The 57,671-nt window shown below is 45.0% G+C and carries 48 protein-coding genes (2 of these 48 only partly in view); 25 read left to right on the top strand and 23 right to left on the bottom strand.

All coding sequences use genetic code 11. From position 1 onward, the window contains the following. The 8 genes from AC5SXE_RS02200 to AC5SXE_RS02165 all read right to left on the bottom strand — a co-directional run. Positions 1-452, bottom strand: partial view of an ASKHA domain-containing protein gene (locus tag AC5SXE_RS02200; protein WP_310848454.1) — the start only. Its footprint begins 1,372 nt before the window's first position; 452 of the gene's 1,824 nt are visible here — the first part of the coding sequence; it begins with the start codon at positions 450-452; its stop codon lies beyond the left edge, outside the window. Positions 453-637: 185 nt separating this feature from the next. Next, entirely contained in the window at positions 638-1,618 is a 981-nt protein-coding gene (locus AC5SXE_RS02195) for a uroporphyrinogen decarboxylase family protein (protein ID WP_310848455.1), read from the bottom strand. Between the two features lie 81 nt (positions 1,619-1,699). Beyond that, positions 1,700-3,076, bottom strand: a complete 1,377-nt coding sequence (locus tag AC5SXE_RS02190) for a monomethylamine:corrinoid methyltransferase (RefSeq protein WP_332636634.1) — start codon at positions 3,074-3,076, stop codon at positions 1,700-1,702. Between the two features lie 45 nt (positions 3,077-3,121). Continuing rightward, on the bottom strand, positions 3,122-3,772 hold the full coding sequence (locus AC5SXE_RS02185) for a cobalamin B12-binding domain-containing protein (protein ID WP_310848459.1): 651 nt from the start codon (positions 3,770-3,772) through the stop codon (positions 3,122-3,124). A 225-nt stretch (positions 3,773-3,997) separates the two neighbouring features. Beyond that, positions 3,998-5,008, bottom strand: a complete 1,011-nt coding sequence (locus tag AC5SXE_RS02180) for a pyridoxal-phosphate dependent enzyme (protein WP_493916469.1) — start codon at positions 5,006-5,008, stop codon at positions 3,998-4,000. A gap of 48 nt (positions 5,009-5,056) precedes the next feature. Next, positions 5,057-6,451, bottom strand: coding sequence for a Na+/H+ antiporter NhaC (gene nhaC, locus AC5SXE_RS02175; RefSeq protein ID WP_310849291.1), 1,395 nt, complete (start codon positions 6,449-6,451; stop codon positions 5,057-5,059). A gap of 297 nt (positions 6,452-6,748) precedes the next feature. Beyond that, positions 6,749-8,296, bottom strand: coding sequence for a histidine ammonia-lyase (gene hutH, locus AC5SXE_RS02170; protein WP_493916468.1), 1,548 nt, complete (start codon positions 8,294-8,296; stop codon positions 6,749-6,751). An 833-nt stretch (positions 8,297-9,129) separates the two neighbouring features. Continuing rightward, positions 9,130-10,014: a VIT1/CCC1 transporter family protein gene (locus AC5SXE_RS02165; RefSeq protein ID WP_493916467.1), complete on the bottom strand. Its 885-nt coding sequence runs from the start codon at positions 10,012-10,014 to the stop codon at positions 9,130-9,132. Positions 10,015-10,098: 84 nt separating this feature from the next. Here AC5SXE_RS02165 and AC5SXE_RS02160 point away from each other — a divergent pair, with 84 nt between their 5' ends. Next, complete coding sequence (locus AC5SXE_RS02160; protein ID WP_310848468.1) at positions 10,099-10,860, top strand: fumarylacetoacetate hydrolase family protein; 762 nt, start codon at positions 10,099-10,101, stop codon at positions 10,858-10,860. Between the two features lie 234 nt (positions 10,861-11,094). Here AC5SXE_RS02160 and AC5SXE_RS02155 read toward each other — a convergent pair whose 3' ends face one another. Both AC5SXE_RS02155 and dapF read right to left on the bottom strand, forming a co-directional pair. Next, the gene (locus AC5SXE_RS02155; RefSeq protein ID WP_493916466.1) at positions 11,095-12,339 is read right to left on the bottom strand and encodes a dicarboxylate/amino acid:cation symporter; all 1,245 of its coding nucleotides are present in this window, start codon (positions 12,337-12,339) and stop codon (positions 11,095-11,097) included. Between the two features lie 176 nt (positions 12,340-12,515). Continuing rightward, positions 12,516-13,379 carry a diaminopimelate epimerase gene (gene dapF / locus AC5SXE_RS02150; protein ID WP_310848472.1) on the bottom strand — a complete coding sequence of 288 codons (864 nt, stop codon included), beginning with the start codon at positions 13,377-13,379 and terminating at the stop codon, positions 12,516-12,518. Positions 13,380-13,797: 418 nt separating this feature from the next. Between dapF and AC5SXE_RS02145 the strand changes: the two genes are divergently transcribed. Next, a complete protein-coding gene (locus AC5SXE_RS02145; protein WP_310848474.1) occupies positions 13,798-15,588 on the top strand; it encodes a methyl-accepting chemotaxis protein in 1,791 nt (596 codons plus the stop codon). On the opposite strand, the gene AC5SXE_RS02140 is transcribed toward AC5SXE_RS02145, so the two are convergent. The 3 genes from AC5SXE_RS02140 to AC5SXE_RS02130 form a co-directional block, all read right to left on the bottom strand. Then, positions 15,585-16,928: an HD domain-containing phosphohydrolase gene (locus AC5SXE_RS02140; RefSeq protein ID WP_310848476.1), complete on the bottom strand. Its 1,344-nt coding sequence runs from the start codon at positions 16,926-16,928 to the stop codon at positions 15,585-15,587. The two genes, AC5SXE_RS02145 and AC5SXE_RS02140, sit on opposite strands and share 4 nt — an antisense overlap. Positions 16,929-17,217: 289 nt before the next feature. Further along, positions 17,218-20,820, bottom strand: a complete 3,603-nt coding sequence (locus AC5SXE_RS02135) for a UvrD-helicase domain-containing protein (protein ID WP_493916465.1) — start codon at positions 20,818-20,820, stop codon at positions 17,218-17,220. Next, positions 20,813-23,689: a PD-(D/E)XK nuclease family protein gene (locus AC5SXE_RS02130; RefSeq protein ID WP_493916636.1), complete on the bottom strand. Its 2,877-nt coding sequence runs from the start codon at positions 23,687-23,689 to the stop codon at positions 20,813-20,815. The genes AC5SXE_RS02135 and AC5SXE_RS02130 overlap by 8 nt, the downstream gene beginning before the upstream one ends. Before the next feature lie 245 nt (positions 23,690-23,934). Here AC5SXE_RS02130 and AC5SXE_RS02125 point away from each other — a divergent pair, with 245 nt between their 5' ends. From AC5SXE_RS02125 to AC5SXE_RS02100, 6 genes are all read left to right on the top strand, one after another. Continuing rightward, positions 23,935-24,819 (top strand): YitT family protein, encoded by an 885-nt coding sequence (locus AC5SXE_RS02125; RefSeq protein ID WP_310849296.1) that lies wholly within the window; start codon positions 23,935-23,937, stop codon positions 24,817-24,819. 52 nt (positions 24,820-24,871) lie between these two features. Next, positions 24,872-26,506, top strand: coding sequence for a Na/Pi symporter (locus AC5SXE_RS02120; RefSeq protein ID WP_493916464.1), 1,635 nt, complete (start codon positions 24,872-24,874; stop codon positions 26,504-26,506). After that, positions 26,496-27,209 (top strand): phosphate signaling complex protein PhoU, encoded by a 714-nt coding sequence (phoU, locus tag AC5SXE_RS02115; protein ID WP_310848483.1) that lies wholly within the window; start codon positions 26,496-26,498, stop codon positions 27,207-27,209. Before AC5SXE_RS02120 ends, phoU begins: the two co-directional genes overlap by 11 nt. A 160-nt stretch (positions 27,210-27,369) precedes the next feature. Beyond that, positions 27,370-28,287, top strand: coding sequence for a dihydrodipicolinate synthase family protein (locus tag AC5SXE_RS02110; RefSeq protein WP_493916463.1), 918 nt, complete (start codon positions 27,370-27,372; stop codon positions 28,285-28,287). 35 nt (positions 28,288-28,322) lie between these two features. After that, the gene (locus tag AC5SXE_RS02105) at positions 28,323-28,691 is read left to right on the top strand and encodes a P-II family nitrogen regulator (RefSeq protein ID WP_310848485.1); all 369 of its coding nucleotides are present in this window, start codon (positions 28,323-28,325) and stop codon (positions 28,689-28,691) included. Positions 28,692-28,726: 35 nt separating this feature from the next. Continuing rightward, complete coding sequence (locus tag AC5SXE_RS02100) at positions 28,727-29,911, top strand: cation:proton antiporter (RefSeq protein ID WP_493916462.1); 1,185 nt, start codon at positions 28,727-28,729, stop codon at positions 29,909-29,911. A 69-nt stretch (positions 29,912-29,980) separates the two neighbouring features. Here the strand turns inward: AC5SXE_RS02100 and AC5SXE_RS02095 are convergent, their stop codons facing one another. Together AC5SXE_RS02095 and AC5SXE_RS02090 are read right to left on the bottom strand one after the other, a co-directional pair. Then, positions 29,981-30,874 (bottom strand): DMT family transporter, encoded by an 894-nt coding sequence (locus AC5SXE_RS02095; protein ID WP_332636486.1) that lies wholly within the window; start codon positions 30,872-30,874, stop codon positions 29,981-29,983. A gap of 172 nt (positions 30,875-31,046) precedes the next feature. Next, positions 31,047-31,601: a rubrerythrin family protein gene (locus tag AC5SXE_RS02090; RefSeq protein ID WP_323721602.1), complete on the bottom strand. Its 555-nt coding sequence runs from the start codon at positions 31,599-31,601 to the stop codon at positions 31,047-31,049. Between the two features lie 224 nt (positions 31,602-31,825). Here AC5SXE_RS02090 and AC5SXE_RS02085 point away from each other — a divergent pair, with 224 nt between their 5' ends. Next, positions 31,826-33,010 (top strand): MFS transporter, encoded by a 1,185-nt coding sequence (locus AC5SXE_RS02085; RefSeq protein ID WP_493916461.1) that lies wholly within the window; start codon positions 31,826-31,828, stop codon positions 33,008-33,010. 14 nt (positions 33,011-33,024) lie between these two features. On the opposite strand, the gene AC5SXE_RS02080 is transcribed toward AC5SXE_RS02085, so the two are convergent. Genes AC5SXE_RS02080 through AC5SXE_RS02050 form a run of 7 tightly spaced genes read right to left on the bottom strand, consistent with a single transcriptional unit; the run spans position 33,025 to position 39,711 of the window. Beyond that, positions 33,025-33,528 (bottom strand): oligopeptide/dipeptide ABC transporter ATP-binding protein, encoded by a 504-nt coding sequence (locus AC5SXE_RS02080; RefSeq protein ID WP_493916460.1) that lies wholly within the window; start codon positions 33,526-33,528, stop codon positions 33,025-33,027. Further along, a complete protein-coding gene (locus AC5SXE_RS02075) occupies positions 33,477-33,944 on the bottom strand; it encodes an ATP-binding cassette domain-containing protein (protein ID WP_493916459.1) in 468 nt (155 codons plus the stop codon). Before AC5SXE_RS02075 ends, AC5SXE_RS02080 begins: the two co-directional genes overlap by 52 nt. Further along, positions 33,941-34,711, bottom strand: a complete 771-nt coding sequence (locus tag AC5SXE_RS02070; protein WP_310848497.1) for an ABC transporter ATP-binding protein — start codon at positions 34,709-34,711, stop codon at positions 33,941-33,943. Before AC5SXE_RS02070 ends, AC5SXE_RS02075 begins: the two co-directional genes overlap by 4 nt. Continuing rightward, entirely contained in the window at positions 34,708-35,889 is a 1,182-nt protein-coding gene (locus tag AC5SXE_RS02065; protein WP_310848499.1) for an ABC transporter permease, read from the bottom strand. Before AC5SXE_RS02065 ends, AC5SXE_RS02070 begins: the two co-directional genes overlap by 4 nt. Continuing rightward, positions 35,886-36,863, bottom strand: a complete 978-nt coding sequence (locus AC5SXE_RS02060) for an ABC transporter permease (protein WP_323721666.1) — start codon at positions 36,861-36,863, stop codon at positions 35,886-35,888. Before AC5SXE_RS02060 ends, AC5SXE_RS02065 begins: the two co-directional genes overlap by 4 nt. Positions 36,864-36,889: 26 nt before the next feature. After that, positions 36,890-38,545 carry an ABC transporter substrate-binding protein gene (locus AC5SXE_RS02055; RefSeq protein WP_493916458.1) on the bottom strand — a complete coding sequence of 552 codons (1,656 nt, stop codon included), beginning with the start codon at positions 38,543-38,545 and terminating at the stop codon, positions 36,890-36,892. A gap of 23 nt (positions 38,546-38,568) precedes the next feature. Beyond that, positions 38,569-39,711 carry an NADH:flavin oxidoreductase gene (locus AC5SXE_RS02050; protein ID WP_493916635.1) on the bottom strand — a complete coding sequence of 381 codons (1,143 nt, stop codon included), beginning with the start codon at positions 39,709-39,711 and terminating at the stop codon, positions 38,569-38,571. A gap of 145 nt (positions 39,712-39,856) precedes the next feature. On the opposite strand from AC5SXE_RS02050, the gene AC5SXE_RS02045 reads away from it, so the two are divergent. The 10 genes from AC5SXE_RS02045 (at position 39,857) to AC5SXE_RS02000 (ending at position 50,673) form a co-directional block, all read left to right on the top strand. Beyond that, positions 39,857-44,407 carry an acyl-CoA dehydratase activase-related protein gene (locus tag AC5SXE_RS02045; protein ID WP_493916457.1) on the top strand — a complete coding sequence of 1,517 codons (4,551 nt, stop codon included), beginning with the start codon at positions 39,857-39,859 and terminating at the stop codon, positions 44,405-44,407. A gap of 148 nt (positions 44,408-44,555) precedes the next feature. After that, positions 44,556-45,065 carry a transcription repressor NadR gene (locus tag AC5SXE_RS02040; RefSeq protein WP_310848506.1) on the top strand — a complete coding sequence of 170 codons (510 nt, stop codon included), beginning with the start codon at positions 44,556-44,558 and terminating at the stop codon, positions 45,063-45,065. A gap of 23 nt (positions 45,066-45,088) precedes the next feature. Then, complete coding sequence (locus AC5SXE_RS02035) at positions 45,089-45,277, top strand: hypothetical protein (protein WP_493916456.1); 189 nt, start codon at positions 45,089-45,091, stop codon at positions 45,275-45,277. Then, positions 45,274-46,722, top strand: a complete 1,449-nt coding sequence (locus AC5SXE_RS02030) for a sodium:solute symporter family protein (RefSeq protein ID WP_493916455.1) — start codon at positions 45,274-45,276, stop codon at positions 46,720-46,722. Before AC5SXE_RS02035 ends, AC5SXE_RS02030 begins: the two co-directional genes overlap by 4 nt. A 152-nt stretch (positions 46,723-46,874) precedes the next feature. Beyond that, positions 46,875-47,144: an acylphosphatase gene (locus AC5SXE_RS02025; protein WP_310849303.1), complete on the top strand. Its 270-nt coding sequence runs from the start codon at positions 46,875-46,877 to the stop codon at positions 47,142-47,144. A gap of 8 nt (positions 47,145-47,152) precedes the next feature. Then, positions 47,153-48,163, top strand: coding sequence for an NAD(P)H-dependent glycerol-3-phosphate dehydrogenase (locus tag AC5SXE_RS02020; RefSeq protein ID WP_493916454.1), 1,011 nt, complete (start codon positions 47,153-47,155; stop codon positions 48,161-48,163). A gap of 56 nt (positions 48,164-48,219) precedes the next feature. Further along, positions 48,220-48,393 carry a ferredoxin family protein gene (locus tag AC5SXE_RS02015; RefSeq protein WP_310848512.1) on the top strand — a complete coding sequence of 58 codons (174 nt, stop codon included), beginning with the start codon at positions 48,220-48,222 and terminating at the stop codon, positions 48,391-48,393. A 31-nt stretch (positions 48,394-48,424) separates the two neighbouring features. After that, the gene (locus tag AC5SXE_RS02010) at positions 48,425-49,738 is read left to right on the top strand and encodes a CCA tRNA nucleotidyltransferase (RefSeq protein WP_493916453.1); all 1,314 of its coding nucleotides are present in this window, start codon (positions 48,425-48,427) and stop codon (positions 49,736-49,738) included. Positions 49,739-49,790: 52 nt separating this feature from the next. Then, on the top strand, positions 49,791-50,144 hold the full coding sequence (locus AC5SXE_RS02005) for a carboxymuconolactone decarboxylase family protein (RefSeq protein WP_303883362.1): 354 nt from the start codon (positions 49,791-49,793) through the stop codon (positions 50,142-50,144). Between the two features lie 307 nt (positions 50,145-50,451). Continuing rightward, the gene (locus tag AC5SXE_RS02000) at positions 50,452-50,673 is read left to right on the top strand and encodes a trimethylamine--corrinoid methyltransferase (RefSeq protein WP_310848518.1); all 222 of its coding nucleotides are present in this window, start codon (positions 50,452-50,454) and stop codon (positions 50,671-50,673) included. A gap of 52 nt (positions 50,674-50,725) precedes the next feature. Here AC5SXE_RS02000 and polX read toward each other — a convergent pair whose 3' ends face one another. Next, positions 50,726-52,468, bottom strand: a complete 1,743-nt coding sequence (gene polX, locus AC5SXE_RS01995) for a DNA polymerase/3'-5' exonuclease PolX (protein WP_493916452.1) — start codon at positions 52,466-52,468, stop codon at positions 50,726-50,728. A gap of 143 nt (positions 52,469-52,611) precedes the next feature. On the opposite strand from polX, the gene AC5SXE_RS01990 reads away from it, so the two are divergent. From AC5SXE_RS01990 to AC5SXE_RS01965, 6 genes are all read left to right on the top strand, one after another. Further along, positions 52,612-53,508, top strand: a complete 897-nt coding sequence (locus AC5SXE_RS01990; protein WP_493916451.1) for a DMT family transporter — start codon at positions 52,612-52,614, stop codon at positions 53,506-53,508. A gap of 185 nt (positions 53,509-53,693) precedes the next feature. After that, complete coding sequence (gene nuoE, locus AC5SXE_RS01985; protein WP_310848524.1) at positions 53,694-54,185, top strand: NADH-quinone oxidoreductase subunit NuoE; 492 nt, start codon at positions 53,694-53,696, stop codon at positions 54,183-54,185. After that, the gene (locus AC5SXE_RS01980) at positions 54,160-56,022 is read left to right on the top strand and encodes an NADH-ubiquinone oxidoreductase-F iron-sulfur binding region domain-containing protein (RefSeq protein ID WP_493916450.1); all 1,863 of its coding nucleotides are present in this window, start codon (positions 54,160-54,162) and stop codon (positions 56,020-56,022) included. The genes nuoE and AC5SXE_RS01980 overlap by 26 nt, the downstream gene beginning before the upstream one ends. Next, on the top strand, positions 56,022-56,765 hold the full coding sequence (locus AC5SXE_RS01975) for a 2Fe-2S iron-sulfur cluster-binding protein (RefSeq protein WP_332636468.1): 744 nt from the start codon (positions 56,022-56,024) through the stop codon (positions 56,763-56,765). Before AC5SXE_RS01980 ends, AC5SXE_RS01975 begins: the two co-directional genes overlap by 1 nt. A gap of 97 nt (positions 56,766-56,862) precedes the next feature. Next, complete coding sequence (locus AC5SXE_RS01970; RefSeq protein WP_493916449.1) at positions 56,863-57,339, top strand: 4Fe-4S dicluster domain-containing protein; 477 nt, start codon at positions 56,863-56,865, stop codon at positions 57,337-57,339. Continuing rightward, positions 57,339-57,671, top strand: the 5' portion of a protein-coding gene (locus AC5SXE_RS01965) for an aldehyde ferredoxin oxidoreductase family protein (RefSeq protein ID WP_493916634.1). Its footprint extends 1,473 nt past the window's final position; the window shows 333 of its 1,806 coding nt (coding positions 1-333); the start codon lies at positions 57,339-57,341; the stop codon falls past the right edge of the window. Before AC5SXE_RS01970 ends, AC5SXE_RS01965 begins: the two co-directional genes overlap by 1 nt.

Here is a 57,671-nt window from a genome sequence, read left to right as displayed (position 1 = left end):
ATGGTATTTTTTAGGCCGAGATCTTCTAAGACGATCTCCCCGAGGGACGTGATGTCATCATCCACCTCTGGCATGGTTAGCCTCGTCGCCCTCTTTCTTACGAGGGGATCCCGTCCCTTGACGATAAAAAGCTCTGCCTCGCCGTCTAAAATCTGCATTTCTCCTTTTTCGGCACAGGGAAGCAAAACCACAAGGCCGTCCTCGAGGGGACACTGGCAAGCAAGGCGATATCCCGCCATCAGTTCTTCGGGCGTGAGCATCTTTCGCTCGATCTCGTTTGGCATGGATCTTGCCTTCCTCACGATGACTCGACATTTACCACATCTTCCCACGCCACCGCAGGACTGATCGAGTGGAAGCCCAAGGCGAGCTGCCAATTCTCCCAAAGTTGCATCCTCTGGAGGGGCAAGGACAACTTCTTTCATGGGCAAAAAAGTTATCTTCTTGCTCAATGTCATACATTCCTTCTCAGTTTATCAATCATCGTCAATCACCTTCATATTCCAATTTGATTGCCAGCTGGTGCGCAAACCACGAGCTCGATGGATCTTTTACAGCCAGCCCATCATATTTTACTTCGGGCTGGCTGTAAAATCATGTCTGGCTTTCCTTGGAAGCAAAGTTTGCTTCAGGTTATTTAAAGGTTCGCCCTTCCCGCTTTCACGAAGGCTTCGATGTTTTCGAAGGGAGTTTCCGGCGGGAGATCGCAGCCGGTGCTCAGTATGAAGTTTTTATGTCCCTTCATCTTCCTCCGCAAATCCAGCGTGTTCTCGTAGACTTTTTCAGGGCTTCCCTGCAGCATGACTCGCACAGGATCGACGTTTCCTATGAGGACTACATCAGGTATCATATCGATGACTTCGTGCAGTTTGACGGGAGTGTCCAAGCTTAAGCCCTCTGCTCCGGTGGCGGCCATCGCCTTCAAGATGTACGTTGTGTTGCCACAGATGTGCAAGACGGTCATACACTCCGGGAGGCTGTCATATATTTCTTTTATGTAGGCGCCGGAAAATTCATCAAATTGCTTGGGTGAAAGCATGGAAGCAGTTGGCTCCAAGATCGTCAATATATCCGCGCCGGCTCGCACGAGAGCCATTGCATATACTTTTATGACTTCGGCCATGAAGGCTAAAATTTCCTTGAGCGGATCAGGGTCTTTAATGGTGGCCTTAAGCGTATTTTCGACCTTCATCATCTCCCCTGCGAGAGTGTAGGGTCCAATGACGTATGCGCCCACCGGAATGGATAAGTTCTCCTTCATTCGCCTGACCGTTTCGATGAAAATCGGCATGCGCCCATCCTTTTCGGGATCGGGAACGCTAAGGTCCTTCAGCTGCTCGGCGCTTTTGAGGGGGTGAACCTTGACCGATGGCGATGCATCCTCGGGAAAGTGAATCTCAGCTCCCAAGGTTTCCGCCTCTACTGTCAAATCCATGAGATGGATCAAGGCATCCACCTCGAAGTGGTTAGCAAGCTCCTCTATTGCCCTATACTGAATCTCGGCATCCGTCAGACCTTGGCGAATGGTGTTTCCCCCAAATTTTAGGCCTGGAAAGCCAAGGAGGGGAATCACGGGTGTTCTGCCAAGAGCGTTAATATACTCTACTATCTTGTTCATCAATAACAATCCTCCATTTTTTTTGTGCTTGACGAAGGCGGAAGGCCCCGTGGGAGATGGCGACCTTCCGCCGGCTGTGCCCTAGTAGGGGTATTCCACCCCAAGCTCGGCCAGCTCTTCCTTCATGCGCTTAAATTGATCCAGATATTCCTGGCGAGGCACTATCTTGTCCATGTCGTAGACTTCCTGTATGGTCTTGCCGTAATTGTCGATGGGGATGTTTTCCTCATACTTTTCCAGGAGCTTGATGCAGATCTCGTTGGCTTTCTCTCGCGATATACGATTCCTGAAGGATGCCCTCGCCGTTTCGTGATAGAAGCGGCTTTCCAGCGGAGTCGCCCTATCGGTGAATTTATTTCGACATGTGGCACAACCCCATGGATGTCCGCCAGATGGCTCTATGGCCAAGGCATGTGCTGCAGATTCGTAGTATACCTGATCCGTTCCAGGCCCTGCATTGGCGAAGAGGTTGTTGAAGAAGGAAAGCCTGGAATTGCGAGCGATGGCCTGAGAGAGGACGCTCTGCAACCACAGCAGCTCGCGGGTCGTCGTGGACTGCCATCTCAAGTGGAAGGGGAAGTGCAGCGTCCAGATGCTTCCGTAGAGGCAGGCGCCCTCAATTGCGTAGGCCGTCTGCAGGATCAACGTTCCTTCGATCCCGCCGGCATATCCTCCGTAGACGGCCCCTGCGAGGTTCCCGAAGACGTTGCCGTAACTGCGATAGTGAAAGGACTTATTTAGCATCTGGCTGTTGGTCGTCATCTCCGTCAAGATTGAGACCATTCGTCCATCGAGATGTTGGGGGCGCACTCCCCACGAGGGGTTGGCGGCGGCGATCTGCGCCTGATCCGTCTCGGCAGTTCCGACCGAGACGGTATATACGTCGGGACGGCCGACCAATCGCTGGGCATCGCGCAGGTTCATGGCGTGTTCCATCGCTGCGGCCACCTCCGTGGGGGCGTTCGAGGTCACCTTGCGCCCCATGAAGTCCTCCAGCAGGGGGGCACAAAGCCCGTCCAGGAGGGGCTCCTTCAAATAGGCCATGCAGGCCTTTTTGTGGATGTCGGTGCTGAAGTTGGCATCGGGGCTGAAGAGGTGGAAGGGGCGATGAACGCCGTCTTCGACCGAGCGGATGCCCAACCTCCTCTGGTCGTGACCTGCCCCGACCGTGTACTCCGGCTCGAGGCTCTCGAGCACCTCGTTTACCTCTTCTTCGGAGAACTCCATTACTCTGTGGGCGTTTTGGTGGTAGACGCCCACCCTGATGAAGAACTCCTTGGCGGCGTTCCAAACCGTATCGGCGAATTTGTCATCAGTGTTGACGACAGTCTCGCGATCCCACTTTATTTCGTATTTTTTGATTACATCCTTCATTATGGGAATGAAGCGCTTGATGATGTATTCGTTTTGGTCCCTATAAAAGGGCCCGTCCAAGGCCTTCCCGAAGACCTCCCACATGCGAAAATTTGACATGATTTTCTTCCTCCTTCGTGTTATGGGACTTTATGCAGTCCGTGCGGCGAGCTGTTTTGCAACTTCAACGGCCTCAAAGGCGTCGAAGGCCCAGCCGTCCGCTCCGATTTCCTCGGCCCACTCCCGCGACGTGGGAGCTCCGCCGATCATTATCTTAAATTTGTCGCGCACGCCGGCCTCCATGGCAATTTTGATGAACTCCTGCTGAGCTGGCATGGTCGTGGTCATGAGGGCCGACAGCCCCACGATGTCCGCCTTGTGCTTCTTGGCTTCATCTATGAAGGCAACGTGGTCAACGTCGGCGCCGAGATCTACGACTTCGAATCCGTTGGCCTGCAGCAGGAGCCCAACGACCGTCTTGCCAATTTCGTGGTAGTCGCCGGAAACGGTGCCAATCACTACGGTGGGCTTCTTGGCGGCGCCGGTTGCGGCGTACTCTTGATCTATTTTTGGCTTAAGTATTTCCATGGCGGAGATAAAGGCATCGGCCGCTACGACCAGCTCGGGCAAGAAGACCTCAAATCTCTCGAATTTTTCCCCCAAATCCTGCATTGCCTCCGTTAGGTTATCTACCACATCCTTCACTGAAATATCGGACTCAAGCAGCTCCTTTGCGATGTTGATAGCCTGCTCCGAATCTCCCGTCACTACAGCTTCCCTCAACTGTATAATTTTGTTCATTACGACTACCTCCTTGTTATGAATCTGGATATATGCATTTGGGTTTTGTTAGTGGCTATTAATATCCTGATATTATTTTGTAGGTATTTTAGTATGTGTTCCATGTTTCTGTATCTATCCCCAAAAATTCTACCTACTCCTTTGCAGCTCCTTCCCCCTTCCACATAGACTGTCTCTTCTATTGCTTAATTTCGTATGTCCATGACGTGACGAAATATTTCAAGTTTAGCCTTGCTTAACCTGGGCGAATAATGCTGGCAATCCCCCAGTGTGCCAATAACAGGCTCCTTCTCTTGAGGCGAAGGCTTTTTTGCTGAGCAAATCCATCATTCCCACTAACGGTTTGCTAGTGTATACCTTTTCAAGGAAGATTCCTTCTGTTTGCGGAAAAAGATGTACCATTTTCTCGGATTCTTTTGTTGAACATCCCCAACCTTCGCCCATGTAGTCATCATATATAACAGCCACATCATCGATAGAACAATCGAAAGATAACCCCAGCAACCTTTCTAGTTCAAGCATGAAATTTTGAAAAATAGATCTCAAAGTTTGCTTGTCAAACTCTACACTAATCACATGGACTTTGAAGGGAATTCCCAGAACACCAATGCCGTAAATCAATCCTGCTGCCGTACCGCCATATCCCGCAGATATAACAATGCTCTCCATATTTGCTTTACTTTTTAATACTTGCTCGTAAATTTCAAGAGCAGCTTTTACATATCCCAGAGCTCCCAAGGGTGTAGAGGCGCCATTATATACAACGTATGGCCTTTCTCCCTTTGCTTTTAAATTGCTAGCAAGATTCTCCATATATTTAGCTTGTGCGTCTAAATCTACCTTGCCTATATAGCGTGAATCCGCGCCCAAGAGATAGTTCAATGTGGAATTGCCCGTTATTTCAGTGGGTTTTTCATCGTTAAATATTTGTATGCAACGTAATCCAAGTTTATTCGCTGCTGCCGCTGTGATGCAGCATAGGTTTGATTGTATTGGGCCAGGAACGATTATAGTGTCGCAATTTTTGCTCACTGCATCTCCCAGTAGAAACTCAAGATTTCTGGTCTTATTTCCACCGAAGGCAAGGCCTGTAAGATCATCGCGTTTTATCCACAGAGGGCTGTGACCCACCCTTTTTTCAAGGTTATGCAGTTGTTGTATTGGCGTGGGGAAAATACCTATATCTACCCTTGGAAATTTTCGCAATGCATTATATAAAAGCAACGCTCTGTTCATCTAGCTTCCTCCAAATCAGATCCCCTCAGGTAACTGTCGTTTTGTCTTTTACTCATGAGCATGACTTTCTATGTCATTTTTGTAAAACACAAAAAGACCCATAGCGGTTAGAATTACTGAGACAAGGGGATTTATGAAATTAAAAAATGCCCAAGGAGCATACCTTAGCGTTGGCACCCCAAGAATTGGTGCTGCAAACGTAGCACATGTTGTCCATGGGACTAAGGCTGAGCCCAAAGTTGCTCCTTCTTCCAGAACCCTTGAAAGCATCTCAGGGGCAAGCCCGGCTTTATCATAAGCGTCCTTAAATAACCTTCCGTTTAAAATTATTGAGAGATATTGCTCACCCATGGCAATCACTGATACCCAGCACGATATTATCGTTGCCGCAACAAGAGTAACTGGTCGTTTTATGGCTCTTGTCATTCTTTCTACAATAACGTTCATATAGCCCATTTCATCTAGGATTCCGCCTAGGGCAAGTGCACAGAAAGCAAGGGAAAAAGTCCACATCATTCCTTGAATACCGCCTCGGTTTAGTAGTTCATCAACAACGGTAACGCCAGTCTCTATTTCAAAACCATAGTTCAGAACTGTTATAGCATCATGCAAGGTCGCTCCTTGCATTAATATTGCGACTATCGAGCCAGAAATGGCTCCAATGGCTAATCCTGGAATTGCAGAAACTCTCATGATGCTTAAAGTGAGGGTAATAATTGCGGGCAATAAGATAATGAGATTTATATTAAAGTTTTTTGCTAAAGTAGCTTGAATTTCTTCAATTGTAGCTACATCCAGCATTCCGCCCCCATATCGCAGCCCAATTAAAGCGTAGAGAATAAAGCACAATATGTATGATGGCACCGTTGCGGGCATCATTGCCTTTATGTGAGTAAAGATATCTGTGCCAGTCATAGCAGGAGCAAGATTAGTCGTATCAGAAAGCGGGGACATTTTATCCCCAAAGTATGCTCCGGATATGATACTTCCTGCTGTAATCTGTGGGGGGATTCCGAGGCCTTGCCCTATTCCCATCAATGCTAATCCGACAGTGCCTACTGTAGTCCATGAGCTCCCAGTTGCTACGGACGCAATGGAGCATATTATCAGTACAGCCGGTAAAAATATTTTTGGGCTAATAATTCCTAATCCATAATAAATTAAAGCGGGTACTGTTCCTGCCTGAATCCACGCACCTACAACCATACCTATTAATATAAAGATAAACATGGCTGACATTGCACGACAAACGCTGTTGCACATAGCAGCTTCCAAATCTTTCCACTCATATCCCAGCTTTAAAGATGCAATAGCGGCAATGAATGTCCCTAGTATTAATAATACATGGGCGTCTACCTTCATTACGACAAGCCCAAAAATTATAACAGCTACTATAACTAAAAATACAACCAACGCTTGTGTGAATGTGGGTCCCTTTTTCATGGTGTTCACTTGTGGCCACCTCCTGATTAATTCGATAACAAACTAATGCAGGTACTGCTCACACCTGGATCTACGCACCTCCAATCATTCAATCTCTGATTTTTATTGACTATCAGCGCTATTATCCCCCTAAGACTGAACATGTTCGTTAAATTGCTGTTTTTCTTGTCGCCCCTTCAATTTGCATTTAAACACCTGTAGGGCTTACGTCAGGATACTTGTGTCAGCTTTAAAACTATAAATGCTATCTCACGGGAGTGAGGAGCAGAGCCCAAAGTTTCCTCTTTGGGCAGACTATCAAGGCTTTGATATTTGACCTAAATCCAGTTCACCTATCTCCTCTTCCACTGCCTTTATGATTTCACCGCTTTCTACGAGACTCATTACTTCCTCTATCAGGGGAGCCATGAAGACATCTTCTTCTAAAAAGGGGACCTTTTTTCTGATGAGCCTGTAGGCTCCATAAACGCCTTTGCCGGGTTTGAGGGGCGAACTGAAGTCCAGGGCCTGAGCTGCCGCCAGCAGCTCTATGGCGATGACCTTCTGTGCATTTGACAGTATGGTGCGTCCCTTCCTTGCAGCGTAAGCTCCCATGGAGACGTGATCTTCCTGATTTGCCGAGGTAGGAATGGAATCCACCGAGGAAGGGTGTGCAAGGACCTTGTTTTCGGAGACAAGGGCGGCACAGACATATTGAGGTATCATGAAGCCGCTGTTGACTCCGCTATTTTCCATCAAAAAGGCCGGAAGGCCGGATAATTTGTGGTCGATGAGCCTTGCCACTCGCCTTTCCGATATGCAGGCAAGCTCTGCAACTGCAATGCCCAAAAAGTCCATGGCCAAGGCTATGGGTTGAGCGTGGAAGTTGCCCCCACTCAAGGCCTCGCCGTCGGCGGGAAAGATCAGAGGGTTGTCGGTGACGGAGTTAATCTCTATGTCAATTTTCTGGCGGACGAAGTCCAAGGCATCGCGGCTTGCCCCATGTACCTGGGGGATGCACCTAAGGGAGTAGGCATCCTGCACTCGCGAGCCCCTGAAAGCCTCTATGATCTCGCTTCCTTCGATGAGGCGCCTAATGTTCGATGCGCTCGACCTTTGGCCGAAATGGGGCCTCAAGTCGTGCGTCCTCGAGTCAAAGGCATAGGGGACGCCGTGAAGGGCCTCTAAGGACATGGCACCTGCTATGTCGGCCACCTTGGATAAGTTTAAGGCATCGCAAAGGACCAGCGAAGCGATGGCCGTTGTGGCGGCCGTGCCATTGTTTAGGGCAAGCCCTTCCTTGGGCTTTAATTTGACGGGTTTAAGACAGGCTTGTTCCAAGGCTTCGGCGGCAGGCATCCTTTGACCCCTATAAAAGACATCACTTAAGCCCAAAAGGGCAAGGGCAAGGTGGGAGAGGGGACACAGGTCTCCACTGGCGCCCACTGAACCTTGAGAGGGTATGACGGGATGGATTCCGTTGTTTAGCAGATCCACCAATAGGGACAAGGTCTCCAGGGTGATGCCGGAAAAGCCCCTGATCAAGGTATTGATGCGAAGTAACATGATGGCCCTCACCACGTCTTCGGCGAAGGGTTCGCCCACGCCGGAAGCGTGGCTTTTCAACAAGTTTTCCTGGAGGATTTCACTTTGCTCGGGAGGTATGGTGACGGAAGCCAGGTCTCCAAACCCCGTGGTGATCCCGTAGACTATCTTGCCTTCCTTCACCCACTCTTCTACAGCGGAAGCTCCTCGTTTGACGAAGGCCTTTGCGGCCGGATCCAGGTCCACCTTGTAACCGCAACGGGCGACCTTGATGACATCATCCAACGTTAAAGAATGACCGTTAAGGTGAACTGTTCCCATGTTTGCCCCTCCCTTTAAAGTTATGCCTAGTACCTCTTAAAACTTCATAACCCAGTTGTTAAATGCCCTTCTTATTGTTAATAATACAATCGCAATTTAGTTTTCTAAACAAACTTAGATTAATACTGACAAGGCGATGAGATTCCATTTTTCAAAGTTCATTACTCCAAAATATCGCAGCCATGGGGCGGATCCTAAAAACTTTAAGAGAAAGATGATAAGTCAACGAAGCACAGTCAATAAAGCTTTTGAGGATAATTGAATAGGTTCTGTACTTTTAGGTATGCACTCACTTTAACACCACTTTCACCGAATGTAAAACACGATTTTGTTTAAAATATTACGATGGCTTATTTTTATAGTGCATACACGAAGAATATCCGAGGATTTACCAATAAATCCTCGGATATTCTTCGTGTATCTCAGTATTTCTTCGAATTTCACATTTCGCGAAATGTGCATGTTCAATTTTGCGAGATCTGATCATGGCATACTTTCACGATATGGTTGGAGGTGGTGGCGAAATTTGTGAGGATTGCAAGATAAAGGGAATAGAGTGGATATACATCGGGAAGTCATATCGGTCAAAAGTTACGAGAAAAAGAAAATATTAAGGAGCTGCGAAGAATACGGCCTTTTTCGCGATGACTGTCATGATAATTGCTAAAGACCTGGGGTTTGAGATTTATCCAATGGATGGTTTTTGGATAATGTTGATACTTTATACATCCCATACAGAAGGTGAATTAAAAGATACTCAAGGAGGGGTGCCGCCCCCTCCTTGTTTTTACTGTTCTTCGGCCTCATATGTATTGTGAGACGAGAAATTGTGTTTAAAGCGAAGTTCCTAACAACCTGTTGGCGAAGGATCCTATTACAAATGATACGGCAGCCACTCCAAAGCTAAGCGCTGCCATTTCTGTAAACATGAGCTTGAAACTTGTGGACTTTACAACGGAGACGAAAAAGGTAAAAAAAGCTATGACGAGTAAGGCGTTTGTCATACTCCATATCAACGCGGTATAGGGAGAAGAAGTAGCGAAGAAGGGAAATATGAGTAGCATGACTGTTATGACGTAGGCAGTTCCTGTGTACATGGAGGCCTTCAGAGGATGCTTCTCCGTTTTTTCAGATTTTTGCGACAGATATTCCGAGGCAGCCATTGAAAGGGAGGCGGCTATGCCCGTGATCAAGCCGGCGAGGCCAACGACCTTGCTGTTTGCCAGGGCAAACGTCAACCCCGCCAAGGTACCAGTCAGCTCGACTAAAGCGTCATTTAAACCCAAGACTATGGAGCTTGTGTATTTTAGCCTTTCTTCGTCTATTAGATCTAACAAGGCCTGTTCATGTTCTTCCTCTTCCTGAAGTATTTTTTGGGCCTCAGGGAGCAAGGTTAACCAATGCTCGTACTTTTTTTGTGCCCTCTCTTCGTTGATCTCCATTAACTTTAATGTAAAAGTTGTGCCAAACAATAGATTTGTTAATGTATAAAACAATATGGATAAACGATTTGGCCTTACCTTGGTCTTGGTGTATTTTTCCCACACTAAGGCATGACGCGCCTCGTCTTGAGATATACGCCCCAGTATGTCCGCATTTTTACCTCTGTGTTTTTTGGCAAGCTTTTTGTAAACGATGTATTCGGTCGTCTCAGTTTTTTGTGCTTTTAATACTGCCTTCATCAGTCTTTCGTCTAACTTAGAATTAAGATCATTCAAGATGATCCCTCCCTTTTGTCGGCGTTATCGTATAATGCTAATCAAGTCTTCAACCCATTTTACATTATAGAAGGAGGGTTTGATGTGAAGGTAGCACGATTTGCCGACGAAAAAGGCGTTATACGTTGGGGTGTTGTAGAAGGAGACATTATCAAAGAAACGAAAGGCCTTCAAGGTGATTTTACGGGCGTTGATTTTCCATTTGCTAATATTCAACTTCTTGCTCCCGCAGAACCTACAAAGATAATATGCGTGGGGAAAAATTACGTGGATCACATAGAAGAAATGGACGGCGACGCGAGCCGATTGCCAACAGAGCCAGGACTTTTTTTGAAAGCCCCTAATGCCTTAGCTAATCCAGAGGAAGTGATACCTTATCCTCATTTCACAAAAGAGTTTCATTACGAAGGAGAACTTGCCGCAGTAATCTCAAAGCCCATGAAGATGGTCCCCGAAGATGCTGCCCTTGAATACGTCTTGGGATACACTTGTGCTTTCGATCTTACGGCCAGAGATGCCCAACGCCAAGATTTACAATGGGTAAGAGCGAAATCGGCGGATAAGTTTTGTCCTCTCGGGCCTTGGATTGAAACTGACTTAGATCCAACCGATCTGGGCATAAAAACTGAAGTAAACGGTAAGGTTGTGCAAAATAGCAGAACCTCATTGATGATATTTTCGCTAAAGAAAATACTAAGTTTTACCTCCTGCTTTATGACACTTTTGCCGGGAGATGTCATATTAACGGGAACGCCAAGCGGAGTGGGAGAGTTGCACGTAGGAGACGTTGTGTCAGTTACGGTGGAGGGCATAGGTACCCTACAAATTACTATTGGATGTCAGTAATTTAAATAAAAATAGCATGACAACATTTTGCTGATGACCTTTCATTATAGTCATATTATAAATAATGTAATTCACAAAAATTTAATGTTTTTAAGGTTTTTGTCGCTAAAAATCAAGACCATCCTTCACTGTTTTTTAGCAAACTCCAGCGGGTTTTAATACTAAAAAGGGGTTTTTAAAGAAAAACCCCTTTTTAGTATTCCGTCTTAAATTGGACTCAATGATTCGAGTATATTAAAGCTCGCTTTGTGCCTTCTTGAACCAATCTCTCCCCTCAAGCAGTCTCGCCACTAACATGGCTGAAGCAGTGTCTCCCGTGGCGTTGACCATTGTGGCCGCCGGATCCACGAGAAACCCTATAGTGGCTATGATGGGGAAAGCCTCTGGTGGGAATCCGTATAAACTGACGATCAGCATTTCCCCCACCAGTCCCCCGCCTGGTATGCCTGAAAGCACCACACCGCTTAACGTTGCTATTGCCACGGCCGTAGTGAAGGTGTTCAACCCGGAGAAGTTAAGTCCGTAAAAGCCAAAGAGAAAGGATATTTTCAGGATGCCGCTCAAGCAGGACCCCTCCATATGAATTGTGGTCCCTAAAGGTAAAACCATGTTTCTTATGTCTTCAGGGACACCTATATTTTTCGCGGCCTCTAAATTCACGGGCAACGTGGCGTTACTGCTTCCCGTTGCCAGGGCGGTAATGGCTGGTGTTATTATGTTTTTCCAAAAAGTTCCCACTCCTTGGCCGCTAGTTGAAATGTAGGCGTATAAGGTAAAAGCAATAAAAAAATATCCAAAGGTTACTATGTGATACACTATCATGGCTCTTGCGTAGGAACCAAGAAGTTGAGGGCCAAAATCGCCGACGAGGGTTGCAAAGTATGCTCCAAGGCCAATTGGAGCGTAATACATCACGATCTTCACCAAATATAACATGGCGTCAGAGAGGATGGATACCATGTCTATCACGGGACGTGCTTTTTCTCCCAAGGCGTTCAGACTTATGCCAAGCAAAATGGAAAATATAATAAGGGGCAAGATGTGACGTCTGGATAAAAGATCCCTGAAATCTTCTACAGTAAAGGCTTTTACTATCTGTTCGGCCGTGTTTAATGGCTCAAACTCTTGCGGGGCAATGCTTTCGATCACTATGCCCTCGGCTGGAGGAAAGTAAACCGCTGCTACAAGCATGATCAAAGCTGCTATAACTCCTGTTATAAGAAATATTGCGATTGTAGTTCCAAGGACCCTTCCCAGTCGCTTTAAAGATGACATGCTGGCTACAGCGTTTAAAATCGTGCAAAACACCAAGGGCACTACTATCATGAACATCAGATTGATGAAGGCGTCCCCGAAGGGTTTGAAAACCAGGGCATCCTTGCCCATCAAGGCCCCTAAAGTCGAACCGATAATGATGGAAATTAGCAAAACGATCGGAAACCCGTAGGTTTTTAGCGCACTTGACCGACTTTTGGTCATTTTTGCCACCTCCAGTGGTATTTGTTAACAATTGACGATGCTTGACTGTTTAGCCTTTGATAATAAAATATCAATCTGTACCAAATTATGTACAATATTACATTTTTACATATATGCAGGCTCAAGCGATGTGGTAAATGCAACAAGTAGCTGGCAGGAATTTCCCCTTCATGCCCTTAGATATTTCGCCAGTGATCTTTGAGAGCGTCCTCGTCCGGAATTAAAGCTTCTTTAGTGAAATTGCCAACAGCTACGATGAAGGCCTTGCCAGTAAGCGTCGCTTCTAAAACTTCATTGGACATAAAACGTAGGGTTACTTTATTTATGCCTCCCGGGTTTTTAACGTCGATCGTCGTTGGAGTATTATATCGTAAGTGAGATGCCAAGCAGCATGCGATGGAACCAGTGCCACAGGACAACGTAAAATCTTCTACGCCGCGCTCGTATGTTATCGCTATTAAATGGTCGTTTTTTACCTCCACGAAATTTACATTGGTACCCTCATCGAAGATTGTCCCTTTTTTTCGTAAATTACGCGCTAAAGTTAGCAAATCATCGCGCGTAATTTCATTAAGACCCTGAACAAATACAACACAATGAGGCACACCAACGTAAAAAGCAAGGTATGGTAACCTCACCTCAACGGTTTCCACGTTTCCCTCTTTGATGTTTCTGATATCGATTTTTCCCATTTCTATGCTGACATAAGGGGAATTTACGTGTGCGCTTATTAATCCAGACTTGGTCTCAAAGACCATGTCTTTTTTCGCGTGGCCCTTTTCATATGCGTATCTTGCTATACACCTGGCTCCGTTGCCACACATCTCACCTTCCGATCCATCGGCGTTAAAAAGTCTCATTGAAAAATCACCGTTACACGAGCTTCCCAAAACTAAAACGCCATCTGCGCCCAGCGATGTTTTTCGACGACATATTTTCCTAGCCAAATTGGCAAGTTCCCCGTCACTGTAATTGTTGTCTTTGTCTTCTATTATGATGAAATCATTTCCGTTACCGTGGGTTTTCGTAAAGGATATCATTTATGAGCTACCTCCTTTAATGATATCATTAAAGCAATTTTACACCGTTTGCAAGGATTGTTCATAAGCGATGAGGCCTCTGTCTTTAATAGTTTATCGCTGTCAAAAAATCGAGGAGGATTCAAATTAAGCGATATGCTATATTAAACGTGCATATTTGTTCAAATTAGAATACGAGCTCTTTGGATGATGTGTTTTCAGCACAAGTGCAAAAATGTTCTAATGTAAAATTAAACTAAAATTTCCTATAGTACTTATAATACTATTGAAGCGAACGAAATGGTTGACAACGTCAAGCCCCATGAGGTGAACCAATTATACATTTTTCCCGCCTGATATGATTTTTCATGGGCATTGACCAAGGTATCGTCGATATAGGATTTAAAATTTATCTTATTCTTCTGCGGAGGTGTCGTAAGTGGTTGCTGACGGTTTTTTAAGATTTTCCAAAATAAGAACTCGGTTATTATTGTTGGTAATTATTTTGATCATCGCTAACATATGTACTTCTTGGTATCTCCTGGGGTTCGTAAAGGGCCAAAAGGAAAACGTCGAGCTTTTAAGGCAGAGCGGCAAAAGCATTAGGTATGCGGCAGAGGCCAATGTCAACATAGTTAACGCTATGAGCAGTGTATATAAGGTAATTAACGAACCCAAGGCAACTTGGCATTTGGAGTCGAGAAATATCGAAAGTTTGCTTCAAAACGCCAAGTTGGCCTTTGAAGAATATGGCTGTGTACTTCTTACCGAAGAGGCAATGAACAGATATGACAGTACAGCTGAAATATTCAATCGTTGGTTGACTGCTATGAACGCTATAAATGAAATGATAGCAAAGGAAGCTTCAGAATCGGAAGTGCTGAACGAGGTCAACAAAATCTATATTGACACTAATATGTTGACAGGAAGCATTAATGAAACTTTTGCCTTCGCTGCCCTTGATATGGATTTGACGGCCGATTCCATCTCTCAAGCAATAGATTCTGCTACCAAAAGATCTATAGCTATTGTAGTTGTAGCAGCAGTTGTAGCATTATTATTTGGTTTCATGTTAACGCGCTCTATTAATTTGCCCCTAAAAAATATGGTCAGCTTTGTCAACAGCATAGCCGACGATCTCGACTTATCGAAGGAGATCGAAAGCACCGGTGAAGACGAAATAGGAGATGTTTTGAAAGCAATAGGAAAATTGCTTTCGCGGTTTAAGGAAGCTTTGGTTGTGGTAATAAATACCAGCCGCAATCTCGCTTTATCTTCCGATGATTTTTCTGCATCCGCTGAGGAAGCAAGCCATATCATGGAAGGAGGAAGAAAAGAAGTTGATCAAGTCTCTTCGGATGTTTTGTTTTTGGCATCCGCCGTTGAGGAAATAAGCGCAAGCTCGCAAGAAGTTGCAGCAGGAGCGCAATCGGCAGCCAAACGTAGTACCGATGTAGCAGAACAAGTTGAAATTGCCAGACAATTTGCTCAAGAAGGCATAGATGCCGTGAAAAAAGCGGTGGTTTCTTCCGTTGAAGTGTCAGATAGTGCAAAAAAATCGGTCGCTGTAGTTAACGATTTAGGTGCTAGGGCTAGACACATCCAAACTTTCGTTGGGACAATAGGTCAAATCGCGGATCAAACCAATTTACTCGCTCTTAATGCTGCGATTGAAGCAGCGCGAGCAGGCGAGCACGGTAGGGGATTTGCCGTAGTAGCGGAGGAGGTCAGAAAGTTAGCCGAACAGTCTAACAACGCAGCGGAGCAGATAACCAATTTGGCGGAAACCATAGTAAGAGACCTTGAAAGCGTAGTGGCAGCCACCGAAGAGAATGCGAAAATAACTGAGCGTGCCAAAGAAGAAGCGAGTAATGCTGAAAGTGCAATAGAAAAGATAATGCACTCCCTCGAAACAATAGCTAGCGCTGCTCAGGACATGGCTGCAGTTGCGGAGGAACAAGCTGCTTCGGCTGAGGAAATTGCAAGTACTGTTCAAAACTTGAGTGAGAAATCGTCCAACTTAAATGAATCTGTTGAAAATTTATTAGATAATATTGCAAAAGTATCGGACGTTATTTCAGGTGTTGCGAAGGGATCTCAAGATTTGGCATCGCTGGCTGCGATTTTAGAGAATCAAGTGAAAGTATTTAAACTAACCGATGAACTGACTGAGGAAGAAAAAATATCCTCGAGGAACGAGATCATGCTTTCAGAAGGCAATTACACTTAATTATCGAAGGTAAAACCGTCAACTTTAAACAAGTTCACGCAAGCATCGACGACGTCGGGGTCAAAATGCTTGCCCCTGAGCATTAGAATCTCGCTCAAGGCAGTCTCAAGGGGCAAGGCTTTTCTGTAGGGACGATCAGATACCATTGCTTCGACTGTGTCGGCAACGGCAAGTACAAGTGCTAAAGGGTGGATCTTGTCATTTTTCAGCCCCTGTGGATATCCGCTTCCGTCCAGTCTTTCGTGATGTTCGTAAACTATCTCGGCTATGGGCCATGGGAATTCTACCCCTTTTAAAATCTCAAAACCCACCTGAGGGTGAGCTTTGACGAGCATGTATTCCTCAGGTGTGAGCGACGTCGGTTTGGTTAATATCTCTGCAGGTATCTTTATTTTTCCTATATCGTGCACGGGAGATGCCATGCAAACAGCCTTGACATCATCTTCGTTTAACCCAAGGTGCGTTGCGATGGCCTCAGTTAATTTGGCAACCCTGCGTTGATGGCCCGCCGTATAAGGATCTCTTTTTTCGAGGGTGGATCCTAAGGCCGCTATGGTTTGAATACACACCCTTTCTAAGTAATTTACGTATTCATTTAACTTCTCTTCAGCTTTTTTCTTTTCAGAGATATCGCGATAAATTGTATAAACACCACAAGATTCACCTTTAAAAATTACAGGAACTGCAGTGATGGCTACTTCGAACAAGGTACCGTCTTTTTTCTTTCTAACCGATTCAATGTCAACAAGATTTCCGAAGGTTGCTCGAACGCTTACACTGAAAGCCTCCCCATAAAAGGGCGTATCGGCCGCCACGAGTTCATCAATGTGTTTGCCCAGGACCTCTTTCTTGCTATAGCCGAAAGTCTTACAGAAGGATTCATTCGCTTGAGTAACATAATTATTGCTGTTGGTTAACACAATAGCTTCAGGGTTGTTATAAAATAAACATTCTAGGCGCGATCGTTCCTTTTCCAGAGCTGCCTGTGCCTTGAACTCATCCGTAATATCACTCCAGCTTGTGACTATGCCATTTATATCTGGATCATTTAATTGGTTGTAATGTGCCGCTTTAACGAAGACTTTATTTTTTCTTTTGCTGTCTATTACCCAATATTTGGCTGTTGCCACACCCTCAGGTTGTGATGTGCAGGTTGCGATGCATTTTTTTATCTTTGGGATATCGTTTTCGTCGATGTAATCATATATAGATTTATTTATCAGGTCTTTTGGCAAAGTACTTATAAACCACTCAATACTCGGTGAAGCAAACATTACCTCTCCCAATTCTGTTAACACAATGATGGCCTCGTGAGAAAACTTTTTCACCAAGTTAATCACTGATGTAGACACCCAACCTTTCTAATCGATTTAAGTACAGTTCTGCTTTATCAGATCATAGCTTAAATAAAAATTTAAAGGGTTCTTATGATGTTTAATAATTTCAGTACCCTACTAAGCTTTATCTACAACACAAATAATAGAAAATTCCAATATACAATTGTAGCATTTTCATAATATAGTTGGTGGCATTGTAATATATCGAGTTATTTAAGAATGCCTCCTATTTTAAAAAGAAGACATTTTCTATGTAAATATTTAATCATCGCAAAGATAATGTATTAGATAATCAGGCTTCTTTAGTGCATAGATTTTTCCATGGACAGGCCAGGCAGTTATCCATATTTTTTTTATAAGGGCCATGTGCCGAGATGAAAGCCGCGTCCTCAATTTGTTTCTCCACATCATCGAAGGAAATATCGTCAGTTTTTATCCCGATAGCCCTACCTTCCCTTAGAAGGTATAGCCCCATTTCCAGCGGCTTGTGAGGGAATTGACGCCTCACCACATATCCATAGAATTTTACCTGATGGCTATAAAGTCCCATGAGTGACTTGCTGTCGATACTGGCCTCTTCCGTTATTTTATAATCCCAAAGATGAATCCCCTCTTTGTCATGATAAATCAGATCTATTTGTCCGGCCAGTCGAGTTCCGATGTCCAAGTTGACGGAAAAGGGTATCTCTCTGTGGACTTGGCCTTTGAGGCTTTTTGAGCTTAGTACGTTTTGAAGTGAGAGCCCTAGCGGACTTTCTCTAAAAGCCTCAAGCCATCTCATCAAGATGGTCCAATGGGTTTTGTCCTTGAGCACCGGGCGGAGACCGGTTGGCAATAAGCGCAACAAGGCTTCGAGGTCATCGTCTTTTTGTGGGAAAAACCCGGCGAGGCTTTCTTTTCTTAAATCCCAGCGCGCTAATATCCAATGTACCAAGCTTCCAACGTCAGGTCCACCGTAATCCTCCGATCTTGGCAGCTCCCATTTTAATGGTAATCCTTGCTTGTATCCTAGTCTGTATGCGTGGGGACACCACGAAATTATTGCGTATTCGGTGGCGCTTAACCTGTCAACTGGCGAGGTTGGGATCATCGATGACAATTTCTTCAAAGAAACTGCTTGGGATAAAATTTTCTTGGTCCTTTGCTCGTCCGAAAGCTTGGGCTTGGGTTTACCAAGGAGAGCTTCTGGGATGACAATTTTTTCGGCTTCAGGCCAGCCCAGCAAAGCTTTTAACCAAAGGCCTGTTCTTTTCGAGGGAGCCCCATCTGAGTCTAAGGCACAGCTTCCGCATAGTATTAACCTGTTTTTTGCACGAGTACAAGCGACATAGAATAGCCGTAAGCTTTCTTCGTCTTGCGCTGTGCCTTCAAGGTAATCATGCACTGCCTTCGATGGCGGGCTTTCCTTTTGGCAAAGGGGGTCAGGGTAAGAACTTGCCACGGTACCTACAAAAATCGAGGGAACCAGGGATGAGCCGCTTCGTGGATGTCTGTGATGTTCAAGGCCGAAGACGGCCACTACAGGAAATTCCAATCCCTTGGCGGCGTGAACCGTCATGACCCTCACTACATCTTCATCTTCGCCCAAAGGAGTGGCTTCCTCGTAGGGAACATTAAACCTCGTTGTGTTTTTTAGATAATGAGCTGCTCCAGCAACGTCTTTGCCCAAGGCCTCTTCGTATCCCCTTAGAATCTGTATTAGATGCCTCATGTTTGAAAAAACTCTTGATCTTTTGTGGGGCGGCGCAGAAAGCAGCCACAACGGGTCTTCAAGTAAGTAGTTCAAAGCGTTACTAGGACCGCACAAAAAAGCCCTGTGTCGCAGATCTTCTATTTTACGAGCAACGGTTGGAAGGTTGGCCTTTACGTATTTCCACGCTCGGCCACGGCCATTATCGCCTTCAATGGATAAAATGGCCTTTAGGGCGGCTTCTTGAGATAACCTGAGGAAAGGCGAGGATAACAGGCCGATCAGGGCAAAGTCATCCTCTGGATCGCTTAAAGCCGATAATAAGGCGGTAGCGTCGAGCGTCTCTGATCTCGAGAAAAAACTTTTTTGTTCCACAAAAACTGCTGGAATATTGTGTTTTTCGAAGGCCTCCTCGAGCGGGTCGTAATAATTTCGTGACGGGACTAAAACCACCATGTCCTTCCACTGAGTTCCGCCTTCGTGCAGCATGTCAAAAAGGCCTGCAAGGTTTGAGGCTAAGAGATTTTTCCTGTGCGTCGCACCGACCTTTTTCCCTTCTCCGTCTTCGATTGTCGTCTCGAGTAGTAACATTAAATCGCCTATCTTGCTATCGTTTGCTGATTGAATATCTTCCTTCTTTAAAACATCAGGATACGCCAATGGTTCATAAGGATGTCTTAAGGAGGAACTTATGCCTTCACGCCAAAGATGACCGAAAAGGCTGTTTATCTCGTCTAAAAGCTCATTGGTCATCCTGAAGGATTCGCTTAAATATACATATCGCCCAGCTCCTTCTTGTGCCCTTTTTATGTAGTCTGCAAATATTTCAAGATTGGCGTGGCGAAATCTGTATATGGATTGTTTCAAATCGCCCACGATGAATAGCTTTGCCGGTTGGTCATTCTTTGCAGTCTTGATATTTTCAATCAGCATGCTTTGAACGCCGTTTGTATCTTGAAACTCGTCCACCAAGATGTATTTGTATCGGTTAGCTATCTCAGGGTGTTGATTCACCATGTCTTTTGCCTTAATTAGCAGGTCATCGAATGAGAGGATGCCTAATCTTTTTTTGTGCTCCTCCCAAATAGCCCAAATGATGCTCGCAAATTTAAGCAGTATCTCACGAAGCGGCCTATCTTGAGTTGTGTCTTTTATCCATCTTGCCAGAGCCACGTCTTGCGATAAACTTTCACGGTGAATTTTGAGCCCTTCGTGGCCTAAACGATGGAGTAATAAGGCCTCCAATTCTTCCTTGAATGTTCCTCTGCCTGGAATATTTGAAAGCACTTCGTCGTTTAAGTCCACCAAAAAGCGAGCCCATTCAGGAGGGGAGCCAGGATAAGTTTTTTCCCAACGGTTTTGAAAATCTCGCACTCTTTGGGATAGATTATCTTTATTTCCTGCATCTACATTTACTTCCTCGATCCAAAAATTATAAAGGTCGCTATATAAACCTTTACGATCAGCATTTGGGTTAAAAACGAGTTCTATTGCCTTTTCGTCGATTTTTTCAAGAGCGGTCGATATTCTAAAAAGTTCATCGGGATTTAGGCTTCTGCTTCCGAAGAGGTTGCAGGCTTCTCTTCCAAGATCGATCAAAACCCTAGGGCCATAAAAGTCAAGAACGTCTCTAAATGCTTCATCTGAAATTAAGTCCATGGTTTTTTGGTGCCACGGTAAGGGCGCATTTTGAGAGAACCAATTTTCGTCGAGCAAATCCAGGGCGTTGACGGCAGATTCATAGAATATATCCTCCTGTTGCGGAGTAACGATATTAAAATTTGGATTTATCACCAGGAATTGACCGTAGGATTTTAGCAGGTTCATGGCAAAGCTGTGTATGGTTGAAATTTGCGCTTCATCGAAGCGATTGCAAGCCAGAGTCAGTCTCTCTGCAACAGCCTTCTTTTCTTTAGGCGCAATGTCCGACGTTTCCAAGGCCTTAAGCCAATCATTTAAAGTCGATAGAATTTTATCTTCCATCTCTTGAGCTGCCTTTTCGGTGTAGGTGATGGTAAGTATTTCGTCATGCCTTGCACTTCCTGTTGCGACGAGCCAAGCAAATCTCCACGAGAGCGTGCGCGTCTTGCCGCTTCCAGCGCCGGCGCTTACTACGACTAAGTCGTCTTCCGATATCACCGCCTCGCGTTGCTTGGATGTAGCTACACTCAAGAAGAGCTCGGCTAAAGCAGTTTTATTAATCATTATCTTGTCTTTCCTCTCCTCCGATTTCGCTTTTTCTGCAAAGGGTCTTGTATTGACATTCCTGGCATGTCTTAGGATCGTAATGTGGCTCAAAGGATCCCGACATTAAATCCTCTGCCCATTTTGTGAGCGCTTCTTCTGCTCTCTTTGCGATATCCTCCAGCTTTTCGCGCTTTATCTTGAAATTTTCCGGGAAATCCTCAGGTACCAAAGCTTTTATGAAGTCCTTATATTCTTTGGAGACGTGACCGATGCACATGCTGTTTCCGTGACAAAGGTAAAGGGCGCCTATTATTTCTATGTCATTTTTCATAAAAGCTGAAGCATAAGCGGCAAGCTGAAGGGAGCTTTCGTAGTTATGCGAACCACCAGTCTTGTAGTCCCAGAGGATTTGCCCCTTTTCGTTCAGGCAATCGATGCGGTCGGCTCTTCCAACAAAAGACACAGCGTCGACGAGCACTGTAGGTAACTCCACTTCCCAATACTGAGAGATGGAGAAATTGCCAAGATTTGATTTTATGCCTTCTTGTATTAAAGCCAGCCTTTTGGCTTGTGCGTATAGCCGCTTATTATGTCGGAATAACTTTTTATTATTCAGAAGCGAGGGGTAGACCGATTTTACCGTTTGCTCCCAAAGTTTCTCTATGCAAGTTGCAAGACTAGAGTCTTTGCATGTCAAACGCTTGTTCCATGCTTTTTGCCATAGCTGATGAAACAATATGCCACAACGCTGTGGGTCAAAACCTGCATCCCGCGGTTGGTATAGATTGAGGATGCTTTTGTATGCATAAAGGGCGGGGCATTGAGTCCATGTGTCTATGTCGCTTAAATATCCCTTAAATTTGGGTTTTACTTTAACCACGGGTTTTCTTCTCCGCCTGGAAAGTTTATCCTGTGGCACTTCAGATTCTCTCAGATATGTTTCTCCCTTAGGCAGCAATTTGCTTAAGGGCCTTTCGGTTTTTCCTGTCACCTTGCATAAGCCATCTTTTAATGCGCCTTCCAAAAACGAGGAAAGTTTCCGGGGCTTGCCCTGTGTATCGATAACAGAGCAAGTTATCCATGTAGCATCCGTTCCAGAGCATAGGTGCCTTCGAAACAGAGCTTCAAGTTGCTGTCTTCTTTCGTGCCTCAGGGGAAGGTGTACGCCTGCAAGGCCTGTGTTTTCATGTATCATCATCCTTGCTTCATCGTTTAAGAGGGGCGGTTCAATTATCTTTCCCGGCCACTTTTCAGTAGTAGCGTTTACAATTGTGTACAGACTGTGAGTCGCAAGCACAGGAGAGTTGTCTATATATAGGGTGATGGAATTTAATTGCTTTTTGGGGGGAAGTAGCCTCGTTTCTTCCGCGAAGCGATACAAGAATTCCCAGGCTTCAGATTCCGAAAGCAAATCTCTTTGGGCCGAACCAAGGCTAGGAAGCGATTCCTTTAAAAATAAGGCCTTTCTTTCGATGGCTTCCAGAAATTTGGCTGTTTCAAACAAAGTCTCGTCATATTTGGGATCTGTTATGAGGTCTTGTACCTTTTCTTGGACTTTTATGATATCGCTTAGCAGTTCGAAAAGTTTCTCAAACAACTTTTCCGCATTAATACCCTCTTTAATATCATTGAAAAAGGAATCGCATGCCTCAATGATATTAAGTAAATCTTTCATGTCATTTCGTCTCAAAAAATCCCGCCATTCTTTAATTCCTGAAGGCATTTCTTCATTTAGCAGCTCTAAGAGCTCATCGGATAAATTAAATCCAAGGAATGGGCTGAAAAAGAATCGAAACACGAAAAGAAATGGCCAATTTTCATCCTTTAACTTTTTCAAGCGCATCAGCAAATCCCAACAGAGGGTTTCACTCAAAAGCGTACCTGAATTAAAAGCCCAAGGGATGCGGTAGGCATCCAACACCTCCTCGGTAATCTTTCGGTAGGAGGCCGGTATTTCTATGGCTATACCGCTGAAGGAAAAACAACCTTTTTCTACCGCAAACCATATATTGCGAGCGAGCGTTTCAAGCTCTTGCCTAGAATCACCACAAGCAATTAAATGTAAATTTGCCGACTTATCCTGCTTTGATATTTTGCATATCGTTGCACTTTCCGCGAATTGTTGTTCAACGTCATAAAAACTTTGGCCCATCGCAGGATCAGGTTTGTATATATCTATGGCTACCCCAATTTCATCTAAAACTCGTAGCAATTCGTGCTGAGACCTCATGAAACTCATAAATCCCACCAAGACGAAGGCGTAATTTTTTAGATGACGCCTGAGTTGTTCGAATTCAAGCAGCAAATTTTTAGACAACAAAGGGATTTGGGCACTGTCAGCGAGGTCGTTTTCATCGAGGTAGCTTAAATATTTCCCGTAGATGTTGCAGAGAAACCCAGTTGGCTTTATCAACTTTGGGCATTTGTCGTCACAGGTGCAAATGCCCTCGTGATTTTTACAGCTTAGTGCCATAGCAAGATCTTCCTGAAGGACATCTTCGCCGATGAGTTCATGAAGTTGTTTTCCTATTGTTTCTATGAATCCTGGTTGCCTTATCGCGGGAATAGCGTCTATTAACTCCTTTGAAGTTCTCAAGGCATTTTGAACGAGGTGTCTTACGACTAGCCAGTGATCGGGAGGGTCTAATTGTCGTTTTATAGGAGGACGAATGCCCAATCTTCGGAGGATGTCTGCGAGTCCTCCGTACAAATCGCCCCACCGCCATATGGCGGGAAAGTCGTGTGCAAGGCCTTCTATAGATAATGTTTCAAGCAAGAGATTTTTATCTTCCTTAGAGGGCACTATGAAGATGAGGTCTTTGTGCTCATGGTGAATTTCTTTTAGAGGTTCTTCCAGCTCAGTTGCGAATCTGTACGTGTGAATCATAATACTCAAAAAAGGATCACCTCAATAAATTTTATGCTATGTGGTATATTTAAAATCACGGAACATCCCTGGTAAATATCAATTTTTACCTTGCCTTGTGATATTATAATACCTCGTTATTTCTGATCTTGTGCAGAAATTGCAATTCGCAAGTATCGTAAAAACTGAGTTTTACGTTGCATGATTGTTAAATGGAAAAGTTGCAAATTAGCTTTAGGGCACGGGGAGGATGGTTTTAAGTGAGCATGAATAAACTTCGAAAAATGTTGTTGCGCTTACATATCGTTTTAAAACAAGAGAAAGACAGCTTCCTGATAATAAGCTTTGGCACTGCCATATCCGTCATCGCTACAGTTACTCTCATTATGCCTTACAAATTTCCCGATGCCGGACTGACAGGTTTAGCTGTGCTTTCGTCTTATGTATTTCATATTTCTCCGTCGTGGTTGTTTGCAATTGGAAACGCGGCTTTGCTAATTTGGGGATGGAAGGAACTTTCTCCACGATTTGTAGCGCTTACCATTTACGGCGTTGGATTATTTTCTCTGCTTTTAAAGGTTTTAGAATTTATGCCTACCCCTTCACTGGATGATCTATTCTTGATTGCCGTTTTTGCCGGCGTTATAAAGGGCATCGGTGGTGGACTGGTGTTTAGATCCGGAGCATCGCTTGGTGGGACAGATATCGTAGTTGTAGCCTTGAGGAATAGATATGGGATTGAGGTGGGCAAGTATAGCTTTTATATGAATCTGGTCGTGCTTTTGATCTCGGCTCCAGTGATCGGCATCGAACGTACAATTTACGGATTAGTGGCAATATACATAAGCGGCATAGTTGTTGACGGGGTCTTGCGGTCATTTGATAGAAGAAGGCAAGTTTTCGTAATATCTCAAAAATACGAACAAGTTAAGGATTTTATCATAAAGGAGTTAGGGCGAGGAGTGACTTTGCTTCAAGGGGAAGGTGGATTTACAGGGAAAAGCCAGAAGGTTGTCATGTGTCTTTTAACCCCCAGGCAAACGATGGACTTGAAGCGTTTTTTGGCATCGACGGATAAAAAAGCATTTATGGTGGTAGCCGAGGCATCTGAGGTAGTTGGCAAAGGCTTTAAATCTTGGAAGGAGTTTTAGTTACTGGGATTATGGCGATTAATGCAATTTGATTCACTTTTTGAGGCTGGTGATGGATTTGGCACCACTTTATGGCTTATTACTCCTAATAGGGGGAGTAGGTCTGTTTTTATATGGTTTAAACGAATGCCCTGACAACATTAGAAAATACCTTGGGAAAAGCGGCAAGGCTTTTCTGTCTCACGTTGGGGCCAAAAGAGGCTCATCTTTTCTTTTTGGCACGCTACTTTCGGTTATGATGCAAAGCAGCGCCGCGGCATCGTCTTTTGCCGTAGGATTGGTCGAAGTTGGATTGCTTGCCTCGGAGCGCGCCCTTTTAGTTATAATGGGCGCAAGCGTGGGTACTGGCTTGATTGTGTATTTTTTGAGCCTCGACTTAATCCTTTTTAGCCCGCTAATATTCGCGGTTATAGTCTTTTTGGGGCGTTTTACGAAAAGGCGCTTAAAAGAGTATTTTAAGATAGCTGAAGGCATCGCAATCGTGTTTTTTGGAATGTCTTTGATCAAACTGGGATCTTACCCGCTAGTTTATTCAAGTCATATACAAAATCTTCTTTCTTTCCTGACTCAATCGGCCATTCTTTTGGCGATAACGGTGTGTTTACTTACTTCGGTTGTTCAAAGCAGCACGGCCACTTTAGCTGTCGCAATAGGAATGGCAAGTTCGGGTCTTTTGTCCTTTAGCGCCATATTGCCGCTGGTTTTAGGGGCTTATGTGGGATCCTCTAGCTCCGCCCTTTTGGCGGCTTTGGGGAAAAAGCGAAAATCTCAAGGACTTGCATGGAGCGCATTTTTGTACAGAGCCTTTGGAATTGTCCCGATGATTCCTTTGGGCTTGCTCTATCTGAAAGTCGGAGAAAACTTACCCATGTCAATGGGTGCCCATATAGCGTTATTGCAAATGCTGCTCGTCTTGGTAAATGTGATTGTGTCGCTGCCTTTTACTTCGGTTCTTTTGAAAATGGGAGAAGGGCTAGCCAGTTTGAGTGAGAAAGAAGCTATAGAACCTCTATATTTGGATTGGGACTTTGTAGATGTCACAGCGTTAGCTGTCTCGCTTCTTTCGAAGGAGATAGTACGAACATCCAATTTTTTGGAGGAATTTTTATACGGTTTATTTTATGGTAACATTGACGAAGACCATCTTTATTTACTAAAAGCGAGCTTGCCCGATCTAGTGAACTCCTGCATCTTTTACCGTTCGGCCATTACATGGGTTTCAAATGAAGATCAATCGCTTACAAGGGAGTTTGTCATCACCTCCTATTCGCTAAACGCTCTTAAAAATATGGTTACCCTCGCAACTGAAAGGCTTTTTCCTTTGATGACAGGCAATATAGATATGAGGAACCCTCTTCTTCCTTTCAAGTGGGAGGATGTAAAGAAGTGTTTTTTCGACGTTTTCGCGAGCAGCTTAGGCGCATATGCCCTTGATGACCCATATTTTGCAAACAAAGCCTTTCGATCATATAGTAAGCTTTCAGTGAAATTGGGAGAGGCAAAGAACGAATTAATGTTGTCTCATTGTACGATCGAAGATGGCACAGATTTGATCGATTTATTGACATTGCTCGATGCTTTTTTAAGGGAATCGCTGGAATTTGCACGCGCTGCCAGGCGTTACGAAACCGAATACGATGAAAGATCATTTGTTGATTTACAAGGGGAGAAGGAATTTGATCTTTAGAAAACGAAACACTAAGGAAAAAAAGGTCGGAGGACTTTTTGAGCGCGATAAGAGCTGGCTTTTTAAACAGCTGTACGCGATGGCTGATTTAGTTGAGCGAGCAATAGACGATGCGTTAGGAGCCATAATGAAAAAAAGTGACGATCTTGCCCTTGAGGTCATCAGAAAGGATGACGAAGTAGACATTATCGAGGTCGAAGTCGAGCAGGAATGTCTCCGCTTATTGGCAATGCGCCAGCCCGTGCGCGAGGACTTGCGCTTCGTTTTCACTATAATAAAAATAATAACCGAATTGGAGCGCATAGGAGACCAAGCCGTAAACATAGCAGAAAGGGCTCTGGAGCTAAATAGAGAAGGCTTAATTAAACCCTTGATGGATATACCTAAGATGGCGGATATTGTGATAGAGATGGTAAGAGAAGCCATTCAAGCTTTTGAGGCTAGAGACGTAGACAAATTAATAGAAGTCTATATGAGCGACGATGAGGTGGATGCTTTAAACAGGGTGAATTTTGCGGAGACTATCCAAATAATGGCTTCAACGAAAATGGATGACCCCTACTCGGTGAAAAAGGCAACGGATTTGTTGTCTGTTTCAAGGTACTTAGAACGAGCGGGAGACCACGCAACCAACATAGCCGAGCGTGCCTTTTTTAGCGTGACGGGAGAAAGAATCAAAGAAAAGCTTTTGCGTACAAGTTAAGGAAGGGAATGGGCCTGTTTTGAGTTTCGCCATTGATTTAAAAGACAAACTACATCGTTTGGAAATCGGTGCTACCATATGTGGCATATGCATAGCCGCTTGTCCTTGGACTAAGCGTTATTTAGGATCGAAAAATATCAAAAGTGGAAGGTGATATTCATTGAAAAAGCCCCATGGCATATTTGCTCCTATAGCTACGATTTTTGATGAGTCTGGTGACTTAGATTTAAAGCGGTTTAGCGAAAACGTAAAGAAGTTCAGTGAGACCAAGCTTTCAGGGTTAGTAGTTCTTGGAAGCAATGGCGAGTTTGCTTTATTGAGTTATCATGAAAAGGTGGCCTTGGTGAAAGCTGCCAAAGAGGCCATTGCAAAGGATAAAATTCTCATAGCGGGCACGGGGTGTGAGTCTTTGCGCGAGACAGTAGAGCTTACCAATGAGTGTGCAAGGCTTGGAGCTGATGCTGTCTTGGTGGTTACGCCAAGTTATTATAAAAGCGACATGACGGACGAGGCATTAGAGCGATATTTCACGTTCGTTGCAGATGAATCTGCTGTTCCCGTGATGCTTTATAACATGCCGAGAAACACCGGAGTCAACATGAGTGCAAATTTGGTGGCCAAGTTATCAAGGCATCCCAACATAGTAGGCATAAAAGATAGCTCAGGGAATATCACCCAAATAGCCAACATAATAGCAAAGTGTCCAAAGGACTTTGCTGTCTTTGCCGGTTCCGGCAGTTTTCTTTTGCCCACGTTAATGCTTGGAGGCGTAGGAGGGACTTTGGCCGTAGCTAACGTTGTTCCGAACTATTGCGTAGCCATTTACGATCTTTGCAAAAACGGCGAATTAGACAGGGCAAAAAAATTGCAGCTCGGGCTTCTCGAACTTAACGCTGCTGTTACAACGCGTTATGGCATTGGTGGAATGAAAGCAGCGATGGAAATGGTCGGATTTCATGGAGGATCGCCAAGGTTGCCGATATTGCCTGCGACGAATGAGGCCAAAAGAGAAATATCCGATTTAGTCAATGCAGCACTAAATCTTTTTCATGAAGTTTGTGGCAAGAATTGCCTTTAAAAATAAATATAAAAAATAACAAGGGAAGAATGCCCATGAAATTGCTAGTAATAGTCACGAATGAAAGAGATAAGGTAGAAGAGGTGTTTAAGGAGTTCCTTGAAATTGGCGTAGGAGGGGCTACTGTTATAGATACTCAAGGAATGGCCCGCATTTTGTATGATAAAAACGTGGATAAAGTTCCTATTTTCGGTTCGCTTAAAATGCTTATTGACGATAAATATCCGTTTAATAAGACTATTTTTGTTGTGCTTGACGATGATCTTGTAAAGCCAGCAATACAAGCTGTGAAAAGAGTTTTAGGCGATTTAACTAAGCCCAATGTAGGGATTCTTTTTGTTTTGCCGGTGGAGTATGTCGAGGGCGGTTCTTTAAGTTATTGTCGATCTGATGTTGGTCTTTAAATAGCAATAAAATAAATGAAGGAGTAGATAAAATAGTGCATCCCTTATATTATCTTTCTTTAATTCTTCTTGCTGGACTTTTTCTCGCAAGGATTGTAAGCGTGTTTAAACTGCCCAACGTGACGGGATATATTTTAGCAGGAATGCTCATCGGGCCCTCATTTTTAGGCATTATTCCAAGAGAAGCTGTTTCTTCATTTAACATTATTTCAGAGGCGGCTCTTGGGTTTATCGCCTACAGCATAGGCGGAGAGCTGAGCATTAAACATTTGCGAAGAATGGGCTCTTCAATACTTGTAATCACACTTACAGAATCACTGGGTGCCGTTTTGGTCGTTATAGCCGCAATGGTTTTTATCTTCAAGCAGCCGCTACCCTTTAGTTTCATGATTGGCTCTATTGCAGCTGCAACGGCTCCCGCCGCAACAATTATGGTAATAAGACAATATAATGCCAAAGGTCCTCTTGTAGATACGCTTTTCCCCGTGGTTGCGCTGGATGATGCCGTGGCCATTATGGTTTTTGGCATAGCTATTGGTATTTCCCAGTCCTTGCCCATGGCGAGCGCAGGAGTCATAGCCATGATTATGTTAACTGGAAGGCTCATGCTCGAAATCTTCATAGCCCTTGGCTTAGGGCTTTGTGTGGGCTTGTTTCTCTCGGTGATCTCAAGATATCTGAGAGGTCATGATACACTTCTGTCTTTTGTCATTGCTTGTATCTTTTTAACAGTTGGAGTGGCGTCCTACTTTAACGTATCGTCCCTTCTTGCATGTCTGGCTCTTGGTGCTGCGGTTACGAATCTGGTGTATCGCAGTGATCGAGTTTTATCCGTTATTGATCGCTTCACACCGCCAATATTTGTAAGTTTTTTTGCTATTTCAGGTGCGGATTTGCAGATTTCGGTTCTACGTCAAGTTGGACTGCTTGCTATAGGGTATGTGATTTTCCGAATGATAGGAAAGGTTTTAGGAGCTTACTTGGGAGCAAAGTGGACAAATGCTCCTGCCGTTGTTCAAAAATACTTAGGCTTGGCCCTAGCCCCTCAAGCCGGAGTAGCGATAGGGCTTTCCCTGGTAGCTGAAAAGGCCCTTCCGGGCGTAGGGATAGTGCTTAGGAATATAATTCTTGGTTCCACAGTTATTTATGAATTAATAGGCCCCGTCGTAGCAAAGCAAGCACTTATGATGGCAGGGGAAATATCTTCTGACCGACAGTAAATTAAATAACATACAGCGATCAAAAATTTAAGCCTATAGATTAAGTTTTTGATCGCTGTAACAATCCAGTCACGAAGATAAGTCATGTTTACTTTTCTTATTTACTAACCAAAGTCCCAAGGCGACTAAAGATGCGCCAGCGATGTCCCTGGGTGACAAGGTTTCTCCCAAAAGCACAACGGCCGTAGCTGTGGCCGTTAATGGGTTAAGGTACATGAAGACGCCAACTTGAGATGCTGGGAGGACATAGAGAGCATCGTACCAAAATATATAGGCAACCCCTGAGCATAACACGCCTAAAAAAAGTAAGCTTGCCCAAGCCTGCCAAGAAAGCGAAAAAGACATGCCGGAAATGTAGGCGGGGATGTTTGAAAAAAGCCAACCAAAGGACATGACATAAAAAAGGGAGACGATCTGATCTTTTCCCCCGAGGAACTTTCTGGAAAATACCGTGAAGGCTGCCCAGTTGACTGCGCTTAAAGAGATCAATATGTCACCTACCCTTATGCTCTCAGGCATAAGGGAGCTGCCTTCCCCAAGTACCATCAACACGCCTAATGCAGCCGAAAAAAGGCCTATCAATCCTGTTTTGGCGATCTTTTCTTTTAAGAACATCCAGCCTAACAGGGCAATGATCACGGGGGTGGTCGATACAATCCAGGCGGACGTAGCTGCTTGAGCCGTCTTCAAAGCCTCTGCTTGAATTAGGTTATGAAAGGTTACTCCCATAAATCCAAGTATCGCAAGATAAATCAGGTCCTTCGCTGACAGGGATAGGTTAATATTCTTTTTGGCGAGTAGCGATATCAGCAATACTCCAACGCCTGCCAAAGAACGAACCCATACTATCATCGATGGAGAAGCTTCTTCTACGGCTATCTTCATGGCCACGAAAGAGGCACCCCAAAACATCGTAGCCAATGCTGCTTTTGCGAAGGCCTTGTATTTTGTTTTTAAATCCATTGGCTTACTGGCTCCAATCATTCAGCTTTTACATTTTATGTACTTTGACAGGTTGCCACCAAAACGGCTCTATTATAACCAAAGGATTTGTCATGGATGTGTATAACAAGAAACGTTCAGCTATAATTATATAGCTGAACGCCTCTTGTTGCACAATTCATTTGTAAGTGGCTTAAAATTCCTTATATATCCCCTTTTTGGCTCCGCAAACGGGACATTGATTTGGAAGTTCATCAGTTGCAGTGTGTCCGCAAACGGGGCAGATGTAAATCTTATTCACTTCGAAATCTTTGCCCTGCTCTGCGGCTTCCTTTGCTTTCTTGAAAAGCTCGGCATGTATCTTTTCGGCTTCCAAGGCGAAGGTAAAGGATCTAACCGCTTCCTCTTCTTTCTGCATCTTGGCTACTTCTAAATATGCGGGATACATTTGATCTACCTCAAATTCTTCTCCCATGATGCCACCCTGGAGGTTTTCGGCAGTGTTTTTTAAACCGAACACCCCGCCAGCTGTTACAGGATGGTCTCCGATATTGCCGTTTAGGACGTTGAAATGATTTCCGGCGTGGACTTGCTCGGCGTAGGCGATTGCCTTAAAAAGACGAGCGATGTTGGGAAAACCTTCTTTTTCGGCTACTTCGCCCCAGGTTAAATATCTCATGTGGGCCATGCACTCTCCACCATAAGCTGAACGCAAGAAATCTGCAGTCATAGCGTTTTTTACGGCCATTTTGCAATCCCTCCTCGATGGATTATAATCTAGGCACCACACATAATTTAAAATTAATTTAACTTGCTTGTCAAGATCTCATGGCGAGTGACATTTGAATCTAACAGAGTAAAATAGCATTGAAATTGGTGAGGGATGCTTGAAATATTGGATCAACATTAGAAGAAGCAAAAGAATAGAGAAGAAGCTTGTTAAATCTTAGATTGTCGGGGAGGAGTAAAAAAATGAAGCAGACCTCGGGGAGTAAAAGCATCGAAAGGGCTTCAATGCACTTTATACTTATGATGGGATTGGTCAGCCTTTTTGGAGATATGGCTTACGAAGGCGCTAGGAGTTCTACGGGAGCCTTTATGGCCACTCTTGGAGCGAGTGCCGGAATAGTAGGATTTGTCACAGGATTTGGAGAGCTCCTGGGTTATGCGGTGCGCATATTTTCCGGCCACTTAGCTGATCGCACAAAGGCCCACTGGCCGTTGGTGTTTTTGGGTTATGGCCTGATTTTAAGCATTCCCCTACTCGCCTTGGCACCTACATGGAGGATAGCCGCCTTATTCATATTATGCGAGCGATTGGGAAAGGCCATAAGAAGCCCCGCCAGGGATGCTTTGCTTTCTTATGCTACCAAGCGCGTCGGAAGAGGTTGGGGTTTTGGAATACATGAGGCTATGGATCAAATAGGTGCCATAGTTGGCCCGCTTATAATGTCGCTTGCCCTATACCTCGGGTTAGGCTTTAGAGGGGGGTTTTCCCTTCTTTTAATACCCGCTGTGTTGCTTTTAGTAGTATTGATGTTGGTGAAAAGGACGACGCCAGCTCCGCAAAAGTTCGAGATGGAAGAAAAAGTGGGAGAAGATGCTAAAGAGGGCAAATTGTCGATGGTTTTTTGGCGATATATGTTATTTGTCTGCCTTGCAGGAGTTGGACTCGTTCCTTTTCAAATCATGGCGTATCACATGAAGGCTGGCGCCTTCGTTGCAGACGTAAATATACCAATATATTACGCCATTGCCATGGGAATTGACGCCCTATTTGCGCTAATCGTAGGGAGGTTATACGACAGCATAGGTTTGAGAAGCCTGCTTTTCATTCCTGTGTTTACGCTTCCGATACCCTTATTTGCATTTGCCAGGGATCCCATATCGCTTGCCATAGGAGTTGGCTTGTGGGGGCTGGTCATGGCCGTTCATGAAACTATAATGCGGGCAGCCATTGCGGATATCGTTCCTCCGGCACGTCGGGGTACAGCCTATGGCATATTTAACGCCGGTTACGGAATTTCACTATTTTGCGGAAGCTTCATTATTGGGTGGCTTTACGACTTATCGTTAGCTTACGTGATTCTTTTCGTGTTGATAGCCATACTTCTTTCTTTTATGACCTTTGTGATGTTCTTAGGAAAATACAGATGATTGAAAATATATCTCTAGTACAAAAAGCAGGCCACTCTTCTGCCGCCTTCCACCTCCTTTAAAGTAGGTGGTAGCTTGCATTTATCGAAAACATAGGGACACAAGCTGAAATAAACACAGCCTTCCCAGCTTGATGGAAGCGGTTTTCTTTTGGCCTTGATCTTGATTGCCTTGCCAAGCCTTGGCAGGGCGGCTGAAAGCGCCTTCGTATATGGATGTAAGGGGTCTGTGAGCAATGATGCGGTGGGTCCTTCTTCGCATACCAGGCCTCTATAAAGGACTATGCCCTTTTGTGTGATGGTCTTTGCAAGCAGCAAATCATGGGTGACGAAGATGAGAGACATGCCTCTTTGGTGGTAATTTTTTAGTAAATTTACGAGATCCCATCGTGTCGATACGTCCTGCATGGATGTAGGTTCGTCGGCAAAAAGCAACTTCGGGTCCGTGATGAGCGCTCGAGATAGCATTATCCTCTGGCGCTGTCCCCTGAAAATCCTTGGATCAACTTTCTGTTCCACAGACTTTCTTCTATGCCAAGATCCGATAGAAGCGCCTTTGCCTTGTCAATTTCGTCTTTTTTCAAACTTGAGCGCGTTACAATAAGTGGCTCAAGGACGGCTTGAAGGGCCGTAAGGGTTGGAGGTAGGCCCCCGAAGGGATCTTGTGAGATATAGCCGCAATTACGTCTGATTTTACGAAGCTCTTCGTGGCCTATTTCGTCCAAACATTTACCAAAAAGGCGCACCCTTCCTTTAGTCGGTTCTATGAGGCCAAGAAGGAGTCTCAGCAAAGAGGTCTTGCCGCTCCCGGATTCCCCAACCAAGGCAAAACTTTCGCCAACTTTCACGGAAAAGGACACGTTTGTCAGGGCCGCTTCAGTTTTTTTGTCAAAAACCAGCGTTACCTTTTCTGAGCAAGCTATTTCTTCTATCAATGTTCTTCCTCCATCATGGATAGGGATCTTATCAAATCAATGGTATGCGGATGTTTTGGACGATTTACAATCTCCTCGCTACTTGCGATCTCTACTATGCGACTTTGATGCATGACGGATATTTTATCGGCTATCGAGGTGGCCAAGGCCAAATCATGGGTGACGATGAGCATGCCCATGTTGCGTTGTCTTACGATCCTCTTTAAAAGATTGATTATCTCGGCCTGTGTGATGACATCCAAAGCAGTGGTGGGTTCGTCTGCCAGCAGATAGTCCGGGTTGCAGCACAGGGCCATGGCTATTGCGCATCGCTGTTTTTGCCCGCCCGATATCTCGTGAGGGTACCGGAAAAGAAATTTAGGATCTAAACCCACTTCCTTTAAAAGCTCGCCTGCCCTGTTTATCGCGTCTGTGGGTTTTAGGTTTAAGTGTTCCTCCATCGCCTCGACGAATTGTCTTTTCATTGTCAAGACGGGAGTAAAGGCGTTCATCGTGCCTTGAAGTACCAACGATGCCTTCTTCCATCTGATCTGCCTTTGCTCTTCTTCGGGAAGGCTCAAAAAATCCAGATGATCGAAAAAGACCTTGCCCGATATTTTTGATCCTCTTGGCAAAAGTCCGAGACATGCGTAAAGAAGGGTGCTTTTGCCGCTTCCCGATTCGCCGACCAAGGCTAAAATCTTCCCGGGCGAAAGGGTCAAAGTGGCTTCCTCGACAGCCTTGACTCCGTTTGGATATACGACGCTTAAAGAGCGAACTTCCATCATCTTCTCAAGCTCTCCTTCAGTCGCGGATCTGCTTGCTCTTCCAGCTTTCTACCTATGCCCATGAATATCAAGCATATCACTACTATTCCTAATCCTGGCGGGAATATCAGCCACCATGCACCGCTGGTGAAAGCCCCAAATACATGGGCTTCGTGCAACATCCTTCCCCAGGATGGCATTAAAGGATCGGATAATCCAAGAAATGATAATCCCGCTTCCGCCAAGATAGCTCCGGGTACGCCCAGTGCCATTTGAGCAAGCAGCAGAGGTAACGCCTCAGGTATCAAATGCCGCGTTAGAATGTACCTCGTTGAAGCTCCCAGGGCGCGCAAATTTTCAACGTAGGGAGCTTCCCTCAAGGACAACGTCATGGAACGCACCACTCGGGCCGTTCCCATCCAGGAAAAGATGGACAACACAAGCACTATTTGCCACAAACCTCTTCCCCAAACTCCCGATATGACCATCAAAATGGGCAGGGTGGGTATGGCAAGCAGGACGTCAATGACCCTCATAATCGAAGAATCTATGAGGCCGCCAATATAGCCTGCCAGAAGGCCTAAACCCATTCCAAGTGTAGAAGCTATGATCGTTGCAGAAATTCCCACCAGCAAAGAAATTTTGATGCCCGCCACGAAGAGTCGAAACACATCTCTTCCTCTCTGATCCGTTCCAAATAATCCCCATCTGCCCACGTGAATGGCCACTTTCAAATTTATTCTCGCCTCCGAGTCGGATTTTACTGTTAATTTGTATTCGCCTCTTTCCGAAAAGACTACACTTGGAAGATCAACGAAGGGATCCAAACCCAAGTAAAATTTTAAGGGCACGTCCCTTGAGTCGATATCAACATTGAAGTATTGACCGCCTGAAAAGTCTGCAAGTTTATAAATCCGGTCCGGGGTGATAAGCAAAAGAAAGGCTTCTTTTGGTGGGCTTTCGAAGGAGACGGTACCCTCAATTGAAAAGGTCGTAGGAGGTTTATCGTTCCATCGAAATGAAAGAGTCTCTTCCTTTACGTTAAACGATAACGGTCTGGCAGAGCCCAGGTCGAGCCAGAGAGGTTTGGAAAAGGGAGGAGCCACCGCTTCGTTTGCAGGTCCCATGAAAAGAGGGGCCAAAAAGCTCAATAAAATTAAAAAGAATAAAAATAAGGTGCCATAACGTCGCAAGGTCATCGCCTTACCTTTCTAAAGCTTATCCTCGGGTCTACGAGGGTATAAACTACATCCGCAAGAAGGTTGCATATCACGGTTATGAGCGCAAGCAGATAAAAAGCCGCTCCGGCCGCGGGGTAGTCGTGTCCCGAAACGGCCTCGAGCAGAAACTTTCCCACTCCGTGAAGCGAAAAGACGGTCTCCGTTATTACTGCCCCGGATATGACCCCTGGCAGCGAAAGAAAAAAGATCGTTATGATAGGTGGAAGTGCTGTCCTAAAGGCGTGTCTCCAAAGGATTTGACGTTTCTTTAAACCTTTAGCTTGGGCGAGCAAGATGAAATCCTCACCCAGCGTTTTTACCATCAAGTTTCTTACGTAAAGTGCCCATGATCCAAAGCCAAGCAACACCAAAGAAGCGACGGGTAAAGCCATGTGCCACATCCTGTCAGCCAAAGAGCTCAAGAAACCTACTGGCGGCGGTATGGAGGTGCTTCCCCTGAGCGGAAAGAGGGGAAAGGTATGTGCCAACAATAAAAGAAGTACGAGTTGCACGAAAAAGGAGGGGAAAGAAAAAGAGATCGCTCCTGACATCAGCACGATCCTTTCGGTGAATTTGCCCCTTCCCTTTGCGGCCATCACGCCAAGAAAGGATCCTAAAATGGCAGATAGACAAAGCGAGGGCAAAAGCAGGGCCAATGTATTGGGAAGCCTTTCGGCCAGCTCTTGCCATACCGGTTTTTGCGAGAGGAAGGAAATCCCAAATCTAAAGGTAAGCATTTGCTTGACGTATATAAAAAATTGTTGGACCATTGGCTTGTCCAAACCGTAGGACCTCAAAAGCTCTTGCTTTGCTTCGGGCGAAAAGCGAGGGTCAAGCAAGGTGCTCGTTGGATCGCCGGGCATCAGTCTAAAAAGAAAAAAGTTGAGCGATAAGACCAAGACTATCACTAAAAGACCCGTAAAAATTCTACGAATCCAATAGTTTTCATGCATTTGAGAAATCCATAGCTTAAACTTTTTCAAGGAAGAGCTCTCCTCCAATAAAGTTCGTTTTTGTGGAGCTTGACGTATTCTCCCGGCTTGTAGCTCGAAAATGCGAACGGTCCTGTGCCGATGATCTGTTCCTCTGGCAACGTTCTCCAGTCATTTATGCCTGATAACACGTGAGCAGGAAGCATGGGAAGCCCCCCAATTTGGTGCAGGTACCAAAAGCTTCTCTCCAAGAAGGTTATGGCAACGACGTTTCCCGTCACTGTGATGTCATCTACGTCTTTAACGCTATCAAAGTACCTAGGAATGGAATGCTCTCGGATAAATTCTATCGTAGCCTTTACATCATCTGCAGTAAAGGGTTCGCCGTCTTGCCATTGGATGCCCTCTCTGATAATAAAAGACAAACGCGTCCTTTCTTTTCCGTCATCGCCAACAGCCTCAATTTTCCAGCTTTTCGCAAGCCAGGGAACGTCTTTTAAGGTGAAAGGATCTGTGCCAAGCAATGATTCGTATACCAAAGAAAGAACCTGCCAATCGTAGGCGCTGGTTGCAGAGAGGGGGTTTAAGTTGCGGGGTTCCTCAGGCAAACACCAATAAAAGGACTTCCTGTCTTCTTTGTGCTCTAAGGATAAAAATGAGTATATATTATCGGGAGTTATATATTTAGATGTCACGGCTTTCTCCCACTCCTTTTGCAAGGCCGTTATGTAATACCTTGAATATACTGGCACCTGGGGAACATATTTATAAAGCAGCCTTTGGGCTTTCTCGGCGGCGATGTATGCTTCTTTTTCGTCTTTTGCGTATTTAAGGTCCTCTAACGCTTCGTCTAAATCAGGTGCCTTTATACCGCTGATGTTATAACCACCTATTATGTCCATGGAGGAATGATAAAAGGCGTATAAGTTGTCGGGATCGCGAGACAGCCCCCAGGCTATGACGTAGGCGTCAAATTTGTGCTGGTCTAAGCGTGCTATCATCATGGAAAAATCCATGGGCTCCGTTTCTATCGGAATTCCTAAGCTTCTCATGGATTCGCAGATTCGTTCTGCGATCTCTGCCGTGGTGGGAGCCACTTGGGCCATTGGCGTCATGAGTTTCATCTTGGACAAAGGTTTAGTTTGTCCAGGGTAAATTAAGATTCCCCTTTCGTTCCAGCGCCAGCCACTTCTTTTAAGCCTTTCTTTCGCCCTTTCGAGATTTGAGTCTGGGATTGAAAGTTCTAATAAATAGGGCGACGCAGGCGGTAAAAAGGAAAAAAGCGGCAAGGCGTAACCTCCAAAGATATCGCGCACAATCTGTTTCCGGTTTACAATCTCCCATATGGATTGCCTGAGCTCCACTCTATCCCAGGGAGGTTTTCTCAAGTTAAAACCAAGATAGAAGGCGTGAAAACCCTCTGCCAGGTAAAGGTTTACTTTATCGCTGCCACCGAGTCTTTTTATGTCGGAAAAGCGAGCTATATCTCCCAATAGGTCCACCTGACCGCCTTCTAGTGCCAAAAGTTGAGCATCGCTATCTTTTATGATTAAACAATAAAGATCTTCAATATGCGGTATGTTAAATTCTTTTAAGGGCACAGCCGAGGCGGGCGGTAAAAACAAGGCAACTACAACTAAAACGATCAGAAAAGGGCAAAAAAAGTATGTCTTTCCTTGGATTTTATTTTTGCCGAAAGTCACTGGTATACCCTTTAAAGGTGTATTTAACACTCGGGCAGTGGTGCCCAAATGCCTTCAGTTGCATCACGCATAACGGGGCAGTAAACTATCCCTGATTTTCCCGTCCTTGAACAAGCGTTGCATGAAATACACTCAGAGGGCTCTCTATTGCCATCAATCCAGCGATTGATGAGATCGGGCTCTGCGATCAGCGGACGCGATAATGCAAAGCCGTCAGCTACGCCTTTATCGTAAAGATTGGCCATTACCTCAATAGAGCGCAAACCTCCCACGAGGATAACATGCGTACGCCCCTTTATTCGTTCTCTTATTGCCCTGGCCTCTTCGGCAAAATAACCCTCGTTTTTTCCTGCTATTATGCCTGTTCGAGAAGGCGTTAGGGTTTCGTTTCCGTAAAAAGTTCCTCCTGAAACTTCAATGGCGTCAACTTTTGCCTTGGCTAACTCTTCAGCCAGCCTTATTCCTTCCAAGCTTGTATAGCCTTGTTGGATTCCTTCCATCACGGATATCTTGACCCATAGGGGAAAGTCATCTCCAACGCGGTAACGGGTTTCTTCTAAGATCTCAAAGATTATGCGTGCCCTTTTTGCGATATCGTCTCCGCCGTATGCATCTTTTCTTTTATTGAAGATGGGAGACAGAAATTGCGTCAAAAGAAAGCCGTGAGCTAAATGTATCTGAGCGCCATCGGCGTTTGAGTCTTTTGCGCGTACAGCTGCTTTTGCAAAGTTAGAGATAGTTGAATGAATCTCAGAAACGGTCATCGCCCTACAAGATGTTCCGGTTTTTGGGTTTTTAACGTCCGAGGGCGCCAAGGCAGGTTCACCTTCTTTTGCTTTGAAAGCACCTGCGTGCGATAACTGAAATAATATCGGACATCCTGCTTCGTGTGCCTCATTTACTAACCTGCTGAGTTCGAGAACGTTATCATCAGAGCTGATGGAAAGTTGACGAAAAGAAGCCTTACCTTCGACGCTTACGTAAGCATGTCCGGTTATAATTGCTCCAACGCCGCCGGCGGCAAGTTCTTTATACCTTCCTATTAAAGCGGAAGAAGGATTACCCGTCTTTTCATCAGCCCCTGACAAACATGTAGCGGACCGTATGATGCTATTTTTTAAGCCTACTTTTCCTAGCATGACCGGCTTAGAGATAACGTCTTCCATTGATGACACCTCTTATCCCTCCTTTTCTTAAGGTGTCTCTATGTTTAGATTATATGTCATTTCGCAATCCTTTGATGTAAAATATAAACTTGAAAACGACTGAATAACTTTTTTGAATATCATCGAATAAGAAGAGGAGATAAATATGAGACGTTATTTTGCGGGCATAGATATTGGTTCTTCTGCGATCCATAGTGTTATCTTGGATGAATTTGGCAGAGTTGCCTATGTGTCCCCCAGCGTTCCTCATTTTGGCACTCCCTTTGATAGGCTCGCCGAAGTGTGGAAGGATCTCGCGGCGAATTCTGTTGATGGCAAAATTGTCTCTACGGCTTTTACTGGCATAGGAGCGCAATATTTCAAAGACGTCTTTCCCGAACTATTATTTGATTATGAGAGCGTGACAATTCCAAAAGGAGCCTCGCTTTTGTGTCCTGATGTGGTCTATATCTTTCATATGGGTGCAAAGGACTCTTACTTTTTTAAGGTGGGCCATTTGGGAGAAGAGATTAATTTGCTCGAGTGGTCGGCCAATAGCAAATGCGGGGGCGGCTCGGGCATACTGATCGAAAAGCAGTTGAGGCGCCTCTACCTCAAGGAAGACGAATTGCTTTTTAACTCAAGCAGTGCCGAGGAAAAGATGGAGCTAATGCAGAGCTTATATGAAATGGCAGAAGAAGACCTAGCTATGCACGGCGTAGTACGAGGTTTTAATGCTCGATGCGGAGTCATCATACAGTCGGATTTGATACACGAGCAAAACGAGGGCGCAGACCGAGATTACTTGGTCTCGTGCCTTTACGCTACAGTAGCGCGAAATTATAGAAATGATGTCGTTGGCGTAAGAGATTTAGACCAATCGGTGCCTTCCATAGCAACTGGAGGCGTTTTTGCAAGCGACTATCTATTAAAGCGAGTTCAAGATCTTTTGGGCTTATCTTTAAAACGACCAAAGCATTTTAGAGCGGTTGCTGCGATTGGCGTGGCCCTTGAGGCCATCGAGAAAAACAACACCTACGTTATGGATTTTTCAAAGCTCGAGGAGATTACATCCTTTGTTAGAGGCAAGCGTCCCTGCGCACCACCGCTTCACGCTTATTTGGATAAGGTTCATGTGTATGATGGAGAGATAAAAGATGTAGAAGTTAACGATGTCAGAAATGTGACCATCGGTGTAGATGGGGGCTCGACCACGACCAAGGCTGCCGTAGTGGACGTTTCCACCGGGGAGCTTTTGGACAAAATATATATAAGTACCCATGGAGATCCAGAAGGGGCGTTAAAAGAAGTTTTCAGATATTTGTCGAGAAGGGCAGATAACTATAATGTCTTGGGCGTATGTACGACTGGGTCGGCCAGAAAGTTATATGAGCGAATCCTCGTAAGTCGCGCTAAAAAGGAGGCCTTGGAAGCGGAAGGCTACAATGTGCTCGACGGCGCCGTAGATGAAATAACATGTCATGCTGTTGGCATTAAATTTCATGATCCTGCTATAGATACCATCTTCGAAGTGGGTGGACAGGACATGAAGTTTACAACCTTTAAAGTTACAAATGGAGTTTCAACCGACGAAATCGAAGAAGCGCGCATGAACTATTCTTGTCAAGCTGGAGCTGGCCAAACTCTGGAGAATATGGCTCAACTTTTGGACCTCGATGTCAAATCGAGCTTGCAGGAAGCCGCGTTGAAGGCCGATATCGTGCCTTTAATAGATTCCACCTGCGGTGTCTTCATGGAAATGGAAGAAAACAGGCTCATATCGGAGGGCTTTACAAAAGAACAAATCGCTGCTGCGATCATTAGGGCTACAGCTGCAAGTTACTTCAATAAGTTTGTGGGAGGTCCGCAGCACGTCAAAAACAAATGTTCCTGTCAGGGCGGTCCGGCTCTGGGCAAGGCATTTCTAGCGGCCATGGCTCAAGTTACAGGCAAAGATATTTATGCCTACCCTCACAGAGAGCTTTTTGGGGCTTGGGGGGCGGGTTTGTTCTTGCGCAATCAAATCTTGCAACTTCAAGAGGAAGGCAAGGAGGTGTGCTCGGCCTTCAGGGGATTCGAAGTCGTGGATATGGTCTTTGAGAAGCGCGATGTCATGTGCAGTGATCACTTTGGCCCTCTGTCTTGCGGGATGAGAAATTGCAAGTTAAAGGTGTTCTCGATTGGCGGGGAAGAGGTGATAACCGGAGGCTTTTGCCCTAGGGGAAACAGCGAAGGAACGGGGCAAAGCAGAAAGGATTACGTAGAGATATACCATAAATTGCTTGAAAAACATTTTGATGGTGTCTTATATGAAAACCTTGATGCAGACAAGAGGCCTGATTTGCCAACCATGGGCATACATAGAGGCGGAGCGACCTTGGGCGATCTGGGGATATGGTCATCGGCGATCTTTAAAAAGCTAGGTTTTCTCCCAGTACTGACTCCCAAGTCAAGTGACGAGATAGCTCAAGCGGGCATAAACATTGCTCCTACCGAGTTTTGCATAGCTATGAAACTTGTGATAGGGCATGCGGCGTTGTTGCATCAAGATAAAAGAATTAAGCATCTTTTTAACCCCTGTTTCATCGAAGAGGTAAGGCCAGTAAAGCCCCATCGTAAGTTCTGTATTTACACGGAAGCCGAAGGGTTCTTACTTCAGGACATATTGGGAATAGAACCTGGGAGGGAGTTTTTGAGCATTCTTTACTTAAATGACGAAGAGACAACTGCCAGGGCATTGCTCGATGAGTTTCGCAGGCTAGGCTATGATTTTACCCTTGATGATATCTTGGCAGCGATATCTTATGCCAATGAAAAACTAAAGATCTTTAAAGAGGAGCTTTACCGATATGGAGACGAGTTTTTAGAGGAGCTTGAAGAATCTGGGGAAGTAGGATTTGTTGGTTTGGGCAGAGACTACGTAATACTGGATCCTCAAGCCTCATCTAACTCCGGATCCATGTTTTCGAAGCAGCGTGGCATGAGGTACATCCCGCAAAATTTTTTAGAGAAGTATTTCAAGGACATTCCTGTCGATGAGCTTTCTTACAACGAGTATTGGTATCAAAATGCCCATATCCTTCAGGCTGCTATATACACGGCAAGAAACCCGAAACTTTTTCCGATAAGGCAGATGAACTTCGCCTGTGGTCCTGACTCTATGAAGTTTTACCATGAAAGCGAGATCTTTAGGAGGGCAGAAAAACCCTTCCTTCATCTGGTGACCGACGCTCAAACCAATAACGCTCCCTTCGTCACTCGAGCCGAAGCTCATGAGCGAGTTGTGCAAAAGGCAAGGCCTAGAAACGATTTATCCCTATCGGACTTTGTCCTCTTTCCCCACGATAACGAAAAGGAGAAATTAAACTTGGGGTCTCGCATATGGCTTATACCTTACATGGGAGAGGCAAGCCGCCTGGGTGCCGCTGTTTTAAGGCATTATGGCGTGACTGCTATGGCGATGCCTACGGCTACACCCGAGTCTAAGGATGCAGCAAGTCGGTTTATAACGACCGAGACGTGTTTCCCCTTGCGAGGTGTGATAGGAGACGTCATGGCAACCATAGAGGATTTGGCTCAGGAACAGGGCAAAGAATGGGTCAGAAACAACATCGTGATATTTTTGCCAACTACCTCCGGTCCCTGCAGATTTGGCAAATACGGAGAAGTGCTGAAAATATTTTTAAAACAGGAAGGGATCGATCGCGTTCCCATAGTGAGCCCTTCCACGGATAGCAGTTACATAGAGATCGAAGCTCCTGAGCAATTCGGCGGAACCTTAAGCAAGGCCAACGCCCTTTTAAACGTATTTAGGGCAATCAAGATGGCCGATATGGTTGACGATTTAATTCGTAAATTTCGCCCTTACAGCGACGATAAAAAAGCCTTTGATGAATTATGCTCACATCGCATGGACTTATTGGAAAAGTTGTTGATTGAACGTGGGGCGTCATATTCTGTCTTGAAAAAGTGGACTAAAGAGACCATGGACCTTTTTTTGAAAGAGGTACCTAAGGCAAAAAATCACTCACTGCCCCTTGTTCTTTACGTGGGAGAAATCTACACGAGACAACACGATCCATACACTGAATACGTCATAAAACGCTTAGAAGAAGAGGGATTGGAAGTGGTTAGGGGAAGCATCACGGAGTGGCTTGAATACATAAATTATTTAACAATTAGAGAGGACCCCAAGTTCGCCTACAAATTTGCTCAATTCTATATGGAATACGCAGATTGGCGCTTTAAGCGAATCTTTGGCGAAGTTGCTAAAGAGCGCGAGGTCTTGCCCAAGCCAAACGTCATCATTGAGGACCTACAGGAAAGCAGGCGCTATCACCGTGATATTACGGGAGAATCTCCATTGGTAATAGGGATTTTTTTGAAGTTTTTGCGTGGAGAACTGCCGGGCAATGGACAGAGGGTGTGCGGGATCTTTCACGTTGGCCCCTTTACCTGCATGCAGGAGGGCGTAGCTATGGCCAAGATGGACGCCATGTTAAAAGAAGAGACCAAGCGCGATCCAAACTTGGTAGTTCCCATGGTTCACGCCTTTTTTGGGGATTCGGCCAATACTAATTTAGAAGCCGAGATAGCGGCCTTTAGGGAGCAGTGTCGCCTTAAAGCGAAGATGAATCATCCTTTGGATCGTGGCAAAAGAAGGTCAAGCCCGGCCATAAAAGGAAATCTCGTCGTTCAGGAAGAGTCTTCACGCTGAGGAAAAGCGCGAGGCTGTAGCTAGATTTACCGGTTCACGAATATGCCTTCAAGAACGGATTCAACGTCGTGAACCGGTGTTTTTTTGTTGACATACATGCTATATACTGCTACTATCCGCTATGTACAGGCGAAGGGGAGGAGTGCAGATGAATCGTGCTCAAAGGCTAGAGGCAATTAAAGGAATTCTTGAAGAGGCAACCTCGCCAGTGAGCGGTTCTTATCTTGCAGAGCTGTTTGGTGTTAGTCGTCAGACGATAGTCCAAGACATAGCATTACTAAGAAACCAAGGCTTTGAGATAGTTTCCACTCCATCTGGTTACTTTCTCGATAAAGTTAAAAAGATACGCGAAATTATCGCTGTTCGGCACACTAAAGAAGAGGTTTTTGACGAGCTGCTTGCGATCGTGGAGGCGGGAGGAAAAGTACTTGACGTGATGATAGACCATCCGCTGTATGGGGAGCTCAAAGGCAGCATTGGAGTTGCTTCAAAGGAAGAAGTGATGCGCTTCGTCAGTATGCTCGAAAGCTCAGGTCAAGAGCCGCTGCTTTCCCTTACAAGGGGTTTTCACTTGCATACCATAGAAGCGGACAATGAAGAAGCGCTAAAACGTATAAAAGAAACTTTGAGAAAGCTGGGTTTTCTTTTTCTAGGTTAGAAACTTGAAAGGTTGTGATCCTTTTGACCAGGAAGGAAAAGTGTTTAGTTGTTTTTGCCCTATTTCTTGGGATCTGTAATGTAATCGTGCCTTATTCTTTTCTTCGCGAAGGCGGGTCTTTCGTCTTTTGGACGTTGGTTACTGCCTTCGTGCTCATAATAGGTACGATATATATCAAAAATTGGAATAAAGGAGAAAGGAAAGAACTATGACCGCTTCTTTTTTGATGTTCAGCATAGGTATTTGGTTTATCGTTGGTTCCTACATTTCTTACACATCTCGACAAAAGGGCAAGGTTGATTTGGAAGATTATTTCTTGGGGAGTCGAAGAATTGACGGATTTATTTCAGCGATGACTTATAGTGCTACCACCTATAGTGCCTTTATGATGGTTGGTCTTGTAGGGCTAACTTATCGCTATGGCGTAGCAGCCCTCGGATTTGAGCTGATATATCTTATGGGTACGGTGATTTTGTTGCTCTTGTTTGCTCCCAGATATTGGGTGGCTGGGAAGAGGCATAATCTTATTAGCCCTTCTGAGCTTTTAAGTTTTAGATATGAAAACAAAGGCGTTGGAGCCATTAATTCCATGCTGTGTCTTGTAATGCTCATACCTTATGCCTCAGTTCAGCTTATGGGTGCAGGTTATCTCGTTGAAACGTTATCCGGCGGTTCTTTAAGTTACACCACGGGAACCGTGATTGCTGCAATTGTAACCTTCGTCTTTTGCTGGTGGGCAGGATTGCGTTCCGTTGCTCGCACAGATGCCTTCCAGGCTATAATAATGCTAATAGCAAGCTTCACACTTCTTGGCTATCTTGCGTTTGAATTGAAAGGCGTCGGGTTTTACCGTACTCTTATCCGAGAAAGAAGTGATTTGCTTAGCGTAAACTGGCCGCCATCCTTTTTCATCGGGCTGACGTTGCCATGGGCGTTTTTCGCCATAACAAACCCACAAGTAGTTCAGCGCCTCTTCATACCCAGAGATAGGGCTAGTATGAAAAAAATGATCCTAGGCTTTTCCTACTTTGGATTTATTTACACATTAATATGCTGTGTTTTAGGGTTGATGGCGGCTCTTTTGATCCCGGGTTTAGACCTCCCCGATAACGCCATGCCCATGTTGTTAAAGCAAGTTCCAGCTTCGATCTCAGTCGTCGTCTTCGTGAGCATTATGGCTGCGGCGGTATCTACAATGAATTCCATAGTTTTAACCTTGAGTAACATGTTCGGAAGGGATTTGCTCAAAGCCTTTTATCCCGAACTTTCTGAGGAGAAAGAATTGGCGTTTTCGAAAATAGTCATAGTGGTTCTGATAGCCGCCTGCCTATTATTTGCTCAATTGAGGCTTGATTTAATCGTTGTGTTGTCATCTTTAGCATCGGGAGGTTTGTTGGTGCAGTTGCCCTCTGTCTGGGGAGCCTTTTTTTGGCGAAAAGCTACAGCGAAGGGTGCGATGGCAAGCATATTATTTGGCGGAGTGACGGTTGGATTTTTGACGCTCGCTAACTATAAATTTCTGGGCCAATGGCCAGCCGTGTGGGGGCTTTTGGTTGCAACCGCTAGTTTTATCCTGGTAAGCCTAAAGACAAAAGCGCCTAGCACGGCTAAACGCTTCTTGGATGGCCTAAAGGAAGAAATGCTGGCGAAATTTTAGGTTTGGCCTTTGAGGATCATGTCTCTTTTGTGAGGTTTTGCCCCTTTGAAGTGACATCATATAGGGTCTTCATTTATATTTCCCTTGAGCCTCGCATCGTCTGTGGTAAGATATCTAACAAGTGCAAAAGGAAGGAGTGTCGCTTTTTGCTCGTGCGCACACACCTTTGGCTTTCGGGGAGAGTTCAAGGGGTGGCCTTTAGGTATTACGCGACGATTAAAGCTAAAGAGTTTGGAGTTGCCGGTTATATAAAGAACCTTGGCGACGGCAGGGTCGAAGTCGTGATTCAAGGAGAGTCAGAAAGCGTTAAAAGAATGATTAGTTGGTGCAGCAAAGGACCGCCTCATGCTATCGTCGAAAACGTAACTTTAATTTACGAGGATCCCGACCCGAGGTGTGTTACCTTTCAAGTGGAAGGTTGATTGATTAAATGAAGAAAATATCTGTTTTTGGCGCTGGCAGTTGGGGCACGGCATTAGCTAATTTACTCGGCGAAGATGGGTATTCTGTGACGCTTTGGTGCAGACGACTCGATCAGGCGCGTGCCATCAACATGAGGGGCGAAAACCCCGATTATTTAAGAGGATATCGCATATCTCCGAATGTCATGGCCACTTCCCAACTTGAAGAGGCCATGGCGTCATCCAAATGGGTGATAGCTTTGCCTACCCAAGCTATAAGAGGCTTTTTAACCAAAGTTGCGGGAGAGATGACAAAGGCACCAGACATATGTAACGTTGCCAAAGGCATCGAAATTGAATCCATGTCCACTGTCAGTGGAATTGTCAAAGACGTTTTGGGCGATGTTACTTATTCTGTCTTGTCTGGGCCAAGTCATGCAGAGGAGGTAATTCAAGGTCTTCCAACTGCTGTAGTAGTGGCTTCCTCGAGTTTTGAAGTCTCGGAGCAATGGCAAGCAATTTTTTCTCGCCCTACATTCAGGGTTTATACTTCAAACGATGTTAGTGGCGTAGAGATAGGAGGAGCCGTCAAAAACGTGATCGCTATAGCTGCTGGTATTGTAAAGGCGATGGAATTAGGCGATAATACTTTAGCTGCTCTGGTTAGCCGTGGGTTGGCCGAAATAATGCGATTGGGTGCAAGGGCTGGCGCGAATCCATTGACGCTTTCAGGACTTGCCGGCGTTGGGGATTTAGTCGTGACTTGTTTTAGCGATCATTCCAGAAATATGCGTCTGGGTCTTGCTATCGGTAGGGGCAAAACCATGGCGGAAGCTTTAAGCGAATTGGGACAAGTTGCAGAGGGAATTTATACCGCTAAGGCCTTGAAAAAAATGGGCGAAAATGCGGGAGTAGAACTTCCAATCGTTAATGTGGTGTATGATATATTGTACAATAATCTCTCGCCAGCCGAGGCCCTAAGAACTTTGCTATTGAGAGATTTTAAGCCTGAGTTGCCTCCCGCTATGCAATGGATGTAAAATTTAACATGATGTTGTTTTTAAAGCAATTTCAACAAAATTAGGAGGGATTATTTATGGCAAAAGCGGTTGTTGACCAGGATGTTTGCATAGGATGCGAAGCTTGTGTAGGCGTTTGTCCGGCAGAGGCGATAAACGTTGTAGATGGGAAAGCTCAAGTAAATCCCGATGATTGTATAGAGTGCGGAGCTTGTGTATCCACCTGTCCTGTTTCGGCAATATCTCAGTAGGGTGTTCATTTTTAGTGTCTTGGGGGCCTAGGTGACTAGGCCCTTTTTTGTGAGGGCAAAGATGATCAAAGATAAGTTATCTAGATCTTGTGATGTTTTAAGGCTCTTCAGGGAAAATGGATTTGAGGCTTACATTGTCGGAGGGACGGTCAGGGATCTCATATTAGGATCGCACTTTACTGATGTGGACATCGCAACGTCTGCTCAGTCAAAGGATATAATGGATGTTTTCCCTGGAGCCAAGATGGTGGGCAACGAGCCGTTTTGCACCTTGGTCATTCCTCAAGAAGGATGGACGATCGAAGTAACGCCCTTTCAAGGGGATACTTTATTTGACGATCTTTCTCGAAGGGACTTCACCATAAATGCAATGGCGATGAATTTCGTCGGAGAGTTGGTAGATCCCTTTGGCGGCCTCCAAGATATAACAAAGAGAATCATTCGTTTTACAGGTTCTCCGGGAGACAGGATCAAAGAAGATCCCATACGGTGCATCAGGTTGTTTCGCTTCGCGTCAACTTTAAAAGGGTTTAGCATTGACGGTCCTTCGATGGAAGAAGCAAAAGAAAGTCTGCCTTTATTTGAAAATATACCGCCTGAACGGGTTGGCAAGGAAGTTTATAAAGTTTTAAGAGGAAGCCCCTTTAGGTTCTTAGAACTCTTGCATGATACGGGTTTTTTAGCTCCGGTCTTACCTCAAATCTATGCCCTTAAAAACGTTCCACAAGACCCGTATCTTCATCCTGAAGGAGATGTGTATGAACATACAAGGTTGTGCATAAAAAACGCCGAAATACTGACGAACAGAATCGATGTGCGGGCCGCCGCATTGTTTCACGATATAGCAAAACCAAACACCATAAAAGAGGAAGAAGGTCGAATACGATTCATCGGCCATGAAAAAGATGGAGGAAAATTAGCTAAAGAGATAATGACTCGATGGGCGTGGCCCAGTTATTTCGTTAGAAGTGTTGCAGCCATGGTGAGATGGCATATGGTTCCCCTAATTTCTTCAGCACCCAGGCGAATACCTAAACTTTACATGCAGTATGGGAGATCCTGGCTGGATGGCCTGTTTTTGCTTTCCTACATCGATATAACCTCAAGTAACGGAGACTATACTAACTGGATGGAAAACCGGGAAATAGCCCTGTCTTGTGTCTTTAAGTTCTCTGGCAAGAGAAAGTTGATTTCCGGGCGGGATGTTATGGATATCCTCAATATAGAACAAGGTCCCGAGGTTGGGCGGATTCTTTCCACGATTTACGAACTAATGGCCAGGGGGAAGATCAAAAGCCGAGATGATGCCCTTAATTACCTCAAGCATATGATAAAATATAAATAGTAATGGATAGCCTGAAGAGAACAAAATTAATAATCAAGCGGGGTGATTGCAAATGGCATGGAATCCGAGAGAAATAATGAAAGAGCTTGAAAAAAACATAAAAGAAGTTGGGAAAGAAAGACCTGAGGTTCAAGCTTTCCTAGAATTTACCGGTAAATTGATGGCGCCGAGTGCATTGGATTTGAAAACTAAGGAATTGATATCTGTAGCTATTGCTGTATACATTAAATGTAAATACTGTATTGTGACACATGTCTATAATGCCTTGAAAGCTGGAGCCACTGAAGATGAAATCATGGAGGCAGCCTTGGTGGCTGTTCAATTTGGCGGGGGTCCTGCAATAAGCCATTGCGTTACCTTAGTGAATGAAAGTATCAAGGAATTTGCCCATGAATTTGAAAATTAGGCCTTAGACCGATAAGTTTCTTCGGACCAGGGGTTAAAGTTTAAATTAATCATAAGATTATTAAAAATCCGCCCTTCATCTGCCCTTTTAGGGATCGATGAAGGGCGGTACATATTTCAGCGGGCAACTTTCAATAGTCCCTGTGTTCCTACGTATAATATTTGCGATGGCACGGATAAGGGGAGATGTGGATAGAATGGAAAAGGAAAACAAAATAAGGATAACCTCACAATATTGGCTAAATCAAGTGAGAACTCACGGCGGGCATTTTATGATTTTAATGCGCACTAATATAGCCGGTTGATGAATGGCCTATGTAGGCCCGGCGGGCCTGATAGGTCGTCCCGATGAAAGGGAAGAAAGCGACTACTTGCCCTATAGCGTGGAAGGAGCTAGCGACATTACCTGTTGGATGCATAAAAATGTAATAGAGCACTTGAAAGAAGTTAAGCCTACAAGGGAAGGCGATTATTTATTTGCTTGCGAAGGGGCAGGAAGGCTGCGATTTAGATTTTGTGATGCAACTTAGTTAAGCGTGATTTTATTTACATAAAGAGCTTTGCATGAAAAACAAATGTTCTTTATTTTTTGATTTGTTCTAAAAAAGACTTCAGCGATTGCGTGTTTGCCACGTCCGACCTTTTTAGCCAAGCACGCCTTGCCTGGGCTACCCCAAAGAACATGTATTCTTGCTCGTGTATATCATGGGCATCAGTGCTTATCACAAATTTACAGCCCAGATTGGAAGCTTGCCTTATCTTTTTTCCCGATAGATCGAGCCTGCTTGGATGGGCATTTATCTCGAGCAATGTGCCAGATGAAGCTGCTGCTTTAAAAATCCCTTCCCAGTCCGCATCGGCTTCTTCGCGCACTCCGAAGAGCCTGCCCGATGGATGCGCTAAAATATGAACTAAGGGATGAGATATGGCTTTAATATACCTCTCGGTCAATTGTCCTCTCTCTTGCCTCAAATTAGAATGAAGGGCAGCTACGACCACGTCAAGGTGCTCGAGAACTTCGTCAGGATAATCTAAAGTGCCATCGGTTCGAACCTCTACCTCGGCACCTTTAAGGATGACCAGTTTACCTTCAAATATTTCATTTAGCTCGTCTATTTCGTGCCATTGATCCATTAATCTCCCGATAGATAATCCTCCCGCTATGCCTAATCCCTGTGAGTGGTCAGTTATCAGGATGTAGCTTCGACCTAGAGCGTAGGCTTTTTCAGCCATCTCCTTTATGGATCGCTTTCCGTCACTCCAAGTAGAATGAATCTGTAAGTCGCCTTCTATATCGCCAACTTCCACGAGCCTTGGCAACTTATCTTCCAGGGCCAAATTTATTTCTATCGTGCCTTCTCTTATCTCTGGTGGTATCCAACTCATTCCAAGTTTCTCGTATACTTCTTCCTCGCTAGAACACAATATCTCTTTGTTGTTTATTTTGTCGGTCAAGGCATATTCGCTCAAGCTCAAGTTTTTCTTGAGTGCGATTTCCCTCAGGGAGATGTTATGTTGTTGGCTGCCAGTAAAATACTGTAAAGCCGTTCCCCATCTCGAAGGCTCTACTATTCTCAAATCGCCTTGAAGACCGCCCTTAAATCTAACGCTCGTTTTCGTTGGTCCTGAAAGTAATACCTCTTCCACTATTTCCAAATCAGTGAAAGCTTTAATTATTTTATTCGTTGCATCTTTTTCGGCCGCCACTAGAATGTCCAAGTCACCTATCGTTTCCTTCATACGTCGTAAAGAACCTGCAGGAGATACGAAGACCACTCCCTCAAATTCGCCTAAACGGTTAACTATAATTCGAGATAAATCCCAGCCCTCCCCCAAGGGATATCTTGAGACCAAGCGCCTTTCTTTTAATGCTATGATGCCTTCAAGTATTTTGCTTTCGATCTTTGGCCCAAAACCGGGCAAGCTCCTTAAGGTCCCTTCTAGTGCCGCCTTTTCCAGTTTTTCCACCGAATCAATGCCCAGCTTTTCCCAGACCAGTTTAATTCGCTTTGGGCCCATTTCCGGCACCTCATATAAAGAAAGCAGTCTTTCGGGAATTTCCGCTGTCAGTTTATCGTAAAATTCCAGCTTTCCATTTTCCAATATCTCGGTTATTTTCTGGGCAATGGCCTTTCCTACCCCTGGAATCTCCGTCAATTTTCCCTCTTTGTACAGCTCGACTATATCTCTTGTCTCTCTTCGCAAGTTTTCTGCGGCGCGCCTGTAGGCATTAACTTTAAATGGGTTTTCGCCTTTTATTTCTAGCAATATTGCTATACGATCGAATAGGTTCGCTAGAAAGTCGGCATCTATTTCGCGTTGCACCTATAACTACCTCCCAAGGATGCATAACTTTCTTAATATTATCTCAACCTATGGTTAGAAATATCATATACTCAAATTAGCCAAACTTACCAATCATTCTAGATTTAAGCTTCATTGGCAGGCGAGATTGGGAGGCGAGAGAATTGGTTGATGAAAGAAAATATGGGGAAAAAGGACCCCTATTTCTACCCATCGTCATCTTGGCGATAGGCGTGATGGCCATATCAACGGGAGCCACTATGATTCGTCTTGCCGATGCGCCGGCTTTGGTTATTTCAGCTTACCGGGTTGGGCTTGCCTGCCTTATCTTAATTCCATTGGCTTGCCTTTTTGCAAAGAAAGAGATAAAGTCCCTCACCTTTAATGATGTCAAAATTGCTCTCGCTTCCGGAGTTTTTTTAAGCATCCATTTTGCTGCTTGGATTTCCTCCCTAGATTATACTACCGTGGCCAGCAGCGTGGTGCTTGTCAATACCAATCCCATATGGGTTGCCCTATTGACGCCATTGTTGAGCAATGACAGATTTACGAAGATGTCGATATTGGGAGTGGTTTTTAGCGTAACTGGAAGTGTGATAATAAGCGCTGGAGATTTTTCTTTGGGTGGGAAGGCCCTGCTTGGTGATTTTCTCGCCATCGTGGGCAGTTGGTGTACTGCCTTTTATCTTTTGTTAGGACGCAGGTTGAGGCAAAAGGTCTCACTTCTTTCATATATAACCATATGTTACTCTACTGCGGCGGTGGTATTGTTTGCCATCGCAATCTGTCTTGGGTATTCATTGTGGGGTTATCCTTCGAAGACATGGTTGTGTCTTTGGGGTCTTGCTATTTTTCCTCAAATCATCGGGCATAGCAGCTACAACTGGTCCCTCAAGTATTTTTCAGCGGGCTTTGTGGCAGTAGCTTTGTTGGGCGAGCCCGTGATGAGCCCTATATTAGCTTATTTTATATTGGGCGAAACCATAATGCCAGTGACAATATTTGGTGGTTCTTTAGTGTTAGCTGGTATTGTGCTGGCTGCACTTGGAGAGCGCAGATAAATTATAGAAATATTAGCTTGTTTAACCTGAATAAAAGGGGCAACATTTGCGGTTAGCTTTAAGACATTAATAGCACCATGCCAACGTTAGTTCTTTGGCAAGCTCTTCACGTTTTCATAAAGGAGTGTTACTATATTTGCAGTAAAGGAATCGAGTGGGGGATTGTAAAAAAGGGGGGCTCTTCAGTGTCAAGTACTACCTCGGATATGGTGGTTGATGACTTATTGGCCCAATACGAAAGAAATCCACGCTTTTTGCTACAGGTGCTTCTGGACGTGCAGGATAGATTCCGCTATGTGCCAACCAGTGCAATGCGTTCAATAGCCGAGTATTTCGATATACCTGAAAGCAGGGTCTTTGCGGTGGCCACGTTCTATAAAGCGCTAAGTTTGACCCCAAAGGGAGAAAAGATCATAAAGGTTTGTCAGGGAACGGCATGCCATCTTCGCGGAGGAAAACAAATATTGAAAGCAATAAGCGAAAATTTGGGAATAAGTGCTGGTGAAACCACTGAGGATGGGATCTTTACTTTAGAAACGGTGAATTGTCTCGGGTGTTGTGCCATGGCGCCTGTTATGACAATCGGTGATAAGGTTTACGGAAAGTTGAATGTAAATGATGTTGAAAATATCTTGGAGGCGGAGAGAAAAGATGCCCTTTTTCTTAAGGCCAAGTGATCTCGAATATTATCGCGATAGCTTAAAGGAAGATTTGAGGAAAGCTAAAGATAAGCCTAAGTTGCGCGTGTGCTGTGGTACCGGATGCGTCTCAAACGGCAGCTTAAAGGTTCTGGAAGCCTTTAGGAAGGCTGTCGGCGAGATTGTAGATGTCGAACCTGTCGTTAAATTTACGGGATGTCACGGATTTTGCGAAAGAGGACCGATAGTGATAGTTTCCCCGGGTGAAATATTTTATCAGAATGTAAGGGTGGAAGATGTTCCTGAGATAGTACAAAGGACCATCCAAAACGGCGAAGTAATAGAGCGTCTGCTTTACCGTGATCCCGTAACAAAAAAGACTTATAGAAGCGACAGCGAAATACCCTTCTATGCTAATCAACAGAGGTTAATATTGCGCAGATCGGGTCACATCGATCCCACGTCCCTCGAGGATTACATAGCCACAGATGGCTATAAAGCCTTGGAGTTGGCCCTTCAACTTGGCAGCGATGAGATTATTAGTAAGATTACCGATTCTTATTTGCGCGGTCGTGGTGGCGGTGGCTTTAGAACGGGATATAAGTGGAAAGCCTGCAGGGACGTAGATGATTACCCTAAGTATGTGATTGCTAACGGTGATGAAGGAGATCCAGGTGCTTTTATGGATAGAAGCTTGATGGAAGGAGATCCCCATAGCGTCATTGAGGGTATGATGATAGGCGCTTATGCTGTAGGTGCTTGTGAAGGCTACATTTACGTCAGAAACGAATATCCTCTCGCAGTGAGAAGATTGGAGATTGCGATCGAGAAGGCTCGCGAGTGTGGTTTGTTAGGCAAGAACATCTTAGGATCAAGCTTTGATTTTGACATAGAAATATGCAAAGGTGGAGGCGCCTTCGTATGTGGTGAATCTTCTGCTTTAATGCGTTCTATTGAGGGATTGCCAGGCGTTCCGAGGGTCAAATACATCCACGCCACTGAGCAGGGACTTTGGGATAAGCCAACTATCTTAAATAACGTCGAGACATGGGCTAATGTTCCCATTATTTTAACGGGTGGCGTCGAATGGTACAAGACACTGGGGACTGAGAATAACAACGGCACGAAGATCTTTGCCTTGGTTGGAAAAGTTAAAAACACAGGGTTGGTTGAAGTGCCGATGGGAGTGACTTTGCGCAAGATAATATATGAAATCGGCGGCGGGATACTAAAGGATAAAGCGTTTAAGGCCGTGCAGACAGGAGGGCCGTCGGGAGGGTGTATCCCTGCATCTTTGCTGGATTTGTCAGTGGATTTCGACACATTAGTTGCGGCAGGTTCAATGATGGGTTCAGGTGGCATGATTGTAATGGATGATCGATCTTGCATGGTTGACGTCGCTAGGTATTTCATAGATTTTCTCGTCGAGGAATCTTGTGGTAAATGCACCCCTTGTCGCGAAGGATTAAAGGCCTTACAAAAGTTGCTTCATGATTTGACGGAGGGGAAGGGCAGCTTGGACGACGTGAAGCTTTTGGATGAAATGGCAAATGAACTAAGCAAGACCGCCTTGTGCGGTCTTGGTAAAACGGCGGCAAACCCTGTCCTTTCTACTTTGAAGTATTTTCATGAGGAGTACCGGGAACACGTGGAAGGTTATTGCCGTGCCGGGGTATGTCAAGGCCTTTTTATAGCGAGCATAGATGAGCGCCGATGTGTAGGTTGTGGCCAATGTGCTAGGATATGCCCATCGAAAGCTATTTATGGCGAGGTTCGAAAACCTCATATTTTAGACTCCTTAAGATGCATAGGTTGTGGTCAGTGCCTGGACGTATGTCCAACCAATTCGATAACCTCCATGAGGAGGTGTTCATGATGAAAAATGATGTCAATATTGTCATGGATGGCATACGTTTTTCGGTACCATCGGAAACGACCATTCTTGAAGCCGCGGGCATTGCGGGTGTAGAAATCCCCACACTTTGCCATCACGAGGCACTTCCGCCCGATGGCAACTGCAGGTTGTGCATGGTAGAAGTATTTCGACCGAAAAGAAGAGGGCAGCTTGTTATATCCTGTATGTATCCGATCCGTGGCCCTTTGCAAATTAAAACTAAAAGCGATGAGGTCATAGGGGCGCGCAGGTTCATTATAGGTCTTTTGTTGAGCCGGGCACCCAAATCCAGGACCATCCATGCTTTGGCGGAAGAATATAGCGTAGAAATTGACCCTCGATTTTTATTCGACCCCGATGAGTGCGCAAGGTGCGACAGATGTGTCAGAGCGTGCGAGACTCTTGGACTCTCTGCCATTGGGCAGGCTTGGAGGGGTTTTGGCAAGAAAATAACGCCGCCTTTCATGGAACCGCCAAAAGATTGCATAGGATGTGCTGCCTGTGCAGACGTATGTCCTACCGACTACATTCAGTGCGTTAACGAAGACGATACGAGAACTATATGGAATCGTAACTTCACTTTAATTCGATGTCCAATTTGCGGTGAAGCGCATACCACCGAAGAGGCTTTAGAGTATCTTGGGCTGGAAGATCTGGATGCAAGGCTCTGTCCCAGGTGCAGAAAGCGCGAATACGCCGCAAAATTTAAGATTTTTGTGCCATGATTTAAGGATTTCCTGCTAGATTAAATTAGGCGTGAAAGTCTGCTTAGGGGGAAGCAGACTAATAAGAAGCATCCAAAAAAGAATAGGGGGGATTGGAATGGAAAAGGTACTTCTCATTTCTCCTGAGAAGTGTGTTGGGTGTGGCAGTTGCGAGTTGGCCTGTTCTTTAATCAAGGAAAGTGAATTTAGGCCCTCTTTATCGCGGGTAACTGCTTATCGATTTGAAGCCGGAGTCAACGTGCCCATGACGTGTCAGCAGTGTGACGATGCTCCTTGTATTAGTGTGTGCAAGACCGAGGCGCTTTCGAGGGACGATAAAAACGTCGTTAAAGTTGACTCATCTAAGTGTATAGGTTGCAGGATGTGTGTGATGGCCTGTCCCTTCGGGAATATGTCCTATCATTGGGAGCAAAACACAGCAATCAAATGCGATCAGTGCGATGGCAGTCCCTATTGCGTGGAGTTTTGCCCGACTAAGGCTTTGGAATACGTGCCAGCCGATGCCATAAGCCTCCAAAAGAGGAAGGAATTTTCGGCCAAGTTTGCCAAGATAGTCCTGGAGGTGAGCGAGTGATGTTTGGTTACATGGGCAAGGTATTGCGTGTAAATTTATCGACCAAAAAAATAACGACCGAACCCTTAAGAATGGACTGGGCAGAAAAGTTCCTAGGAGCTAGGGGTTTGGGAAGCAGATATTTGATCGAGGAGGTAGATCCAAAAGTTGATCCTTTGAGCCCGGAAAACAAACTGATATTCGCTACAGGGCCCGTCACCGGAACGCTAGCCACATCTGCAGGAAGATTTAACGTTGTCACAAAAGGACCACTAACGGGGACCATAGCTGCCTCGAATTCAGGGGGTTATTTTGGCCCCGAGTTGAAATATGCGGGCTATGACCTCGTAATT

The sequence above is a fragment of the Acetomicrobium sp. genome (assembly GCF_059026225.1).
The sequence above is the reverse complement of the archived record's forward strand: the minus strand, read 5'-3'. Positions and strand labels throughout refer to the sequence as shown.

Coding starts and splice junctions, on each gene's coding strand:
- AC5SXE_RS02195 (WP_310848455.1), bottom strand. CDS start 1,618: ATGAACAAGATAGTAGAGTATATTAACGCTCTTGGCAGAACACCCGTG.
- AC5SXE_RS02190 (WP_332636634.1), bottom strand. CDS start 3,076: ATGTGGGAGGTCTTCGGGAAGGCCTTGGACGGGCCCTTTTATAGGGAC.
- AC5SXE_RS02185 (WP_310848459.1), bottom strand. CDS start 3,772: ATGAACAAAATTATACAGTTGAGGGAAGCTGTAGTGACGGGAGATTCG.
- AC5SXE_RS02180 (WP_493916469.1), bottom strand. CDS start 5,008: ATGAACAGAGCGTTGCTTTTATATAATGCATTGCGAAAATTTCCAAGG.
- nhaC (WP_310849291.1), bottom strand. CDS start 6,451: ATGAAAAAGGGACCCACATTCACACAAGCGTTGGTTGTATTTTTAGTT.
- hutH (WP_493916468.1), bottom strand. CDS start 8,296: ATGGGAACAGTTCACCTTAACGGTCATTCTTTAACGTTGGATGATGTC.
- AC5SXE_RS02155 (WP_493916466.1), bottom strand. CDS start 12,339: ATGACCAAAAGTCGGTCAAGTGCGCTAAAAACCTACGGGTTTCCGATC.
- dapF (WP_310848472.1), bottom strand. CDS start 13,379: ATGATATCCTTTACGAAAACCCACGGTAACGGAAATGATTTCATCATA.
- AC5SXE_RS02135 (WP_493916465.1), bottom strand. CDS start 20,820: ATGATTAATAAAACTGCTTTAGCCGAGCTCTTCTTGAGTGTAGCTACA.
- AC5SXE_RS02130 (WP_493916636.1), bottom strand. CDS start 23,689: ATGATTCACACGTACAGATTCGCAACTGAGCTGGAAGAACCTCTAAAA.
- AC5SXE_RS02125 (WP_310849296.1), top strand. CDS start 23,935: ATGAATAAACTTCGAAAAATGTTGTTGCGCTTACATATCGTTTTAAAA.
- AC5SXE_RS02120 (WP_493916464.1), top strand. CDS start 24,872: ATGGATTTGGCACCACTTTATGGCTTATTACTCCTAATAGGGGGAGTA.
- AC5SXE_RS02105 (WP_310848485.1), top strand. CDS start 28,323: ATGAAATTGCTAGTAATAGTCACGAATGAAAGAGATAAGGTAGAAGAG.
- AC5SXE_RS02095 (WP_332636486.1), bottom strand. CDS start 30,874: ATGGATTTAAAAACAAAATACAAGGCCTTCGCAAAAGCAGCATTGGCT.
- AC5SXE_RS02090 (WP_323721602.1), bottom strand. CDS start 31,601: ATGGCCGTAAAAAACGCTATGACTGCAGATTTCTTGCGTTCAGCTTAT.
- AC5SXE_RS02085 (WP_493916461.1), top strand. CDS start 31,826: ATGAAGCAGACCTCGGGGAGTAAAAGCATCGAAAGGGCTTCAATGCAC.
- AC5SXE_RS02070 (WP_310848497.1), bottom strand. CDS start 34,711: ATGATGGAAGTTCGCTCTTTAAGCGTCGTATATCCAAACGGAGTCAAG.
- AC5SXE_RS02065 (WP_310848499.1), bottom strand. CDS start 35,889: ATGACCTTGCGACGTTATGGCACCTTATTTTTATTCTTTTTAATTTTA.
- AC5SXE_RS02060 (WP_323721666.1), bottom strand. CDS start 36,863: ATGCATGAAAACTATTGGATTCGTAGAATTTTTACGGGTCTTTTAGTG.
- AC5SXE_RS02050 (WP_493916635.1), bottom strand. CDS start 39,711: ATGGAAGACGTTATCTCTAAGCCGGTCATGCTAGGAAAAGTAGGCTTA.
- AC5SXE_RS02045 (WP_493916457.1), top strand. CDS start 39,857: ATGAGACGTTATTTTGCGGGCATAGATATTGGTTCTTCTGCGATCCAT.
- AC5SXE_RS02040 (WP_310848506.1), top strand. CDS start 44,556: ATGAATCGTGCTCAAAGGCTAGAGGCAATTAAAGGAATTCTTGAAGAG.
- AC5SXE_RS02030 (WP_493916455.1), top strand. CDS start 45,274: ATGACCGCTTCTTTTTTGATGTTCAGCATAGGTATTTGGTTTATCGTT.
- AC5SXE_RS02020 (WP_493916454.1), top strand. CDS start 47,153: ATGAAGAAAATATCTGTTTTTGGCGCTGGCAGTTGGGGCACGGCATTA.
- AC5SXE_RS02015 (WP_310848512.1), top strand. CDS start 48,220: ATGGCAAAAGCGGTTGTTGACCAGGATGTTTGCATAGGATGCGAAGCT.
- AC5SXE_RS02005 (WP_303883362.1), top strand. CDS start 49,791: ATGGCATGGAATCCGAGAGAAATAATGAAAGAGCTTGAAAAAAACATA.
- AC5SXE_RS02000 (WP_310848518.1), top strand. CDS start 50,452: ATGGCCTATGTAGGCCCGGCGGGCCTGATAGGTCGTCCCGATGAAAGG.
- AC5SXE_RS01980 (WP_493916450.1), top strand. CDS start 54,160: ATGCCCTTTTTCTTAAGGCCAAGTGATCTCGAATATTATCGCGATAGC.
- AC5SXE_RS01975 (WP_332636468.1), top strand. CDS start 56,022: ATGAAAAATGATGTCAATATTGTCATGGATGGCATACGTTTTTCGGTA.
- AC5SXE_RS01970 (WP_493916449.1), top strand. CDS start 56,863: ATGGAAAAGGTACTTCTCATTTCTCCTGAGAAGTGTGTTGGGTGTGGC.